This window comes from Kineothrix sp. MSJ-39 (genome assembly GCF_018917935.1).
GTDB lineage: Bacteria > Bacillota > Clostridia > Lachnospirales > Lachnospiraceae > CAG-194.
Genome location: NZ_JAHLPN010000012.1, coordinates 1 through 57,671 on the forward strand (window position 1 = coordinate 1; position 57,671 = coordinate 57,671).

At 43.9% G+C, this 57,671-nt stretch carries 51 protein-coding genes, 1 CRISPR repeat array and 1 riboswitch; of the genes, 45 read left to right on the forward strand and 6 right to left on the reverse strand.

Annotated elements, in window-relative coordinates:
• Positions 1-167: 167 nt before the first annotated feature.
• Positions 168-575 carry a hypothetical protein gene (locus KQI22_RS08760; RefSeq protein ID WP_216551705.1) on the reverse strand — a complete coding sequence of 136 codons (408 nt, stop codon included), beginning with the start codon at positions 573-575 and terminating at the stop codon, positions 168-170.
• A gap of 131 nt (positions 576-706) precedes the next feature.
• Between KQI22_RS08760 and KQI22_RS08765 the strand changes: the two genes are divergently transcribed.
• From KQI22_RS08765 to KQI22_RS08930, 34 genes are all read left to right on the forward strand, one after another.
• Complete coding sequence (locus tag KQI22_RS08765) at positions 707-3,037, forward strand: beta-glucosidase (RefSeq protein ID WP_216551706.1); 2,331 nt, start codon at positions 707-709, stop codon at positions 3,035-3,037.
• Position 3,038: 1 nt separating this feature from the next.
• The gene (locus KQI22_RS08770; protein WP_216551707.1) at positions 3,039-4,463 is read left to right on the forward strand and encodes a glycoside-pentoside-hexuronide (GPH):cation symporter; all 1,425 of its coding nucleotides are present in this window, start codon (positions 3,039-3,041) and stop codon (positions 4,461-4,463) included.
• Between the two features lie 217 nt (positions 4,464-4,680).
• On the forward strand, positions 4,681-5,136 hold the full coding sequence (locus KQI22_RS08775) for a hypothetical protein (protein ID WP_216551708.1): 456 nt from the start codon (positions 4,681-4,683) through the stop codon (positions 5,134-5,136).
• Positions 5,133-5,420 carry a hypothetical protein gene (locus KQI22_RS08780; RefSeq protein ID WP_216551709.1) on the forward strand — a complete coding sequence of 96 codons (288 nt, stop codon included), beginning with the start codon at positions 5,133-5,135 and terminating at the stop codon, positions 5,418-5,420. The genes KQI22_RS08775 and KQI22_RS08780 overlap by 4 nt, the downstream gene beginning before the upstream one ends.
• Positions 5,421-5,652: 232 nt before the next feature.
• Positions 5,653-8,136 carry a CRISPR-associated helicase Cas3' gene (gene cas3, locus KQI22_RS08785; protein ID WP_216551710.1) on the forward strand — a complete coding sequence of 828 codons (2,484 nt, stop codon included), beginning with the start codon at positions 5,653-5,655 and terminating at the stop codon, positions 8,134-8,136.
• A 14-nt stretch (positions 8,137-8,150) separates the two neighbouring features.
• A complete protein-coding gene (gene cas5c / locus KQI22_RS08790) occupies positions 8,151-8,885 on the forward strand; it encodes a type I-C CRISPR-associated protein Cas5c (protein ID WP_216551711.1) in 735 nt (244 codons plus the stop codon).
• Complete coding sequence (gene cas8c / locus KQI22_RS08795) at positions 8,885-10,738, forward strand: type I-C CRISPR-associated protein Cas8c/Csd1 (RefSeq protein WP_216551712.1); 1,854 nt, start codon at positions 8,885-8,887, stop codon at positions 10,736-10,738. The genes cas5c and cas8c overlap by 1 nt, the downstream gene beginning before the upstream one ends.
• Complete coding sequence (cas7c, locus tag KQI22_RS08800; protein ID WP_216551713.1) at positions 10,738-11,589, forward strand: type I-C CRISPR-associated protein Cas7/Csd2; 852 nt, start codon at positions 10,738-10,740, stop codon at positions 11,587-11,589. The genes cas8c and cas7c overlap by 1 nt, the downstream gene beginning before the upstream one ends.
• Positions 11,579-12,238: a CRISPR-associated protein Cas4 gene (gene cas4, locus KQI22_RS08805; RefSeq protein ID WP_216551714.1), complete on the forward strand. Its 660-nt coding sequence runs from the start codon at positions 11,579-11,581 to the stop codon at positions 12,236-12,238. The genes cas7c and cas4 overlap by 11 nt, the downstream gene beginning before the upstream one ends.
• Positions 12,239-12,241: 3 nt before the next feature.
• Positions 12,242-13,273 (forward strand): type I-C CRISPR-associated endonuclease Cas1c, encoded by a 1,032-nt coding sequence (gene cas1c, locus KQI22_RS08810; protein WP_216551715.1) that lies wholly within the window; start codon positions 12,242-12,244, stop codon positions 13,271-13,273.
• An 8-nt stretch (positions 13,274-13,281) separates the two neighbouring features.
• Positions 13,282-13,572 carry a CRISPR-associated endonuclease Cas2 gene (cas2, locus tag KQI22_RS08815; RefSeq protein ID WP_216551774.1) on the forward strand — a complete coding sequence of 97 codons (291 nt, stop codon included), beginning with the start codon at positions 13,282-13,284 and terminating at the stop codon, positions 13,570-13,572.
• A gap of 164 nt (positions 13,573-13,736) precedes the next feature.
• A CRISPR array of direct repeats spans positions 13,737-15,228; the repeat unit is 32 nt; unit sequence GTCGCTCCCCTCGCGGGAGCGTGGATTGAAAT.
• Positions 15,229-15,852: 624 nt separating this feature from the next.
• Complete coding sequence (locus KQI22_RS08820; RefSeq protein ID WP_253293575.1) at positions 15,853-17,979, forward strand: ATP-dependent helicase; 2,127 nt, start codon at positions 15,853-15,855, stop codon at positions 17,977-17,979.
• Between the two features lie 95 nt (positions 17,980-18,074).
• Positions 18,075-18,250, forward strand: a riboswitch (cobalamin riboswitch).
• A 207-nt stretch (positions 18,251-18,457) separates the two neighbouring features.
• A complete protein-coding gene (locus KQI22_RS08825) occupies positions 18,458-19,747 on the forward strand; it encodes a sirohydrochlorin cobaltochelatase (RefSeq protein WP_216551716.1) in 1,290 nt (429 codons plus the stop codon).
• 74 nt (positions 19,748-19,821) lie between these two features.
• Positions 19,822-20,139, forward strand: a complete 318-nt coding sequence (locus KQI22_RS08830; RefSeq protein WP_253293576.1) for a hypothetical protein — start codon at positions 19,822-19,824, stop codon at positions 20,137-20,139.
• The gene (locus KQI22_RS08835) at positions 20,117-21,727 is read left to right on the forward strand and encodes an ABC transporter substrate-binding protein (protein ID WP_253293577.1); all 1,611 of its coding nucleotides are present in this window, start codon (positions 20,117-20,119) and stop codon (positions 21,725-21,727) included. The genes KQI22_RS08830 and KQI22_RS08835 overlap by 23 nt, the downstream gene beginning before the upstream one ends.
• On the forward strand, positions 21,724-22,740 hold the full coding sequence (locus tag KQI22_RS08840) for a FecCD family ABC transporter permease (protein ID WP_216551717.1): 1,017 nt from the start codon (positions 21,724-21,726) through the stop codon (positions 22,738-22,740). The genes KQI22_RS08835 and KQI22_RS08840 overlap by 4 nt, the downstream gene beginning before the upstream one ends.
• Entirely contained in the window at positions 22,737-23,888 is a 1,152-nt protein-coding gene (locus KQI22_RS08845) for an ABC transporter ATP-binding protein (RefSeq protein ID WP_216551718.1), read from the forward strand. Before KQI22_RS08840 ends, KQI22_RS08845 begins: the two co-directional genes overlap by 4 nt.
• 63 nt (positions 23,889-23,951) lie before the next feature.
• Positions 23,952-25,514 (forward strand): cobyric acid synthase, encoded by a 1,563-nt coding sequence (locus KQI22_RS08850; protein WP_216551719.1) that lies wholly within the window; start codon positions 23,952-23,954, stop codon positions 25,512-25,514.
• A 37-nt stretch (positions 25,515-25,551) separates the two neighbouring features.
• On the forward strand, positions 25,552-26,598 hold the full coding sequence (gene cobT / locus KQI22_RS08855; protein WP_253293578.1) for a nicotinate-nucleotide--dimethylbenzimidazole phosphoribosyltransferase: 1,047 nt from the start codon (positions 25,552-25,554) through the stop codon (positions 26,596-26,598).
• The gene (locus KQI22_RS08860; RefSeq protein ID WP_216551721.1) at positions 26,579-27,211 is read left to right on the forward strand and encodes a bifunctional adenosylcobinamide kinase/adenosylcobinamide-phosphate guanylyltransferase; all 633 of its coding nucleotides are present in this window, start codon (positions 26,579-26,581) and stop codon (positions 27,209-27,211) included. Before cobT ends, KQI22_RS08860 begins: the two co-directional genes overlap by 20 nt.
• Positions 27,212-27,254: 43 nt before the next feature.
• Complete coding sequence (locus KQI22_RS08865; RefSeq protein WP_216551722.1) at positions 27,255-27,986, forward strand: adenosylcobinamide-GDP ribazoletransferase; 732 nt, start codon at positions 27,255-27,257, stop codon at positions 27,984-27,986.
• Between the two features lie 158 nt (positions 27,987-28,144).
• Entirely contained in the window at positions 28,145-28,540 is a 396-nt protein-coding gene (locus tag KQI22_RS08870; protein ID WP_216551723.1) for a bifunctional adenosylcobinamide kinase/adenosylcobinamide-phosphate guanylyltransferase, read from the forward strand.
• An 18-nt stretch (positions 28,541-28,558) separates the two neighbouring features.
• A complete protein-coding gene (locus KQI22_RS08875; protein WP_216551724.1) occupies positions 28,559-29,164 on the forward strand; it encodes a histidine phosphatase family protein in 606 nt (201 codons plus the stop codon).
• A complete protein-coding gene (gene cbiB, locus KQI22_RS08880) occupies positions 29,161-30,132 on the forward strand; it encodes an adenosylcobinamide-phosphate synthase CbiB (protein ID WP_216551725.1) in 972 nt (323 codons plus the stop codon). Before KQI22_RS08875 ends, cbiB begins: the two co-directional genes overlap by 4 nt.
• Positions 30,133-30,243: 111 nt before the next feature.
• A complete protein-coding gene (locus tag KQI22_RS08885; protein WP_216551726.1) occupies positions 30,244-31,344 on the forward strand; it encodes a pyridoxal phosphate-dependent aminotransferase in 1,101 nt (366 codons plus the stop codon).
• A 4-nt stretch (positions 31,345-31,348) separates the two neighbouring features.
• Complete coding sequence (locus tag KQI22_RS08890) at positions 31,349-31,999, forward strand: precorrin-8X methylmutase (RefSeq protein ID WP_216551727.1); 651 nt, start codon at positions 31,349-31,351, stop codon at positions 31,997-31,999.
• Positions 32,000-32,052: 53 nt separating this feature from the next.
• A complete protein-coding gene (gene cbiD / locus KQI22_RS08895; protein ID WP_216551777.1) occupies positions 32,053-33,213 on the forward strand; it encodes a cobalt-precorrin-5B (C(1))-methyltransferase CbiD in 1,161 nt (386 codons plus the stop codon).
• A gap of 1 nt (position 33,214) precedes the next feature.
• Positions 33,215-33,979 (forward strand): precorrin-4 C(11)-methyltransferase, encoded by a 765-nt coding sequence (gene cobM / locus KQI22_RS08900; RefSeq protein WP_216551728.1) that lies wholly within the window; start codon positions 33,215-33,217, stop codon positions 33,977-33,979.
• 41 nt (positions 33,980-34,020) lie between these two features.
• Entirely contained in the window at positions 34,021-35,076 is a 1,056-nt protein-coding gene (locus KQI22_RS08905; RefSeq protein WP_216551729.1) for a cobalt-precorrin 5A hydrolase, read from the forward strand.
• 553 nt (positions 35,077-35,629) lie between these two features.
• On the forward strand, positions 35,630-36,346 hold the full coding sequence (gene cobJ, locus KQI22_RS08910) for a precorrin-3B C(17)-methyltransferase (RefSeq protein ID WP_216551778.1): 717 nt from the start codon (positions 35,630-35,632) through the stop codon (positions 36,344-36,346).
• Positions 36,343-38,559 (forward strand): precorrin-6y C5,15-methyltransferase (decarboxylating) subunit CbiE, encoded by a 2,217-nt coding sequence (cbiE, locus tag KQI22_RS08915; RefSeq protein WP_216551730.1) that lies wholly within the window; start codon positions 36,343-36,345, stop codon positions 38,557-38,559. The genes cobJ and cbiE overlap by 4 nt, the downstream gene beginning before the upstream one ends.
• An 85-nt stretch (positions 38,560-38,644) precedes the next feature.
• Positions 38,645-40,111, forward strand: a complete 1,467-nt coding sequence (locus KQI22_RS08920) for a cobyrinate a,c-diamide synthase (RefSeq protein WP_216551731.1) — start codon at positions 38,645-38,647, stop codon at positions 40,109-40,111.
• The gene (locus tag KQI22_RS08925) at positions 40,108-40,350 is read left to right on the forward strand and encodes a cysteine-rich small domain-containing protein (RefSeq protein WP_216551732.1); all 243 of its coding nucleotides are present in this window, start codon (positions 40,108-40,110) and stop codon (positions 40,348-40,350) included. Before KQI22_RS08920 ends, KQI22_RS08925 begins: the two co-directional genes overlap by 4 nt.
• Positions 40,351-40,385: 35 nt before the next feature.
• Positions 40,386-41,603 carry a deoxyguanosinetriphosphate triphosphohydrolase family protein gene (locus KQI22_RS08930; RefSeq protein WP_216551733.1) on the forward strand — a complete coding sequence of 406 codons (1,218 nt, stop codon included), beginning with the start codon at positions 40,386-40,388 and terminating at the stop codon, positions 41,601-41,603.
• Between the two features lie 171 nt (positions 41,604-41,774).
• Here the strand turns inward: KQI22_RS08930 and KQI22_RS08935 are convergent, their stop codons facing one another.
• Positions 41,775-42,125, reverse strand: coding sequence for a hypothetical protein (locus KQI22_RS08935; protein ID WP_216551734.1), 351 nt, complete (start codon positions 42,123-42,125; stop codon positions 41,775-41,777).
• A gap of 191 nt (positions 42,126-42,316) precedes the next feature.
• Between KQI22_RS08935 and KQI22_RS08940 the strand changes: the two genes are divergently transcribed.
• The gene (locus tag KQI22_RS08940) at positions 42,317-42,508 is read left to right on the forward strand and encodes a DUF6472 family protein (RefSeq protein WP_022005470.1); all 192 of its coding nucleotides are present in this window, start codon (positions 42,317-42,319) and stop codon (positions 42,506-42,508) included.
• Between the two features lie 316 nt (positions 42,509-42,824).
• Here KQI22_RS08940 and KQI22_RS08945 read toward each other — a convergent pair whose 3' ends face one another.
• The 3 genes from KQI22_RS08945 to KQI22_RS08955 all read right to left on the reverse strand — a co-directional run bounded on the left by KQI22_RS08945 (position 42,825) and on the right by KQI22_RS08955 (position 45,064).
• Positions 42,825-43,562 carry an amino acid ABC transporter ATP-binding protein gene (locus tag KQI22_RS08945; RefSeq protein WP_216551735.1) on the reverse strand — a complete coding sequence of 246 codons (738 nt, stop codon included), beginning with the start codon at positions 43,560-43,562 and terminating at the stop codon, positions 42,825-42,827.
• Positions 43,552-44,187, reverse strand: a complete 636-nt coding sequence (locus tag KQI22_RS08950) for an amino acid ABC transporter permease (RefSeq protein ID WP_216551779.1) — start codon at positions 44,185-44,187, stop codon at positions 43,552-43,554. Before KQI22_RS08950 ends, KQI22_RS08945 begins: the two co-directional genes overlap by 11 nt.
• A 64-nt stretch (positions 44,188-44,251) precedes the next feature.
• Entirely contained in the window at positions 44,252-45,064 is an 813-nt protein-coding gene (locus tag KQI22_RS08955) for a transporter substrate-binding domain-containing protein (protein WP_216551736.1), read from the reverse strand.
• Between the two features lie 252 nt (positions 45,065-45,316).
• On the opposite strand from KQI22_RS08955, the gene KQI22_RS08960 reads away from it, so the two are divergent.
• The 3 genes from KQI22_RS08960 to KQI22_RS08970 are packed head-to-tail and all read left to right on the forward strand — an operon-like array spanning position 45,317 to position 47,802.
• Positions 45,317-45,892 carry a xanthine phosphoribosyltransferase gene (locus KQI22_RS08960; RefSeq protein WP_216551737.1) on the forward strand — a complete coding sequence of 192 codons (576 nt, stop codon included), beginning with the start codon at positions 45,317-45,319 and terminating at the stop codon, positions 45,890-45,892.
• 58 nt (positions 45,893-45,950) lie between these two features.
• Complete coding sequence (locus KQI22_RS08965) at positions 45,951-46,934, forward strand: hypothetical protein (protein ID WP_216551738.1); 984 nt, start codon at positions 45,951-45,953, stop codon at positions 46,932-46,934.
• Between the two features lies 1 nt (position 46,935).
• On the forward strand, positions 46,936-47,802 hold the full coding sequence (locus KQI22_RS08970; RefSeq protein ID WP_216551739.1) for a TPM domain-containing protein: 867 nt from the start codon (positions 46,936-46,938) through the stop codon (positions 47,800-47,802).
• Positions 47,803-47,827: 25 nt separating this feature from the next.
• Here the strand turns inward: KQI22_RS08970 and gpr are convergent, their stop codons facing one another.
• Complete coding sequence (gene gpr / locus KQI22_RS08975; protein WP_216551740.1) at positions 47,828-48,739, reverse strand: GPR endopeptidase; 912 nt, start codon at positions 48,737-48,739, stop codon at positions 47,828-47,830.
• A gap of 312 nt (positions 48,740-49,051) precedes the next feature.
• Between gpr and rpsT the strand changes: the two genes are divergently transcribed.
• From rpsT to KQI22_RS09010, 7 genes are all read left to right on the forward strand, one after another.
• On the forward strand, positions 49,052-49,315 hold the full coding sequence (rpsT, locus tag KQI22_RS08980; protein WP_022005461.1) for a 30S ribosomal protein S20: 264 nt from the start codon (positions 49,052-49,054) through the stop codon (positions 49,313-49,315).
• Positions 49,316-49,430: 115 nt separating this feature from the next.
• A complete protein-coding gene (spoIIP, locus tag KQI22_RS08985) occupies positions 49,431-50,798 on the forward strand; it encodes a stage II sporulation protein P (protein ID WP_216551741.1) in 1,368 nt (455 codons plus the stop codon).
• A 125-nt stretch (positions 50,799-50,923) separates the two neighbouring features.
• Positions 50,924-52,741, forward strand: a complete 1,818-nt coding sequence (lepA, locus tag KQI22_RS08990; RefSeq protein WP_216551742.1) for a translation elongation factor 4 — start codon at positions 50,924-50,926, stop codon at positions 52,739-52,741.
• Between the two features lie 13 nt (positions 52,742-52,754).
• Positions 52,755-54,065 carry a radical SAM family heme chaperone HemW gene (hemW, locus tag KQI22_RS08995; protein WP_216551743.1) on the forward strand — a complete coding sequence of 437 codons (1,311 nt, stop codon included), beginning with the start codon at positions 52,755-52,757 and terminating at the stop codon, positions 54,063-54,065.
• A 101-nt stretch (positions 54,066-54,166) separates the two neighbouring features.
• Positions 54,167-54,805: an RNA polymerase sporulation sigma factor SigK gene (gene sigK, locus KQI22_RS09000; protein ID WP_216551744.1), complete on the forward strand. Its 639-nt coding sequence runs from the start codon at positions 54,167-54,169 to the stop codon at positions 54,803-54,805.
• A 48-nt stretch (positions 54,806-54,853) separates the two neighbouring features.
• Complete coding sequence (locus KQI22_RS09005; RefSeq protein WP_216551745.1) at positions 54,854-55,909, forward strand: type IV pilus twitching motility protein PilT; 1,056 nt, start codon at positions 54,854-54,856, stop codon at positions 55,907-55,909.
• Between the two features lie 154 nt (positions 55,910-56,063).
• A complete protein-coding gene (locus KQI22_RS09010; protein WP_216551746.1) occupies positions 56,064-57,665 on the forward strand; it encodes a YifB family Mg chelatase-like AAA ATPase in 1,602 nt (533 codons plus the stop codon).
• Positions 57,666-57,671 lie beyond the last annotated feature (6 nt).

Consider the following 57,671-nt stretch of genomic DNA (forward strand, 5'->3'; position numbering starts at 1 on the left):
CCGATTGCCCGAATAGTAACTTTAAAGCTTGTTTTACAGGCGGAAATTTTCGCCTGCTCTTGACATGCTCGAATCGACACTGTTATATATAAAGCAAGGGCTGAATGCTCATTTGAGAGCCTTCAGCCCAATCATTATCATAGAAGATTACATTTACAGAGTTTTATTCACACACTCACCAGCTCCATTGCTTTTCGGCAAAGATAATCGATACATTCGTCCATCGTCTTTAGCAAATCAATTTCCTGAATATATCTGTCACTTAACTGGTATGCTTCACTTTCGTCCAGTCCGCCTAAAATGGCATAATGGATAGCGACTGCAATGGTGGCAACAGCCCAGTAGTGAATTTCTCTTAAAGGATTGTTGGACATATGACCGATAATGAGTCCTGACTTCTGATACAGCTCCAAAGACATCTTAACACCGTGAATATCCCCATTTCTAATAGCTGTAAACAATACGATTTCATATTGGAACGAGGTATGTGTTTTACCCGTTTCTCGCGCATCATAAATAAAATTCCTGGACGAATCTAAAAATTCATAATTGATTTTCGAAGCATTTTTATCCATTGCATTTCTCCATTCTGATTCTGTTTCTATTATATAATAAATTTGATATATAACAACATAAAAATAATATAGATAACGAGCAGGAGATGTTATGTTGAGACTATAGAAAAGCATCGGAGCGGAGGTGTTTTATGGGAAAAAGTCTTGAAGAAATGTGCAGGACTGTGACCGGACATGGAGCATGGCATATAGGAGAGATCCAGGTTGCAGATGGACCGCACGGAATCCGCGCACAGGAAGATGGTGCGAAGAATAATAACAGCTATGAGGCGACCTGTTTCCCGACAGCCAGCAGCATAGCCTGTTCCTGGAATGTAGATCTGATCGGAAAGATGGCACAGGGATTGGCACAGGAAGCAAAAGCACTGGATGTATCGGTTGTATTGGGACCGGGGATCAATATCAAACGATCTCCGCTTTGTGGTAGAAACTTCGAGTATTTTTCAGAAGATCCGTTTCTGGCAGGAGAGTTAGCATCAGCTTATATATATGCAATGCAAAAATGTGGGGTTGGTACTTCCCTGAAGCACTTTGCCGGGAACAGTCAGGAAACACACAGAATGACAAGCAATTCCATGATTGATGACAGAGCCCTGCATGAGATATATCTGAGTGCCTTTGAGAGAGCGGTGAAACAGGCAAAACCTGCAACTGTGATGGCAAGTTATAATTATCTGAATGGTGTTCCGGCTTGTGAAAATGCGCAGCTTTTAACTGATATCCTCAGAAAAAAGTGGAACTATGAAGGACTGGTAATGAGCGACTGGGGAGCCTGTGTTGATCTGCCTGCATGTATAGCAGCGGGAATGGACGTGGAAATGCCGGACAGTCTTGGAAATCATTATGAAGAAATTTTGCAGACAACAAAACAGGATGCAGCTTTTGTGAAGAAATTGCAAGGTGCAGTGGAAAGAATAGAGCGGCTGAATGCATGCTATAAGGGCAATGAAAGCAGCAATGCCAAGAAGAAAAGGATTCCCGAATGGATCAGGGAACAGAATCACAAACTGGCAGAGCAGATAGCGCAGGAGAGTGCAGTTCTTTTAAAAAATGATGGATTTCTCCCACTGACAGGGAAAAAAGAAGTTTTACTCATAGGGGATCTGGCAAGGCAGCCAAGGATACAAGGTGGAGGAAGCAGTCATATCCATACGGACAGAATCGATTCTTTTACAGAGCAATTTCAAAAATACGGTGTAACAGTAAGATATGCAAGAGGCTATGAAAATACGTCCTTCAAAAGAAACGTGAAGCTGGAAAAGCAGGCGATAGATGCGGTCAGAAAAGCGAAAAAACAGAACATTCCTGTTTTATTCTTTGGGGGCTTAACCGATATTGCCGAAGGAGAAGGATATGACCGGGAAAGCTTTCAACTGCCGGATAATCAGACCGCTTTACTGGAGCAGTTATTGGAGATAAACGAGCAGATAGGCTTTATTTCTTTCAGCGGATCGCCTTATGACATGGAACTGCCGTCAAGGTGTAAAGCGTTGCTGCATCTGTATCTGGGCGGTGAAGCGGTAGCTGCTGCCTGTGTCAGGATCATTTTGGGACTGACAAATCCATCCGGAAAGTTAGCAGAGAGTATACCATATAGTGAAAAAGATGCTCCGAGCTATGGTTATTTTGGCAGACAGGCAGAGCAGAAGAAGCATTTGGATGATGTTGCATACAGAGAGAGCATTTTTGTGGGATACCGCTACTATGACACGTTTGAGGTGCCTGTCCGATATTGTTTCGGATATGGATTAAGTTATACGCAGTTTTTATATTCTGATCTGCAGATCAGAAAAGAACCAAGTGGAAATGTACATATTTCATTTCAGTTGGAAAACACAGGAACTGCAGCGGGCAGTGAAGTATCGCAAGTATATGTGAAAAATCCGGACTCCGATGCATTTAGGGCGGCAAAGGAATTGAGAGGCTTTGTAAAGACTTTTCTGGATCCGGGCGAAAAGAAGACAGTTGAACTCATGCTGGAGGAGAGAGCATTTACTGTTTATCAGAACGGAGATTTCCAGACCATTGGTGGAATCTATGAGATTCAGGTAGGAGCATCGGTTCAGGATATCCGGGTGTCAGAACAAATAGAGATAGCAGGAGCGGATATGTCGTCTCCGCTGCGAAAGAGTAACGGAGTTCCTTTGTCAGAAGAAGCATTTGATATGATTTACAGCTATCCGCATACCCATTTTTCGGATCGAAGACCGGGAGAATTTACAACGAAAAACTCACTGGTGCAAATGCAGCCTTATTCGAAGCTGGCAAGAAAGTGGATCCGCATCGGAAAGATACTGGCAAAACTCATGTATTTTCCAAAGTCTGTGAAAGACCCGGAAGTCAGAATGATGCTGGAAGGAATTCTGGAAGGAAATATTGACAGTGTGTGTAATCAGAGCGGCGGTCTTGTGAAGAAGAAAACGATTATGAAAATTGTGGATTCAGCAAACAAGGGGGTATAGTATGAACGAAAAATTAGATGCAAGAACAAAGTGGAGTTATTGTATAGGAGCAACCGGGAGAGATGCGGCATATGCACTCGTGAGCATGTATCTGATCCTGTATGTGCAGTATACAATGAATCTGACAAGTGCACAGTTTGCGGTGATCAGCGTAGCAATGGTAGCCTGTATGGTGTGGGATGCAGTCAACGATCTGCTGATGGGAATTATAATAGAAAATACACATTTCAAAATGGGTAAATTTAAACCATGGATATTGATCGGGGGTATCAGCAATGCGATAGTGATCGTGTGTCTGTTTACGATCCGTCCAAGCGGCTGGGGATTTGTTGTATTTTACAGTCTCTTTTATCTGCTGTGGGGCATGACGTATACGATGAATGATATTGCTTATTGGGGCGTGCTGCCATCATTAAGCTCGGATCCGGGTACCAGAGATTCGCTTGTAACGATCATGAGTATTTTTGTATGCATAGGACAATTTTCCGTTGCCGGTGTTGTACCTGTTGTCATAGCAGGGAACGCTGTAAATGCATACAGAGTGGTTGCGCTCATTGTAGCACTGGCACTTGTCGGATTTCAAATGCTGACCGCATTCGGGATCAAAGAACGAAACAGAAAAGAACAGGCGGAAAAACTGTCATTAAAAGATATGTACCGGATCTTTGCAAGAAATGATCAGCTTGTTGCAGCGGGAATTGCATCTATATTTTTTAATATAACCTGTAACATTCTCGTTATCTTTGGGGTGAATTTCTTCTATATAGAATATGGCTATTCGGAAAGCGGCAATCTGGTATTTTATTTCACCGTCATGTATGGACTTGGCATGCTGATCTCACAGGCAAGCTATGCATGGCTGGCAAAACACTTTTCCAGAGAAAAAATTCTGACGGTCTGTTTTATTGTTCTGTTAGTGGGATATGCATGTTTTATGGGCTTTGGATATGTACTGCCGAAAAATGTGATTCTTCTGAATACGATAGGATTTATTATATTCTTCTTTCAGGGACTGATGAATCTGGCGATAGTTGTCATGATCAATAATACGATCGAATATGATGAAGCCAGATTTCATGAGCGACATGACTCCGTGATATCCGCAGTGCGTTCGTTCAGCGTGAAGCTTGCGGGCGGCATCAACCAGGGACTGTCAACACTGGTGCTGCTCATAAGCGGCATATATGCAAAGAGCCAGGCAATCAGTGCGTTGGAGATTGCAGTTAATAAGGGGACGCTTACAAGCGAAGGCGCTTTATTGGAAGCAAATCAATACATCGGAGAAATCACAACCTCACAGGCACTGGTATTCAGACTGGGCATGGTGCTGATACCGGTAATTGCCTTATTGATATCGTATATCATTCTGAGGAAGAAGTATCATATTGATGAAAAGGAGTATGCAAGGCTGATAGAGAGGAAATAGGAAGTATTATATTATAATATCTGGAATTTTCGTGCCAGTGAGGGCTGGGTGAAAATTTCAGATATTTTTTGATATGGATTTCGAAAAGTACATTTGCAGTTGCTTTTTTAAAAGAGTAGGAATATACTAAACATATCTAAATATCTGAATTTTTATATTCATATTTTGTCCATTCGGGCGAATTTTCACAAATAACATATTTATAAGGAAAATGCATATGATAAATAACATTAAGAAGAGAAGTGGTGCAAGAGGTAATTCAAGTGCTGTACTTCATTTTGGTATTCCCTTATCTAGCAGGCAAAAATTTATATTGAATTTACTAAGGGAATATGACAGTAGATGTTTAATAAGCAGAAAAAAGATTAAATTATCCGATTTATCTGCTTTGACAGCCGCTACAGGGGATGAATTTGCCATGTTTACAAAGGGCAAAACAAGACTTATAATTAGAGGAAATAAAACAAATGTAAATGTATCCAAGGCATATGCGAAATTATTGTGTATGCAGGGATATAGATGGAGTGGACATACACATCCCGGAATTGACGATATATGTCTGATGCCATCGGATGGAAATAAAGAAGTTCTTAATGAATTTAAACAAAATAATACTGCAATCTATAATTCTATTGGAAAATGGTATATCTTGGAGAAGGGGGAATTGCTATGAAAGTTACTGCTAATATAATAGATATTGAAAGTGCCAAAAAGTCTGCACGAGAATATTGTATTAACAACCAGTTGGATACAGATTTGTTAGCACAGCAACGTGTATTTGTCATCAATCAAAAAATAATTTTTGCACAGCCTTCCGCCAGTAAGCCGAGAGGATTAAAAAATGATTTGGAAACACAGCCAAGCCCCACACTGATAGTAGAAAAAATAGGAGATACATTTCAAGTTAGTGAGACAAGTAATACACAATCATATTTAAGAAAAATTGGATTAAAGTGAGATATTTAGAGTAAAATTATCACTGAACAAGTAAAATAAAGCCTCTTTTGTAAAAAATTATAATTTTTTACAAAAGAGGCTTTTTAGTACCAATTATAGGACTTAATGTGTGATAATATGATTTTAACCAAAAGACAGCAGGGAAAAGTCCCTGCTGTCGGAATTGACTGATGACAAACGAAAAATAAAGGATATAATAAAAATGCAAAGAAAATATTAGAAAGGTGTATCAATGAATGAAATAAAAGAAAAACAGCTATGTGCGCATATATCAAAGGACAAAAGAAAACAGAGTGTAAAAGAGCATTGTGACCACACAGCAGAGTATGCATATGAAAGAGTAGGGATTGAAGGTTTTGAACATACAATTAGGCTTGCGGCATGGCTTCATGACATGGGAAAGCTGACAGATGAATTTCAGGAATATCTAAAAAAACAAACAGAAAATACAGAGGAAACATCAAATAAAAGGGTAATTCATTCATTTACAGGAGCAATTTACATACTCGAAAAGCATCACACAGCAACCGCGTCCATTTATGAAAAAGTAGCCAGTGAGCTGATAGCATATGCAATAGGAGCTCACCATGGGTTATTTGATGCATTGAATCAGGAAAAAGAGAATGGACTGGATCATCGGCTGTTCTATTCGAAAGATGCTATTCATTATGAAGAGGCAATCAGCAGATATTTTCAAATGTGTCATTCCGAAAGGGAACTAGAGCAGGAATTTACGCAGGCAGTGCATGAAGTAGAATGCTTTTTGGATATTACAAGAAATATGTGTAGCAGGCATGCAAGAAATACTTTTAAACCTGAAATTTATAACCCCAGAGTGGAACAGCAATATTACTGGGGAATGTTGATCCGCATGATAACTTCTGTAGTGATGTATGGGGATAGAACAGACACTAGAGAGTTTATGTTGGGAGAAATACATAAATCCACTATAGTCAAAAAAGAATTTTGGACAGAACAGTTAAATTTTATGGAACGCAAATTGGGGAATATTCAGGATGATTCAGAAATTGCTAGTTATAGAAGGCAAATATCTGAATCATGTAAAGCTTTTGCCGATGGGGGTGATGGTATATATAAGCTTTCTGTTCCTACGGGAAGCGGTAAGACGCTAAGTACACTTCGATATGCATATACTTTAGCCGCTAAATTGGGTAAACGGAAGGTAATATTTGTTGTCCCGCTGCTAAGCGTCATCGAGCAAAATGCAAAAGTAATAAAAGATTACACAAAAAATGTGGAGGCAATTGGAGAGTATCATTCCGGGATAGTACAGGATAAAGATAAAAAAGAAGAAATAAGTGATGCACATATAATTAGTGATCATTGGAAAGAGCCGATTATTGTTACGACGATGTATCAGATATTAATGAATATGTTCACAGATAAAACAGCATATGTGACAAGATTCAGTGCATTAGCTGACAGTGTTTTGGTATTTGATGAGGCACAAAATCTTCCTATGAGAGATATTCATCTATTTAACATGGTAGTTAATTTCTTACAAAAGTTTTGCAAAACAACAATTGTTCTGTGCTCTGCAACACAGCCTTGTTTGGAAAATGTAATATATCCAATTGATTTTGAAAAAATGCCTGATATGGTGAGTTTAAATGCCCATCAAATAGAAGCCTTTAAAAGAGTGGCGGTACATAATCTGGTTACACCATGTGGAATGAAAAATTATGAAATTGTAAATTTTACATTTGACAGGCTGGAAAAGAAAAAGTCTGTACTCTTAATATGTAACACCAAGCAGCAGGCACATAATCTGTATGAGAGTTTAAAAGCACAAAAAGATGATGAGATTCAGCTTTTTCATTTATCGACAGCAATGTGTGCGCAGAACAGACAGGATGTATTGGAAAAAATACATAAATTACTGAAAGAAATACGTGAATGTTTAGCTTTAAAAAGAAAGATGATCTGCGTTGCTACACAGTTAGTGGAAGCAGGGATTGACTTTTCATTTGAAGTAGTCATCAGATCTTTGGCAGGTATGGATAGTATTGTGCAGGCATTTGGAAGATGCAACAGAAGCTTTGAATATGGGAAAACGGGGGAGGGATATATTATACGCATGCAGGAAGAAAATTTGACCATGCTTGGCGATATTAAAGAGTCACAGATCAGTACAGCCAGTTTATTGGAGGCGTTTCAAATTGCACCGGAGGATTTTGATCATGATCTCTTAGGGGAAAAGGCAATAAGATATTATTATATGAAGCTATTTAATGAGTATATGAACGGATCTGGTGGAAAAGGATCTTTTGATCACAGAGTTTTAAAAGAAGGGGGTGAGGAGGATACATTACTGAATTTGCTATCTGTAAATAATAAGGTAGTATGCAGTAAAAAAAGTTATTTTACGTGTCAGGCCTTTAAGACTGCGGGAAGGCAGTTCACCGTATTTGAAACAGATACGGTAGATGTGATAGCACCATATAAGAAAGGTAAAGATATTATCGTTTCTTTATGTTCGGCAGAAGCACAATATGACATTGGTTTTCGAAAAGAAAAAATAAAAGAGGCTTCCAGATATACGGTTCAGATATGGAAAAATCAGCTTATAGAAATGATAAAAGAGGGAGTGATCATACAGGTCACTATTGGAAAGGATGAAGTATTTTACTATATAAATCAAGACTTCTATCATCCTGATTGTGGTTTTTCAAAGAAATTTGATAGTTGTCATTAGAAAGGAGTGAGAAGATGCACGATAATTTTGTGGAATTTGAAGTGCTTGGCGATTATGGATTATTTTCTGATCCGGTAACACGAGTTGGAGGAGAAAAATTTACAAGTCAGATTCCGACATATGAAGCAATGAAAGGAGTACTACATAGCTGTTATTGGAAACCTACCATAATATGGATCATTGACAAAATCAGAGTTATGAATCCGATTCAGACTGAAACAAAAGGAATCAGACCGATCAAATATGATACGGGGAAAAATGACTTGTCGTATTATACGTATCTGAAAGAATGCAGATATCAAGTGAAAGCGCATTTTATCTGGAACGAAAACAGACCGGAACTGTCGCAGGACAGAAATGAAAATAAGCATCATAATATCGCAAAAAGAATGATTGAAAAAGGAGGAAGAAGGGATATTTTTCTGGGATGCCGAGAGTGTCAGGCATATGTAGTTCCATGTGAGTTTGGAAGTGGAAAAGGATTTTATGATGACATTCCGGAGATGTCATTTGGACTTATGTATCATGGAATGACATATCCTGATGAGGCATATTCTGAGGAAACAAAAGGTAAATTGACTGTGAATTTCTGGCATCCGGTAATGAAAAACGGAATTATAGAGTTTTGCAGACCAAGCGAATGTATCCATAAAACCCTACGTGAAATGCCAATGAAAAAATTTGGAGAAAATAATGTTGAAAATGTGGATGTCACATTTCAAAATCTGGCAGGAAAGGAGGAAAACTGATGTCATGGATGTCGAAATTATATGAAACATATGAAAACAATAAGGGAAAACAACTGGATTTACCAGTAATGGCACATATGCAGGCACGTGCCCAGATTGAAATTGTACTGGATATGTACGGAGCATTTAAAGCAGCAAATATAGTGCCCAAAAGTGAACCTAAGATACTGATCCCGGTCACAGAAGACTCTGCAGGACGCTCTAGCGGAGTTGCACCGCACCCATTGTATGACACCCTATCTTATTGTGCAGGAGACTATGAACAATATATAAAAGAAGGAAAACAAACAACAAAGAAAAAATATGAGGCGTATATAAAGCAGTTACAGAACTGGGATGAATCAGAATATCGGAATGAAAAGGAACATGCAATTTATCTCTATATAAAACAAAAACATATGCTGAATGATCTGATCAGTGCAGGGATTATCCAATTAGATGAAGAGGGCTTTCTGAGTGAAAATAAGATCGAAGGAGTCATTTATGAGAAAGCACTGGTGCGATTTATTATTTTGACAAATGATAGCACTTCCCAAAAAGCATGGGAAGACAAACAACTAATGGATTCATATACAAAATACTATCTTTCAGTGCGAACGGGGATACAGTCTATATGTCAAATTACAGGGGAAAAAACAATTATCACAGTGAACCACCCAAAGGGAATCGTGTCATCTGATTATGGAGCAAAGATCATATCTGCCAATGATACTGCAAATTTTACATTTCGAGGTCGTTTTGTAAGTGCTGATGAAGCATGCAGTATTGGTTATGAAGCATCACAAAAAATTCATAATGCCTTGAGATGGCTTGTAGCTACAGAGGGAGTAACAATCGGGAAAAAGGAAAAAAGGACTTTTATTTGTTGGAACCCAAAGGGGAAAAAGGTTCCACAGTTTGATGATTCGTTTGCGGAGTTATATCTGAGTGAAACAGATGCTGAAATAGAAGTATCTTATCGGAGAAAATTGTATCGTGCAATACAAGGGCAGGCGCAGGAATTACAGGATTTGGATGAAGTTGTTATTATGGGACTGGATGCAGCAACAACGGGAAGACTTTCCATAACTTACTATAATGAATTGCAGTATTCGGATTTCTTGAAAAGACTATTATCATGGAAAACATCTTGCTGTTGGTATTTTCAAAAATATTCGGCAGATACGGGAAAATATGAGCCTGTTGTAAAAACACCGGATGCCAAAGCAATTATAAGATATGCCTTTGGTACATTACAGGGGAGATTTGTTGAAGTAAATGATAAGGTTTTGAAACAACAGACAGACAGAATCTATCATTGTATTTTGGATGGAGCAAGGATACCAAGGGATATTGTCCGGGCTATTACCATAAAAGCATCAAACCCGCAGGCATATGATGATGGCATATATGAGAATTTATTATCAACAGCATGCGCTGTCATAAAAAAATTAAGAGAAGAGGAAGGAGAGTGGAAATTGATGGAAGAGACATGGAAAGATATCACAGAAAGGAGTTTTCTTTTTGGAAGATTACTGGCGATTGCAGATTATGCAGAAAAATTTGCGATGGATTTTAAAATGAACCGTTCGACAAATGCCACCAGATTGCAACCGGCTTTTGTGAATCGTCCATTTGCAACATGGAAGGTCGTAATGGATCAATTAAATCCATATCTTAGGAGAATGAATCCGGGAAAAAATGATTATATTAGCAAAATGATAGAGGATATTGTCCAGACTTTGTACAAGGAGGTGGATCCTTCTTATATGAACAAACCTTTAAATGAAAATTATTTATTAGGTTATTACCTGCAACGGAAAGATTTAAGAACGAAAAAAGAAGTGTCCAATGACAAAAAGGAGGAAGTATAATGAGTATTTTAAAAAATAAGATTGATTTTGAGGTAATTGTAGCAGTTGATCATGCTAATCCGAATGGGGATCCTTTAAATGGAAACCGTCCAAGAACTACATATGCGGGAAATGGTGAAATATCAGATGTCTGCATAAAAAGAAAAATACGAAATCGATTACAGGATATGGGAGAAAACATTTTTGTACAGTCAAATGATAGGTGTGATGACGGATATGATTCCTTAAAGAAAAGAGCTACATCTGTGATTTCAGATTATAAGTCAAGTGATGAATTTGCTGAAAAAGCATGTCAGCAGTGGATTGATGTAAGAAGCTTTGGACAAGTATTTGCATTTAAGGGAAAAGAAAAGGGAGAAGGCGTATCTGTAGGTGTAAGAGGACCGGTATCGATCCATCAGGCGTTGAGTGTGAATCCAATTGATATCAATAGTATGCAAATTACAAAAAGTGTTAGTGGAGAAGAATCCGGTGATAAAAAGGGGACAGACACCATGGGAACCAAACACATGGTAGAATATGGCGTTTATGTGATCAAGGGATCTATCAATGTTCAATTGGCGGAGAAAACAGGATTTACAGAAGAAGACGCAGAAAAAATAAAGGAGAGTTTAAGAACACTGTTTATTAACGATGCATCCGCTGCAAGACCTGATGGAAGTATGGAAGTGGTAAAAGTATACTGGTGGAAACATAACAATAAAATTGGACAGTATTCGACGGCTAAAGTCCATAGAAGTCTCAGTGTTTGTTTAAGAGAAGGAGTTGTGTATCCGCAATCAATAGATGATTATCAGATCGAGTTACATGAATTGGAAGGTCTTACACCGGAGATTATAGATGGAATATAAAGAAGATGAGTATCTGATGTTGTCCGGTATACAACATTTCGCTTTTTGTCAAAGACAGTGGGCATTAATACATATTGAGCAGCAATGGGCAGAAAATTATCAGACAACATCAGGTATGTTGATGCATGGAAGGGCACATGAGGACGGATTATATGAACTTAGAGGGGATCTGTTGACTGTTCATAACTTAAGAGTATCTTCAAGGAAACTAGGTGTTACTGGACAATGCGATATTGTTGAATTTCACCGGGTTATAAATGGTATTACATTACATAATTATGAGGGACAGTGGGATATTACACCGATAGAATATAAAAGAGGAACACTAAAGGAAGAAAATGAAGATGAAAAGCAGTTGTGCCTACAGGCAATATGTCTGGAAGAGAAATTTCAAACAAGGGTTCCGTTCGGCTATTTGTTTTATGGAGAAAACAGACGCCGATTTAAGGTGGAATTTACAGAAGAATTGAGAAATGATGTAATGAAAGATGTTAAGGAAATGCATCGATTATTGGATCGAGGATACACACCCAAGGTAAAAAAGACGAAAAAGTGCAGGGCTTGCTCCTTGAAAGATATTTGTATTCCAAATCTGAATACTAATAAAAATGTCGGTAAGTATATTGATCAGCACATAATGGAGACATAACATATGAGAAAGTTATTAAATACATTATTTATTTTATCAGAAGAGACCTATTTGTCTTTGGATGGTGAAAATATTGTAATATTAGCAGAGAACAGTGAAAAGAGACGTTTCCCATTACATATGTTAGAGAATATTATGTGTTTTTCCTATAAGGGTGCATCACCGGCATTAATGGGTGCCTGCGCAGAACGTAAAATTGGGTTAAGCTTTTTTTCACCCCATGGTAAATTTCTGGCAGGAGTACATGGCAAGGAATATGGAAATGTCTTGTTAAGAAAACAGCAGTACAGAATATCGGATGATAAGGAACAAGGATTACAGTACGCAAAAAATATGATGATTGGGAAGGTGTATAACAGTCGCTGGACATTAGAACGGACTGCCAGAGATCATAAAGAAAGAGTAGATTATGAATCTATCAGAAAAATATCAGCAGAGTTGCAAGAGGGCTTATTAAAAATTCGAACTGTAGATAATATAGACCAACTACGGGGAATAGAAGGAGAACTGGCATCTCGATATTTTTCGGTTTTTGATGAATTGATTCTGAATCAGAAAGATGATTTTATATTTCAGACAAGAAACAGAAGACCACCAATGGATCGTGTCAATGCACTTTTATCATTTGCTTACGCAGTAATGGAGAGGGAATGTGCAAATGCTTTAAGAAGTGTCGGGTTAGATCCGTTTGTGGGTTTCATGCATACAGATCGTCCCGGAAGAGAATCCATGGCATTAGATATGATGGAGGAATTTAGAAGCATTTTGTGTGATAGATTTGTGTTGACCTTAATCAATACGAAAACTGTGCGAAAAGACAGTTTTATGAAAGGCGATGATGGAGCTGTATTATTGAATGATAAGGGAAGAAAGATATTTTTCAACAACTGGCAGAATAGAAAGAGAGAGCTGATAACGCACCCGTTTTTGAAGGAAAAAATGGAATGGGGACTGGTTCCTTATATACAGGCTCTATTGTTGGCGAGAACAATTCGAGGTGATATAGAGGAATATCCACCATTTTTATGGAAGTAGGTGATAGAATGTTGGTCTTGGTTACATATGATGTATCAACGCAGGATAAAGCTGGAAGAACACGGCTTAGAAAAGTGGCAAAAGAATGTATCAATTATGGTCAAAGGGTACAAAATTCAGTTTTTGAATGCTGTTTAGATGCATCACAGGCTTTACTATTAAAGGACAAATTAGTTCACTTAATTAAAGAAGATGAGGATAGCTTACGTTTTTATTATTTGGGAAATAAGTATGATACCAAGATTGAGCATTTTGGTGCGAAATCAACTTATGAACCGGAGGGGATATTGATCATATGATTGGAGTGCGAAGGTAGAGCAATCATAAAATACCGGAGGGTTCGCACCAATTTTTTGATGATGGTAGTGTATTAAAATAGTTAACATTATGATAAAGAATCAAAATGTATGTAGAAATGCATAAAAAATTACTTTAGTCAAAATTGCTTTTGTGCAATTTTGCAGTCGCTCCCCTCGCGGGAGCGTGGATTGAAATATTTTGTGTCCTCCTTAATCAAAAAGAGCCCCGGGAGTCGCTCCCCTCGCGGGAGCGTGGATTGAAATCGCAATGCTTGGCGGCCACTTGCTCGTCTGCACGTCGCTCCCCTCGCGGGAGCGTGGATTGAAATGATCAGGAACATGATGCAGGCGATTGAGCAGGGCAGTCGCTCCCCTCGCGGGAGCGTGGATTGAAATTGTGCAGCTGAGCACAATGCGCGGTATACTGCAGGTCGCTCCCCTCGCGGGAGCGTGGATTGAAATCTGAATTTGGCTTTGAAGCGCAGCAGGAATACAGTCGCTCCCCTCGCGGGAGCGTGGATTGAAATTCTTTGATTTTGGTCACTATAGGTTCAAACACCGTCGCTCCCCTCGCGGGAGCGTGGATTGAAATAGAAAAGAAGGCTTTTGCAAGAAAAGGTCAGGCATGTCGCTCCCCTCGCGGGAGCGTGGATTGAAATAATCGAAAAATCATGAAGCTGCCCTAACCTGATGTCGCTCCCCTCGCGGGAGCGTGGATTGAAATGTTTCAACATCATATAAAGAAGCAAAGAATCTGAGTCGCTCCCCTCGCGGGAGCGTGGATTGAAATGCTTTATAAAGGCGGTAATTTTAAGACTAACAGCCGTCGCTCCCCTCGCGGGAGCGTGGATTGAAATTCACAAGGATATAATTGATAAGCTATCTAATATTGTCGCTCCCCTCGCGGGAGCGTGGATTGAAATTTCTCTGAGCGATTTAATGATATTTCCGGTTAAGTCGCTCCCCTCGCGGGAGTGTGGATTGAAATTGTGAAATCACGATACCGAAAATACGGTGAAGAACGTCGCTCCCCTCGCGGGAGTGTGGATTGAAATTGTTACAATCTCAACTATTGTCGCTCTTGCTGCTGTCGCTCCCCTCGCGGGAGTGTGGATTGAAATAAACGCAAAAGCAGCGCTCTCGACCTGGTAAGTTAAGTCGCTCCCCTCGCGGGAGTGTGGATTGAAATATTGTTTACATTATCCATGTCATTCTCCCAACCAGTCGCTCCCCTCGCGGGAGTGTGGATTGAAATTGCATCAGGAGCGTAACCAGTATAAGAAATATTAGTCGCTCCCCACGCGGGAGCGAGGATTGAAATAGAAATCTATTATCGTCTTTGTAAATATTATGCGTCGCTCCCCCCTCGCGGGAGCGTGGATTGAAATAAGGCTTTTGCGGTTGACAGATGTAATGTAAATGTCGCTCCCCACGCGGGAGCGTGGATTGAAATAGGTAAGCCACCTGTGTCCGGAACCACGATGTGACAGTCGCTCCCCACGCGGAAGCGTGGATTGAAATTTATGTACTCGATCAGATTCCGAACGGAGTAGATCGTCGCTCCCCACGCGGGAGTGTGGATTGAAATTGTGTTGCTGCATGAACTGACTCATGCCACAGGAGCGTCACTCCCCACGCGGGAGTGTGGGTTGAAATTGCCAGTGCCTTATTTAAATCAAGCGTACGGATGGTCGCTCCTCTCGCGGAAGCGTGGATTGAAATTGATTGTCGCCGGTCGTACGCTTCTGCCGGATGTGTCGCTCCCCATGCGGGAGTGTGGATTGAAATCATCTGTTTGATCTCACAAAGGCTGTTTGTAAATGTCGCTCCCCACGCGGGAGCGCGGATTGAAATAGCACTGCTATATACTTTGCGATCCACGCTGGTGTCGCTCCTCACGCGGGAGTGTGGATTGAAATTTTCACTGCCATATACACTACTGCTGCAGGATAGAGTCGCTCCCCACACGGGAGTGAGGATTGAAATAGTTCAGATGCTAATGGCGCGCAGTAAGCAGTTAGTCGCTCCCACATGCAAGAGTGTGGATTGAAATTGATTGTCGCCGGTCGTATGCTTCTGCCGGATGTGTCGCTCTCCATGAGGGAGTATGGATTGAAATAATAAGATGATTGTCAGCATGGCAAATGTTGAGGGCGATTCCACTCACAGAAGTGTAAAATAAAATTGAGGTAGCTTTTGACCTATATTATAGAAGACTTGGTCGCAATACCAATAGTGTGGTAATATATAAAAAATTATATTATTTTACAGGAGTTTCCATTGATACAAAGCGATTTTCTCACCCACCTCACCCAACTGAATATTACCCTCAGCCCACAGCAGCTTACGGCAGTACAGGCAGTAGAAGGTCCTGTACTGCTTTTGGCGGTTCCGGGAAGTGGAAAGACGACCGTGCTGGTGGCGCGTCTTGGATACATGGTAAAGTGCTGCTCGGTATACCCGGAGGAAATACTGACGCTGACCTATACAGTGGCAGCGACAAAGGACATGGCGGAGCGTTTCCGGTATCTTTTTGGCAGTGAGCTGGCTTCGCGGATGGAGTTTCGTACCATTAACGGAATTTGCTCAAAGGTAATCTATGAGTATGGCAGAAGGATCGGAAAGACGGCATTTGAACTGCTTACAGATGAAAAGCAGATTGCAGGGATGCTGTCACAGATCTATGTGCAGGAGGCAGGAGAATATCCGACAGAGAGTGATCTGCAGAGTGTTCGTTCCTACATTACCTATATCAAAAATAGCATGCTTTCAGAAAGTGAGATACGTGAATTCGAGAAGGCGTGCGAAGGAATTCCGATTGCGCGTATTTATCAAAGGTATTGCAGCAGGATGCGGGAAGAAAAGCTGATGGACTATGATGATCAGTTACTGCATGCTTATACGATCCTCAAAAAGGTGCCACAGGTACTTTCTGATTTTCAAAAGAAGTATCATTATATCTGTGTAGATGAGGCACAGGATACGTCTAAGATCCAGCATGAGATTATTAAACTGTTAGCTGGTGCTAACGACAACCTGTTTATGGTCGGGGATGAGGATCAGAGTATTTATGGGTTTCGGGCGGCTTACCCGCAGGCACTTCTGGAATTTGAGAAAGATCATAAGAATGCAAAAGTGCTTCTGATGGAGGAAAACTTCCGCTCAAATGCGAGGATTGTAGAGCGGGCAGATTATTTTATCAGAAAGAATACCCTGCGGCATAAAAAGGAAATGCATGCTACGAGAGAAGCACAGCAGGATGTGCATGTGATCGAGCTGCCTTCCAGAGGGGCACAGTATACCTATCTGGCAAAGGTGGCAAATGGCTGCAGTGAGCAGACAGCGGTTTTGTACCGGGATAACGAGAGTGTGATCCCACTTGTGGATCTGCTGGAATATGAACAGATCCCGTATCGCATCAAAAATGCGGAGCTGGGCTTTTTTACCCATCGGATCGTGCAGGATATCAGAAATATCATAAATTTTGCAATGAATCCGTATGACACGGAAAGTTTTATGCAGATTTATTATAAGCTGAGTATGTATCTGAAAAAGCTGGATGCCATGCAGGCGGTGCAGATCAGCATGGAAAGGGATATTCCGGTACTGGACGCTGCGATCGATCATTGTGGGCTGAAGGCAAGAACAGTTAGCAGCCTGAAATCAATTCGGACGCATTTGAATCATATGCGGACAGAGCAGGCGGGCAGAGCCATCGGGCGTATCGTACAGTATATGGGCTATCGGGAGTATCTGGAAAGAGCAGGCTTGAAGGAAAATAAAGTATTTATTCTGAAAAACATTGCAGCGCGGACAGATACCTTACAGGATTTTTTGAACAGACTTTCTTATTTACAGGATGTGATGCAGCATAAGGAGCCTGTATATGATTGTCCGTTTATCCTGTCGACGATCCATTCGAGCAAAGGACTCGAATACGACCGTGTGTATCTTCTGGATGTACTGGATGGTGTTTTTCCGGAGGAAGTACCGGCAAAACGTCTGGACGGCAAAGAACTGGAAGCCTATGAGGAAGAACGGCGGATTTTCTATGTGGGAGTTACCAGAGCAAGGGAGGAGCTTTATTTATTTGCAACCAAAAGGCCTTCCCTGTTCCGGGATCAGCTTCTGGGGCGCAGTGTAAAAGCGGTTAATACGGTATATAGTGCATATTCCAAAGCAATGATGCAGGAGCAGACACAGGGGAACATGGCAGAGGAAGCTGCCTATCAAACATTTGAAAAAGGACTGCAGCCGGGGGCAGAGGTGCATCATAAAAAGTTTGGCACGGGTAAAGTGATCTCGCAGGTCGGTAATAAGGTGTCGATCCGGTTTGCAGGAGAGCAGGCACCGAAGGTCTTTGATAGAACAGTATTATACAGAAGCCATCTGTTATCCCTGGAATGACAGGTTATCCTTGCCATGTCCCGCAGTTTGTGCTACACTAGCCACAGTTTCATAGATAAACAAATGGTGCCTGCGCGTCACAGGCTGTCTGATCAAAACGGATCCGGATAGCGGATGCAAGGGTTAAAAGGGAAACAGGTGTGATTCCTGTACGATCTCGTCACTGTGATAAAGGAGCATGGCTTTGCAATATGCCACTGGCTAAGCTGGGAAGGTAAAAGACATGTGATGATCTTTCAGCCAGGAAACCTGCCAGTTGTTTGGTACAGGGAAGTTCCCGGATCACGAGGCATTGGTCGTACTGCAAAGGCAGGCTGTTTGTTTTTACAGATGGCTTCTTTTGAGGGCTTGTAAGAATCCGGTTATACCGGATTTTTTCTTTTGTAACAGAAAAGGAAAACAAGCATGACGTATCGAAATCTTCCCGACCGCATCCATGAAATGCATACTATATTTTAAATCTTTTAAGGAGGACGTTATGAAAAAGAAAATCGTAACAGTTTTACTTGCCACAGTACTGACTATGGCAATGGTAACAGGTTGTGGTTCTAACGCAGCATCTGATACAGCAGATACAACAGAAGCCACAGACGTAACAGACAGCACAGAGGATGCTACTGATGCTACAGACGCGGAGACAACAGATGCAGAAGATGATCAGGCAAAGGCAGATGAAGTTGCAGCCCTGATCGATGCAATCTATGTACAGGAAAGAACAGATGAAACAGATGCACAGTGTAAAGCAGCGAAAGAAGCATGGGATGCACTGACAGATGCGCAGAAAGAGCTTGTAAGCGGTGAAAATGCAGATCCTGATTACTTCGGACGTGATACAGGAGATGCTTCCAAGGATGATCCGTTAAATGAGGATGGCATTGGTGCAAACGAACTGTTAGTAGTCAGCTTTGGTACATCATTTAATGACAGCCGTGTAAAGGATATCAAGAGTATTGAAGATGCATTAGCAGAAGCTAATCCTGACTGGTCAGTCAGAAGAGCATTTACAGCACAGATCATCATCAACCATATTCAGGCAAGAGATGATGAAGCAATCGACAATATGGATCAGGCACTGCAGCGTGCAGTTGATAACGGCGTTGTAAATCTGGTTGTACAGCCAACACATCTGATGCATGGTGCAGAGTATGATGAACTGGTAGAAGCAGTTGAAAAATATCAGGATCAGTTCGGTTCCGTTACAGTAGCTGAGCCGCTGCTCGGTGAAGTTGGAGCAGACGCTTCCGCTGTAAATGAGGACAAAAAGGCAGTTGCTGAGGCAATCACAGCAGAAGCAGTTCAGACTGCAGGTTTTGATTCATTAGATGCAGCAAAGGAAGATGGTACAGCATTTGTATTCATGGGACATGGTACTTCCCATACAGCAAAAGTAAGCTACAGCCAGATGGCTTCACAGATGGTAGAGCTTGGCTATGACAACGTATTCATCGGAACAGTAGAAGGTGAGCCTGAAGAAACTGCATGTGAAAACGTTATTGCAGCAGTAAAAGATGCAGGTTACAAGAAAGTTGTTCTTCGTCCGCTTATGGTTGTAGCAGGTGACCACGCCAATAATGATATGGCTGGTGATGACGATGATTCTTGGAAGAGTATGTTTACAGCAAGCGGTGCATTTGATTCTATCGACTGCCAGATCGCAGGTCTTGGCGAGATCGCTGATGTACAGAAGATTTATGTAAACCATACAGCAGATGCAATCGCAAATGCTGATCTTGCAGATACATCTGCAGCAGACGAAAAAAAAAACTGAGTGATGACCAGTCAGCAGCCTTAGCAGATGGCACCTATACAGCAGCCTTCAATACAGACAGCAGTATGTTCCATGTGAATGAAGCAAATGACGGACAGGGCACTTTAACAGTAAAAGACGGTAAGATGACAATTCATATCAGTCTGGCTTCTAAAAATATTGTAAATCTGTTTGTTGGAACAGCAGAGGATGCACAGAAAGATGGTGCTGCGCTTTTAGAGCCGACAACAGATACTGTTAAGTATGAAGATGGTACAGAGGAAGAAGTATATGGATTTGATGTACCTGTAGAAGCACTGGATCAGGAATTTGATCTTGCGATCTTAGGTACAAAAGGCAAATGGTATGACCACAAGGTAAGTGTGGCAGATGCCAAAGCAGTGGAAGAATAAAAAAGAAGCAGTGTGGAAAGAAGGAGCGTTTATGATACAGAAGAAAACGAAGATCAGAAGCAGGATAGGCATGTTATTACTGGGCATGCTGCTCCTTCTGACAGGCTGTGGTGCTTCTGGCACAAAAGAAGCAATAAAGGACGGAAGTTATACAGCGAATGTAAAACTTTTGGGTGGAACGGGCAAGGCTGCTGTAGCCTCGCCCGCTTCTGTTACAGTGGAAAACGGACAGGCATATGCAAAAATCGTGTTCAGCAGCAAGCATTATGATTATATGCTGGTAGATGGAGAAAAGTATGTGGATGAATCTGCACCGGAAGAAAATTCTACGTTTACGATCCCGATCGACGGTCTGGATTGTGAAGTGGATGTTGTTGCGGATACGACGGCAATGAGTGTTCCTCATGAGATAGCGTATCAGCTTATTTTCAGACAGGATGAAGATGCACTTGCCAGGGCAGAAAAAGAATATGAAGCAGGGCAGGAGCCTGATGAGAAGGAAACGCCGGCAGAGCAGAAAGAAAAAACAGAAGAAGCTGGCGGAGGAATTGATTTTACAACTTTGAAAAAAACGGGCGACGTATCACTTTTGTATGCGACGCAGTTTCAGATAGAGGAATATGGCGTTTATAAAATGATCACGATCGGAGACGAGCGGTTTTTGCTTGTCCCGGATGGGGAAGAAGCGGTGACTAACCTGCCCGCAGATGTGACAATGATCAGACAGCCGAAAAAAGCCTATGTGGTTTCCACATCAGTCATGGATCTTTTACAGGCGATAGATGCACTTGATGAGATCAGACTATCCGGTACAAAGCAGGAGGACTGGTATATTCAGGCAGCAAAAGAGGCAATGGAAAACGGAGATATTTTATATGCGGGCAAGTATAATCAGCCTGATTATGAGAAGATCATCAGTGAGAACTGCGATCTTGTCATTGAAAATACAATGATCCTGCATAATCCGGAAGTAAAAGAAAAACTGGAAGCACTTGGAATCCCTGTTCTGGTGGAACGTTCCAGTTATGAAACACATCCGCTCGGAAGGCTTGAATGGATCAGGCTGTATGGTGTATTATTTGGAAAAGAGGAACAGGCAGATGCCTTTTATCAGGAGCAGGTTGCCAAGGTGGAACCGATCATGAAAAAGGATGCAACGGATCAGACGATGGCATTTTTCTATGTGACTTCCAATGGCTCGGTAAACATCAGAAAGCCGGGAGATTACATTGCCAAAATGATACAGCTTGCAGGTGGCAGTTATTTACCGCAGGCTGCCAGCGAAGAAGATGAAAATTCGCTTTCCACCATGAATATGCAGATGGAAGATTTCTATGCGCAGACAAAGGATGCGGATATCCTGATCTATAACAGCACGATCGAAGGAGAACTTGACAGTGTGGATACTTTGCTTGCCAAGAGCCCGTTGTTTGCTGATTTCAAGGCAGTAAAAGAGGGAAAGGTATATTGTACAACGGCTAACTTTTTCCAGGAGACAACCGGGATCGCGTCTTTTATTGAAGATTTGCACGCAGTAATGACGGGAGATATTTCGCATGAACTGAAGTATCTGAAAGAGGTAAAATGAAAGCAGGAAGAAAACGTTACATTTTGTCCTTTTTATTGATCTTTATCCTGCTGGGGCTGGTGATCTGGTGGAATATCTGCAGTGGCAGTATTTCACTGACCGGAGAACAGATCAGACAGATCCTGTTGGGAGATCAGGAAAATGGGACGGCATATAACATCATATGGGAGATCAGATTGCCGAGAATACTGGCAGCACTGCTTTTAGGCGGGGCACTTTCCGTGTCCGGCTTTTTGCTGCAGACCTTCTTTGGAAATCCGATCGCGGGTCCTTATGTACTGGGTATTTCGTCCGGTGCAAAGTTAGTTGTGGCGATCACAATGATAGCGTTCCTCAGAAAAGGGATCACACTTTCTTCCTGGGGCATGGTAGCAGCAGCTTTTCTTGGTTCTTTGCTGGCAATGGGATTTGTATTGCTTGTTTCCGTACGTGTGCATGATATGTCCATGCTGGTTGTCTGTGGTATTATGATCGGATATATCTGTTCAGCGATCACCGATTTCTGTGTAACGTTTGCGGATGATTCCAATATTGTCAACCTGCATAACTGGTCACTGGGCAGCTTTTCCGGTATGACATGGCAGTCTGTCCGGCTGATGACGGTGCTGGTATTGCTTGGTGTATGCGTGTCCTTTCTTCTGGCAAAGCCGATCAGTGCTTATCAGATGGGAGAGGCATATGCCCGGAATATGGGCGTGCGGATCGGACTTTTGCGTGTCCTCTTGATCCTGTTATCAAGCATTTTGTCAGCCTGTGTAACAGCATTTGCAGGACCGATCTCTTTTGTGGGTATTGCCGTTCCGCACCTGGTCAAAACACTGACCAAAACGGCGAAGCCGCTTCTGCTGATCCCTGGCTGTTTTCTGGGAGGCGCGGTCATTACACTGTTTTGTGATGGGATTGCCAGAACAGTATTTGCACCGACCGAGATCAGTATCAGCTCTGTAACGGCAGTATTGCTTGTACCGGTTGTCCTAGTGATGATGCTGAAAAAGAGGAGGGGGAGCTTATGAGTGGGTTACAGACAGACAACCTGACAGTGGGCTACGGAAGCCCTCTTGTAAAAGAGATCAGTCTGCGTGTCAGACCGGGCAGAGTGCTAACCTTGATCGGACCAAACGGATGCGGGAAATCCACTATTTTAAAGAGTGTCACCAGACAACTGAAAACACTGGGTGGCAGTATTTTTCTGGGCGGACAGGCAATGGAAACGATGAAAGAGGCGGAGATTGCCAGGAAACTGGCAATGGTCATGACAGAGCATATCAGACCGGAACTGATGACCTGTCGTGATATCGTTGCGACAGGCCGTTATCCTTATACCGGAAGGCTTGGTATTTTAACGGAGGCAGATTGGCAGAAGGTAGAGGAAGCCATTGCATTTGTGCATGCAGAAGATGTGGCGGCGCAGGATTTTAATAAAGTTAGCGATGGGCAACGACAGCGTATTATGTTGGCGCGGGCGATCTGTCAGGAAACAGAGATTCTGGTGCTGGATGAGCCGACCTCTTATCTGGATATCCGCTATAAGCTTGACATTTTGTCTGGGATACGACGGCTGGCAAGAGAGAAAAACGTGGCAGTCATCATGTCACTGCATGAGCTGGATCTGGCACAGCAGGTTTCGGATCTGATCGCGTGTGTGGAGGATGGCGGTATCGTGATCGATACACCGGAGAAGATCTTCAGCGGTAACAGAGTACAGAAGCTGTATGGTGTGGCTGATGCGGCATTTGATCCGCTGCTGGGCGTTCCCTGTATGCTGGATGCGGAAGACAGAAAACAAACAGATGCGGAAAAAGATACAAAAGGCGGTAGTGCCCCGGAGGTATTTGTGATCAGTGGTGGCGGTACGGGGATTTCCGTTTACAGAAAATTGCAGCGGGAAGGAATTTCGTTTGCCGCAGGTATCTTATCGGAAAATGATCTGGAATACAGAATTGCAGAAGCACTGGCTGTCAAGGTGGTGGCACAAAAAGCCTTTTATCCGATCAGTGAGCAGCAGCTTACAGAAGCGAAGAAGTGGATCGATGCGTGTGCAGGCTGTATTTGCCTGCTGGATACATTTGGCCCATTGAATGAGGCATGTAGAGAGCTGCAATCGTATGCGGAGCAGTGCGGGAAGCTCAGACAGGTGGAAGAAGTAGTGATAGAAGGCTGAAGCAGTATGTACAGGAAACGGAATACAGAGATGCAGAGGCAGAAAAGATGGAGTTAACATAATATGTCGAAAGTTATCATGGTGCAGGGGACAATGTCAAGCGCAGGGAAAAGTCTTGTGGTGGCAGGGCTTTGCAGGATCTTTAAACAGGACGGTTACCGTGTGGCACCTTTTAAATCACAGAATATGGCACTCAATTCCTTTATCACAAAGGACGGCGCGGAAATGGGACGGGCGCAGGTCATGCAGGCAGAGGCAGCAGGAATAGAACCGGACGTCTGTATGAATCCGATCCTGTTAAAGCCGACCAATGACAGCGGCAGTCAGGTGATCGTAAACGGTCAGGTACTTGGTAATATGGCGGCGAAGGACTATTTTACCTATAAGCCCAAGCTGCTTCCGGCGATCCGGGAGGCATTTCGGAAGCTTTCTGAAAAGGCGGATATCATTGTGATCGAGGGCGCAGGTTCTCCGGCAGAGATCAATCTGCGGGAAAACGACATTGTGAACATGGGAATGGCAGAGCTGGTAGATGCGCCGGTGCTTCTGGTCGGGGATATCGACAGAGGCGGTGTGTTTGCGCAGCTTCTGGGAACGTTAATGCTTTTGACGGACGAAGAAAGAGAGCGCGTGAAGGGACTTATCATCAATAAGTTCCGTGGCGATAAAACCATTCTGGATCCGGGGATCATAATGCTGGAGGAGAGAGGGCAGATTCCAGTGTGTGGGGTCCTGCCGTACATGAAGCTTTCGCTGGATGATGAGGACAGCCTGACAACCCGTTTTACCCAAAAAGGAAATGGCGTGGTAACGATCGCAGTTGTCCGCTTGCCAAGGATCTCCAATATTTCCGATTTTACGGTTTTCGAACAGATAGATGATGTGAATTTGATTTATGTAAACCAGCCAAAAGAACTGGAACAGGCAGATATGGTCATTCTGCCGGGCAGTAAAAATACGATCGGGGATCTGAAATGGCTGAGACAGAGTGGCATGGAGGCAGCGATCAAACGGTTTGCAATAGATAATCCGGTATTTGGTATCTGTGGCGGATATCAGATGCTGGGAGAGCAGATCGATGACCCGGAGCAGACGGAAGAAGGCGGAAGTATTCGGGGCATGGAACTGTTGCCAATCCGAACGGTATTGAAGCTGCAGAAGCAGACCAGGCAGGTAACAGGTACATTTGACAAGGTAGCAGGTATCTTCTCCTGCTTATCCGGGCAGAGCATCAGAGGTTATGAGATCCATATGGGAGAGACTTCTTATTGCGAAAATATCGATGTGAAGATCACAGATATGCAGGAAGAAATAAACAGGGCTTCAGGTTTGCTGCATCTTGCGACAGATATGCATACAGATCGATCCGGGTATGCACCGGTATATACAGATGGCTGTATGGCTGGAAATGTGTATGGCAGCTATGTGCACGGGATTTTTGATGCTGGTGATCTGGCATACTGCATTGCGGAAACACTGGCGGAAAGAAAGGGCAGAAGCCTGCATGCAGGCATGACAGACTATGCGGCATTTAAAGAACAGCAGTATGATAAGCTGGCAGAAACCATGCGGGAATATCTGGATATGGATGCGGTATACGGAATGCTGCGGGAAGCAAAGGTGTAAGATGCAGATAAATGGAAGCAAAGATATCAAGGAAATAATGAAACAGGGGTTATCCGGGACTTACGACAGGGATTTGTATGACCGGATCCGTCAAAACTGGGATAAGGTAGCAAAACCGCTGGACAGTATGGGCAGATTTGAAGACCTGACAGCGAAGGTCGGGGCGATACAGGGCAGGATCGATCCGACGTTTGAAAAGAGTGCGATCCTGGTTTTCTGTGCGGATAATGGGATCGTAGAAGAACATGTCAGTCAGTCCGGACAGGAGGTAACTGCCATTTGTGCGGAGAATATTGCAGCAGGAAAGACAGCGGTCGGTGTGATGGCAGCTATGATCCGGGCAGATGTAACAGCCGTGAACGTCGGAATCGCAAATACCGTATCAGATGCAGTTCTGCCGGTCTGTGTCAGGAAGGGAACACGTAATTTCCTGCAGGAACCTGCGATGACCGAGGCAGAGGTATACCAGGCGATGCAGACAGGAATGGATCTGGTGCTTGCGTGGAAGCAGAAGGGGTATCAGATTCTAGGGATCGGTGAGATGGGGATCGGTAATACGACAACAAGCGCAGCAATGGCAGCAGCCATGCTGGGACTTAGTGCAGATACAGTGACTGGCAAAGGGGCAGGACTGGATGAGCAGGGGCTAACGCATAAAAAAGAAGTGATAAAGCAGGCGCTCTTGCAGCATGGGCTGCAGGAAGCAGATACGCTTACCATCTTACAGACGGTAGGTGGTCTGGATATAGCAGCTATGACAGGTGCGATCATTGGCGGAGCCGTGTATCATATGCCAATTGTGCTGGATGGTGTGATCAGTCTGGTGGCAGCACTGACGGCGGAGCGGCTTTTGCCAAATGTCAGGGACTTTCTGATCCCATCGCATAAAAGCAAAGAGCCTGCGGCGGAAAAGATCAGTGAAAAGCTGCGGCTGGATCCTGTGATCGATGCTAAAATGGCAGTAGGCGAAGGAACCGGGGCTGTCATGATGCTGACACTTTTAAAGCAGGCAGCACTGGTATATCAGAGCTGCAATTCCTTTGAAGCAGCAGGAGTAGGGCAATATGAGCGATATACGGAATAGGACAGATTTTACGGGGAAAAGACATATTGTATTGATAACCGGTGGAAGTGGAAGCGGAAAAAGTGCGTTTGCAGAAAATCTTGTCTTAGAGCAAGAGGCGGAAAATCGTTACTATCTGGCAACTATGCAGATATACGGGGCTGAAGGCAGAAAGCGTGTCATGCGTCACCGGAAGCTGCGACAGGGAAAAGGTTTTGAAACGCTGGAATATCCGACGGATATCGCAGCTTGTATCGGTAAGATCTACCAGCCGGCAGATGCGGTTGTTTTGCTGGAATGTATGTCAAATCTGGTAGCAAATGAGATGTTTACGGAAAACGGAACAATACAGCAGGAGCTTGTGATCCAAAAGATCAGACAGCATCTGCGGAAGTTGTTTGAGACTGCCGGATATAGTATCATTGTGACCAATAATGTATTTGAGGACGGAAAATGCAATCCGTACATCAATGGGCTGCGCGGCTATGCAGCTTATGAAAACTATGCGCCTGAAACGATCGCTTATATAGAAGCACTGGGAATGATCAATATATGGCTGGCAGAGCAGGCGGATACGGTTTATGAGGTTGTGGCAGGACAGGCTGTCTGCTGGAAAGCAAAGGATAGGGAATAGGCTGAAAATGAAACAATTCAAGATATGGGTTAAATCAATAGCAGTGGCTTTTTCGATGTATTCCAAAATTCCGATGCCGCGGTTTGTCTGGAAGTCGGAGGATATGAAATATCATCTCTGTTTCTTTCCGTGGATCGGCGCATTGATCGGTGTTCTGGAAGCTGTATGGTATCAGATGAGCTGCCCGTGGCAGACGCCGTTTTTGACACTTTGTGTGATGGCAGCGATCCCTTTGCTTGTAACAGGGGGATTTCATGTAGACGGTTTTCTGGATACCTGTGATGCGCTGCATTCGTATCAGAGTATGGAGAAGAAACGGGAGATTTTGAAGGATCCGCATATTGGGGCGTTTGCTGTGCTTTCATTGCTGACTGCACTTTTGCTGGGAATGGGCTTTTTATCTGTGATCAGTGAGCCAAAGGCAATCCTGGCATTTGCTTTTTCCTTCTTTTTATCACGGTGTCTCAGCGGGCTGAGTGTGGTATTATGGAAAAGTGCCCATGATGGTATGCTGCAGACTTCAGCCCTGACAGCAGATAAAAAATGTGTGGCAGTTGTGCTGGCTGTGCAGCTTTTGATAGGAAACGTGGCACTGCTTAGTTTGACAGGCTGGTATGGACTGGTTGCCCTTGGCTGTCTTCTTGGCAGCTTCCTTTATTATAGATGGATGAGCAATAAGCAGTTTGGAGGAATCACAGGAGATCTGGCAGGTTACTTTGTCACAACTTCGGAGCTTGCGGTAGTGATCGGTCTTGGTGTGTTATCTCTTGTGTAGAATGTTATTTTGTGAATGAGTCATGGAATCGTTGTTATACATAAGAAAACGAGGGATAGACGGAGAAGGAAAATAAAAGGATATAGATAACGAGAAAGTAAATAGGAAGAAATATAAGGAACAGAAACAGATAAGAAAGAACAAATAGGGAAAGACAGATGGAAGTATATATTGGAGGGTATGCGCAGGGAAAGCTGACATATGTCAGAAAAAAGTATCCCGAGGCGCAGATCTATGATGAAAATAACTGGCAGCAGTTAGCTGTATGTACCGGGCAGACCGTGATCTGCAATCATTTACACCGGATTATTGCAGCGGAGCTGGCAGAAGGAAAAACACAGCCTGAAATTCTGGCAGAGCTTCTGGATATCGACCAGAGGTATGAGAAAATTTGTTTTATCTGCGATGAGATCGGAAACGGTATTGTTCCGATTGAAAAGACGGAGCGGGATTACCGTGAGGTAACAGGAAGGATATTGACAGAGCTTGCAGAGCGGGCAGAAACTGTAGTCCGCATTTTATGCGGGCTTGGACAGTGTATCAAAGGTGTCTGAGAAGACCGGGGAGAAGAAATGCAGCTTGAGATTTTGCTGCTCAGACATGGGCAGACACAGGGAAATCTGGAAAAACGATATATTGGAAAAACAGATGAGCCATTGCTTATGGAAGATACCGAAAGAATACAGAAGGTCAGCAGTCTGCAAAAGCGGCTGAAGCAGGAAAATTTTGCCAGACCGCAGAAGCTGTTTGTCAGTCCGATGTTGCGATGCAGACAGACCGCAGAGCTGCTGTTCCCGGGACAGGAACAGGTTGTGATAGACAAACTGCGTGAAATGGATTTCGGACGGTTTGAAGGAAAAAATTACAGGGAATTATCGCCGGATCCTGCATATCAGGCATGGATAGACAGCGGTGGCAGACTGCCGTTCCCGGAGGGAGAAGACAGGGCATGTTTTATCAGACGTACCATGGATGGATTTCGGCAGATGACAGAGCAGGCATGGCAGGGAAACTGCAGACAGCTTGCGGCAGTGGTGCATGGAGGCAGTATTATGGCAATTATTTCCAGTCTGCTGCAGGATGATTATTTTGCATATCAGGTATCGAATCTGGCAGGCTATGCATTTTGCTATGAAGGAGCAGGGAAAATACAGGCGGTGAGGAGAATAGAACCATGAAGTATCACATCATTGCTTTTTTAGCAGGATTTATATTGGATCTTTTATGCGGAGATCCGCACTGGCTGCCGCATCCCATCCGGCTGATCGGGCATTTGATCGACAGACTGCAAAATAGTTTGCTGCAGCAAACAGATACAGGTGTGGTAAAAAGAAGAAAAGGAGCAGTACTGGTGGTAACAGTCTGTTTTTTAACAGTGCTTGTTTCTGCAGTTATATTACGCGGTGCTTACCATCTGCACCCTTATCTGGGCTGTCTGGCAGAAGCAGTTATGACCTATCAGCTTCTGGCACTGAAATGTCTGCGGGTAGAGAGCGGAAAGGTTTATACGGCATTGATACATGGTACAATAGAGGAAGCCAGATATGCGGTTTCCATGATCGTTGGCAGAGATACACAAACGCTGGATGAGGCAGGGGTAACACGGGCGGCAGTAGAAACAGTTGCGGAAAATGCATCAGACGGTGTGATCGCGCCGATGTTGTATCTGGCGATCGGTGGTCCTGTGGCAGGATTTTTTTATAAGTCTGTCAATACAATGGATTCCATGATCGGGTATAAAAATGATAAATATCTCGATTTTGGCAGATGTGCGGCGAAGCTGGATGATGTGCTGAACTATTTTCCTTCCCGGATCAGTGCATGGCTGATGATCCTGTCATGCAGCCTGCTTGGAAAGGACTATAGTACAAAAGACGCGAAAAGAATTTATCTGCGGGACAGAAGAAATCATGCAAGTCCCAATTCTGCGCAGACAGAGGCGGCCTGTGCAGGTGCACTTGGACTTCGGCTGGCAGGCCCTTCCTATTATTTTGGAAAGTTAGTGGAAAAGCCCTATATTGGGGACGACGGAAGAAAAATCGAACCGGAGGATATCCGGCGCGCCAATAAACTACTGTATATGACAGCATTTTCCTGTCTGCTATGCATGATGATGGTGTGGGCTGTTTGGAATCTGATCATATGATCAGTTGTCATCAGGTAGCAGACTCTGTAGGGCTGAGCAGTATAAGAGCTGAGCAGTAGAAGAACTGAACAGTAGAAGGAAAAGGATCAAGAATCCGGAAAGGAGACAGAAATGCACGGTGGAGATATTTATCGGCAGCAGGTAACATATGATTTTTCGGTCAACATAAATCCGCTTGGATTGCCTGCGGCTGTACAGCAGGTACTTGATAACAGCCGTGGTCTTGCTATGCAATATCCTGATCTGCAGTGTCAGAAGCTGCGCATGCAGCTTGCAGACCGTCTGGGGATCAGACCGGAGCAGATCCTGTGTGGAAATGGGGCAAGCGAACTGATCTTGGCAGTATGTCAGATGCTGCGCCCGCAAAAGGCACTGCTGTCAGCCCCTTGTTTTTCTGGGTATGAGACGGCTTTGCAGGCAGTTGGAACAGAAGTGATCCACGTTCCACTATCGGAAGCAGAGGGCTTTGCTTTTACAGAGGAATATGGCAGAAAACTGGAGACAAGGATCCGGGAAGAAAAACCGGAGCTTTTGTTTCTGACAACGCCAAACAATCCCACAGGAAAACTGACAGAACCGGATCATATCAGAAAGGTGTTAGCTGTCTGCGGAGAGACAGGCACGTATCTTGTGCTGGATGAATGTTTCATGGAGCTGACCGGGCAGGCTGCACAGTATTCCATGCTGCGGGAGATAGACAACTATGAAAATCTGCTGATCCTGCGTGCTTTTACAAAAACGTTTGCTATGCCGGGCATCAGATTGGGATATCTGGTCGGACAGCAGACAATTTTAAGCAGGATCCAACAGCAGTTACCTGAATGGAACGTATCAACACTTGCGCAGGCTGCAGGCGTGGCAGCACTTGCGGATATGCAGTATCTGGAGAAGGCATGCGGACTGATCGAGTCAGAACGCAACCGTATGAGCCGGGAATTGAGAAAGCTGGGCTGCATGGTATATCCGTCAGATGCAAATTATATTATGTTTTATGTAAACCAAAGCAGCAAACAAGAAAACATGGGGCTGCGTGAGGGGGATGCAGGAGCTGACTTAAAAGAGAAATTAAGCAGGAAGCAGATTCTGATCCGGGATTGCAGTGATTACCCGGGACTTACGGATGGATATTACAGAGTGGCAGTCAAGTTACCCAAGGAAAATCAGGTGCTGCTTGAAGCAATAGCGGAGATATTAAAACAGGCGGGAGAATAACAGAATGAAAGAGATCGAGTTTGTAAAGCCCGGAGATATTGAGAAAAGAAGTTTTGCCATCATTGCAGAAGAACTTGCAGCGAGGCATATTACAATAAAGGAAGAGGAAGCACCCATCACAATGCGTGTGATCCATACAAGTGCGGATTTTGAGTATGCAGACACTATGACATATTCGGAAAATGCGATTGAAACAGCCAGAGCACTTTTGCAAAGCGGCGCGGATATTGTGACGGATACGAATATGGCGAAAGCGGGAATCAACAAAAAGGTGCTGGCAGAGCTCGGCGGGCAGGTGCATTGCTTTATGGCAGAGGAGGATGTGGCACAGGAGGCGAAGGCAAGAGGGGTGACGCGTGCTACAGTCAGTATGGAACGTGCTGCAAAGCTGGAGAAGCCTGTTATTTTTGCAATTGGGAATGCACCAACAGCATTGATCTCTCTATATGAAATGATACAGGAGGGTATCTTCAAACCGGCATTTGTGATCGGTGTTCCGGTTGGTTTTGTGAATGTGGTGGCTGCAAAAGAGTTGATCATGGAAACGGATGTCCCTTATATTGTTAATCGTGGCAGAAAGGGAGGCAGCAATATTGCCGCCGCCATCTGCAACGGGCTCTTATATGGGCTGCGGGGCAGATCAAAGGAAAGATAGAAAGTAAGACAGACTGGCAAGATGTGATGGAATAATAGAAGGGAGGCGGCATGATGCGATATGGCTTTACGACGGGAAGCTGCGCGGCGGCAGCGGCAGCAGCGGCGTGTTATATGCTTCTGACAGGCAGAAAGAAGGAAGTGATGACGATCCTGACGCCAAAAGGAATTTCTTATACAGCCAAATTGGTTGACATAAGTATAAATGAGAACAGCGCAGCCTGTGCAATCGTAAAAGATGGCGGAGATGATCCGGATATTACGACAGGCGCGCATATTGTCGCAGAAGTTGCCTTCCTGCAAAAAGAAAGCAAGCAGAAAGATAAGACAGATGCAGAGCAGCAGATCATCATATGCGGTGGAAAGGGTGTCGGCAGAGTGACAAAACCGGGGCTGGATCAGCCGGTCGGAGAAGCAGCAATCAATCATGTGCCACGGGAAATGATGGCAAAAGAAGTACAAAAGATGTGTGAGCTTTGCGGTTATACAGGAAAGCTGCAGGTAACCATTTCTGTACCGGAAGGGGAAGAAATTGCCAAAAAGACCTTTAATCCGAGACTGGGTATCACGGGCGGTATTTCCATTCTGGGAACAAGCGGGATCGTGGAACCGATGAGCAGTCAGGCACTGCTTGATACGATACAGGTCGAGCTCAGGCAGAAACAGGCAATGGGACAGCAGATGATAGCGGTAACACCGGGTAACTATGGACTTGATTTTATGAAGGAAGCCTTTGCTTACGATCTGGATAGAAGCGTGAAATGCTCGAATTTTATTGGAAATACGATCGATATGGCGGCGGAAACCGGATTTTGTGGTATGCTTTTAACAGGCCATATCGGTAAGCTGGTAAAAGTATCCGGCGGCATTATGAATACCCATTCCAAAGAGGGGGATTGCAGAATGGAGCTGCTTGCAGCAGCGGCATTGAAAAGCGGCGGCAGTAAAAGGCAGGCACTGGAGATTCTGGAGGCAGTTACGACAGAGGAAGGTATCCGTATTTTGCAGGAAGGCGGCAATCTGCAGGATACCATGCAGATACTGATGGAGAAGATCATGTTTTATCTGCAAAAACGGGCAGCAGGCAGGCTGCAGATCGAGTGTATGATGTATGCGAATGGATATGGATTGTTAGCCGAGAGCAATGGCGCAGAGGCTATGCTGAAGGCTTTGATGAAGAACGGAAACGGATGGATGGTAGAAAGAGGAAACTGAAATGGTTTATTTTGTAGGAGCAGGCAGCGGAGCGGCAGATCTGATCACGGTACGTGGTAAAAATCTACTGGAAAAAGCAGATGTGATCATCTATGCAGGATCACTTGTCAATCCAGAGCTTTTGACATATGCGAAAGAGGATTGTGAAATACACAACAGTGCCTATATGACGCTGGATGAAGTGATCGCAGTCATGGAGCATGCACAGAAAGAAGAAAAAGTGGTGGTCAGACTGCATACAGGCGAGCCAAGTATATATGGTGCAGTACGGGAACAGATGGATATTCTGGATGAAAGAGGGATTGCTTATGAAAGTTGTCCGGGGGTAAGTGCCTGCTTTGGAGCAGCTTCGTCGCTGAATCTGGAGTATACACTGCCCGGTATTTCACAGTCGCTGATCATCACCCGGATGGAAGGAAAGACAAAGGTGCCACCAAAGGAAAGTATAGAAAGTTTTGCTGCACATCAGGCAAGTATGGCGATCTATTTAAGCACGGGAATGCTGGAAGAACTTTCCAAAAGATTGATTGAGGGTGGTTATCCGGCGGAAACTCCTGCAGCACTTGTATATAAGGCAACGTGGCCGGAAGAAGCGTGTTATGTGACTACGATCGAAAAGTTAGCACAGACTGCAGCAGAGCATGGTATCACCAAAACGGCGATCGTTCTGGTGGGGGATGTGATCGCATATGCAGGCTATGAAAAATCACGTTTATATGCACCTGATTTTGAAACGGAATTCAGAAAAAGACGAGTTGATAGATAGGGAAGAATCCGATCAAACATAGATGAGAATGGGAAAGTAATATGGTAATCAGAGTTTGTGTATTTACAGAGCAGGGAAGACAGTCTGCGGAACAATTAACAGAAAAAATGCCATCTCTTCATCTGAAATGGCGGGAAGATGAGCCGCTTCAGGAATGGACAGGGGAAGCGTTTGCAGATCATCAGCCCATCCTGTTTATTGGTGCCTGCGGGATCGCGGTTCGGGCGATAGCACCTTTTGTGCAGGATAAGCTGACAGACAGTCCGGTGCTTGTGATGGATGAAAAGGGCAGGCATATCATTCCGATCCTGTCAGGGCACATTGGCGGGGCAAATGAGCTTGCCTGCAGGCTGGCAGAAGCGATAGGAGCAGAACCGGTGCTGACAACGGCGACAGATGTGAATCACATATTTGCGGTTGATGTATTTGCAAAAGAGAACGGACTTCGCATTGCAAACAGGGAAGGCATCCGGTATATTTCCGATAAGCTGCTGCGTGGGCAGCAGGTGTCTGTGCAGTTAGACAAGGCTTTCCCATTTCAGATAAAGGAAGTCGAACTGCCGGAGGGGCTTGTCTTATATGACAAGGGAAAAAGATCTGATTTAGATCCTGATCTTGTAATTTTCCGAAAGAAAAATGGAATGGCAGGTAGTACACAGGCGTTGTATCTGACAGTAAAGCCTTATGTGCTGGGGATAGGCTGCAAAAAAGGGAAAAGTCTGGCAGAATTGAGAAGTTTTGTGCAGCGTCATGTAACAGCAGAGCAGCTTCAAAATTGTTATGCGATTGCAAGCATAGATTTAAAAGCGGAAGAAGTAGGGCTGCAGGAGCTGGCGCAGTATTATGGTGTACCGCTTATCACATATAGCAGTGAAGTGCTTTCGCAGGTAGAAGGAACATTTTCTGAATCTGATTTTGTAAAAGAAACAACGGGAGTCGGAAGCGTATGTGAGAGGGCAGCAGTCTGCCTTGGAAAGGGACAGCTTTTGCAAAGAAAAATAGCGGAAGACGGTATGACGCTTGCGATAGCAGAGAGAATCCCGGAAAAGCTGGATTTTATGTCCTGCCAGGATAGCTTATTGTGGAGAATGTCTTGAGAAAAAGGATATTTCTTTTGAAAGAAAACGCATATTTCTTTATATTTTCAATAATATTCGCCCAAAACAACAGAAAAATGAGAAAGTGTATGAAGCATATAGATACCAATGGGATATACTTCCTCTAAAATGAGCAAATAAAGGGAAAAAGTATGAAACTGAGAGAGAGGAAGAAATGGAAATTCATCCTAAATAATGCAAACCTACAATATTGGGTGAAAAAAAGGAATAAAGCCGGCATCAGATCAAAAGGAATGAGATAAAAATAGAGAGAAAAATCATCCTAAAGTAATAAAAAGTACGAAAAAGTATGAAATTGCAAATAGAAAGATAAATCTGGTTCGTCCAAAAGAACAGAAAAGCAAGAAATGGTATGAAGAGGGTCACAACAATGACAGATCATGTAAAAATAGAAGCCGAAGTAGAAGAAGACAACACGAAAGTGAAAAAAAACAAATTAAAAGCAGAAGCGAAGGCAATAAAACCAGATGAAAGAGCGATAATACAAGAGAAAACAAACACAGAAGAAAAATCACTCATCTACATCATCGGAATGGGGCCGGGCAGTCAGGAAATGATGACACAGCAGGCAAAAGATGCTTTGGAAGCAAGTGATGTGATCGTAGGCTATACAGTTTACGTGGAGCTGCTCAGAGCATTTTATCCGGGAAAGGAATTTGTGACGACACCGATGCGGCAGGAGATCGAACGTTGCAGGATCTGTTTTTCACTTGCAGGAGAGGGAAAAACGGTATCTATGGTGTGCAGCGGAGATGCGGGCGTGTATGGAATGGCAGCGCCAATGTATGAACTGCAGCAGGAAAACAAGGCATATCAGCAGACGGAGCTTGTCGTGCTACCAGGGATTACAGCCGCAAACAGCGGAGCTGCGGTTCTTGGGGCACCACTTAATCACGACTATTGTGTGATCAGCTTAAGTGATCTGCTGACACCGTGGGAGCAGATCGAGAAACGCCTGATAGCGGCTGTGCAGGGCGATTTTGCGATCGCTATTTATAATCCGTCCAGCCATAAGCGCAAAGATCATCTCAAACGGGCATGTGATATTATGTTAACTGCTGGCGCATCACCGGACAGAGCCTGTGGTTATGTGGAAAATATAGGAAGAGACGGAACTAAGGCGCATGTGCTGACGCTCGGACAACTGCGCGAAACGCCGGTCAATATGTTTACTACGGTATTTATTGGAAATTCTAAGTCTGTTATCATGAAAGATAAGCTGGTAACAGGGCGAGGGTATCAGATATGAAAAGAATTTTGATCTATGCGGGCACAACAGAAGGAAGAGAATTGGCGCAGGAGCTTGCCGGGGAAGGCATTTTCTGTGATGTCAGTGTGGCAACGGAATATGGCAGACAGATCATGGACGAGGAGGCTACTCCATATATTCACATTATGCAGGGCAGAATGACGGCAGAACAGATGCACCAAAAGTGCGAAAATGAGCAGTATCTGGCAGTGGTGGATGCTACACATCCATTTGCGACAGAGGTATCTGTGAATATCCGGGAAAGCCTGAAGGGGCTGGATATGCCGTATTTCAGGCTGGGGAGAGAAAGCATTCCCGAGGAAGAAGGAGAACGACAGGCAGAAGAACGACAGGCAGAAGAACGACAGGCAGGAGAACGACAGGCAGGAGAACAGAATCACATGGCAAGGAAATATTTTCAAAATACAGCCGCCTGTATGGAAGCATTAAAGAAAACGGAAGGTACGATCTTTCTGACAACGGGAAGCAAAGAACTTTCTGTTTTTTGCCAAGAGGAAGCTATCAGAAAACGACTGATCGTGCGTGTGCTTCCGGGAATGGAAAGCTTGCAGGAGTGCGTCAGAAACGGACTGGAGGGCAGGCAGATCATTGCCATGCAGGGACCGTTTTCCAAAGAAATGAATCTTGCCATGATCAGACAATATCAGGCTGCTGTTCTGGTGACAAAGGAAAGCGGAAAAACCGGCGGTGCGGATACCAAACTTGCCGCTGCAGATGAGGCGCAGATTCCAAGCTATATCATTCTCAGACCAAATGAAAAAACACCTGTTATGGATATGGACGAGGTGCTGGAGCAGATCAGAAGGCTGGAAAACATGACATGTCCACTAAATCAAAAGACGCAAGAAGGACAGAAGCAGCAACGAAATCTGCAGATCACGCTGGCAGGCATTGGTATGGGCGCAGAGGCTCTTCTGACAGAGGAAGTTAGAAATCGGATCGCAGAAGCGGATTATGTGTTTGGTGCCAAACGCATGATAGACAGTATAAGGAACTTATGTAAACAGAATGTAAAAACATACAACTGTTATTTATCGAAAGATATCATTCCTGTAATTGAAAATACACAGGAAAACAGTGCAAAAATCGTGATTTTGTTTTCCGGGGATACGGGATTTTACAGTGGATGTGAAAAACTATATAATGATTTATGTAAACTGGAAAAGGTAGAAGTACTACCGGGGATTTCTTCGCTTTCCATGCTATCTGCCCGAACAGGGATCAGTTGGCAGGATGCAAAGATCTTATCTACGCATGGCGTGGAGCCCGCTTTGTGGAAGAGTAGATTGCTGGACGCAGCAAAGTATGAAAAAAAGACCTTTTTCCTGACATCCGGGGAAGAAGATATAAAGGAAATCGGCAATCTGTTGAAAAATGAATTTGCGAAAGAAGAATGGAAATACTTAAAAATATATTTGGGTTATCAGCTTTCTTATCCGCAGGAGTGGGTCGGATGCCTGACGATAGAAGAATTATGTAAACTCATAAACGAGGATTGGAAGAATAATTTGCAAGATGATCTACAGAATCGTTTGCAAGACGGTCTGCAGGATAAGTGGAAAGTAGGTCTGTATGTTGGTATGCTTATCAATGAGCAGCCAAAGAAGCGCAGGCTGACACCGGGCTATCCGGATGATGCGTTTATCCGGGGACAGGTTCCGATGACGAAGGAGGAAGTCCGGGCGGTTTCTATATGCAAATTACATTTGACAGAGGATGCGGTTGTATATGATATCGGAAGCGGAACAGGTTCTGTATCGGTGGAGATCGCAGCATTGTCGCCGCGCGTGCAGGTATATGCCATGGAGGTAAATGCGGAAGCAGTTTCTCTGCTGGAAGAAAACTGCAGGCAGTTCGGTTTACATAATGTAAACTGTATCAAGACAAAAGCACCGGACGGACTGGAAGAACTGCCTGTGGCGACACATGCTTTTATTGGAGGCAGCAAGGGAAAGTTGCGGGAAATCCTGTGGACATTATATCGAAAAAACAACCATATGCGGATCGTTGTCAATGCAGTCAGCATGGAAACAATCGGTCAGATGCAGGAACTGTTAAAAGAACTGCCGGTTGAGCAGGTGGAAATTCTACAGCTCTCGGTAACGAAAACAAAACAGCTTGGCAGCTATCATATGCTGCAGGCAGCAAATCCGGTATATATATATGCATTTACCTTTGGGAAGATATCATAGTAGGATATCAAAAAGACGCAGGTATCATGTAATATGAGAAACATATACCAGGAAATAAATAAGCAAGTAAGTAAGGAGAACCGGCATGACATATCCCAGAATCATGATCGCCGCACCAAAGAGCGGAAGTGGAAAAACATATATAACCTGTGCATTATTACAGGCTCTGCAAATGCGCGGTTATCATGTGGGGGCGTTTAAAAGCGGGCCGGATTATATCGATCCGATGTTCCATACAACTGTTTTGGGAATCCCTTCCAAAAATCTGGATCCGTTCTTCTCGGAAAAAGAACAGATCAGACAGTTGTTCCGGTTGGATAACAGCTATGATGTTTCGGTGATAGAAGGTGTCATGGGGCTGTATGACGGACTGGGAGGAATCACAAAGCAGGCATCCGCTTACGAGCTTGCAATTGATTTGCAAACACCTGTGATTCTTGTGATCGATGCAAAAGGAATGGGTTATTCTGTTGTGGCACAGATCAAAGGATTTCTGGCACTGGATGAGAAAAATTTGATCAAGGGTGTGATTTTAAACAGAATATCAGAAATGTTCTGTAAAACCATAACACCTGTGATAGAAAAAGAAACAGGCGTCATTGTATTGGGCTGTTTCCCGGAACAGGAGCAGAAATGGGAGAGCCGCTATCTGGGGCTGCAGCTTCCGGGAGAAATGGAAGATATAAAAGAACAGGTGCAATCAGCAGCACAGGCACTGGAAAAAACAGTCAGTATTGAGAAGATCATTGAGCTGGCAGATATGGCACCGGAGATGCATAAGCAGCAAGGAACAGAAGCGTGTCTCATACCGGAGATGGATATACACAGAATGACAGACGCGTCACAATATAAGGCAGAAAAAGCCGGAAATACAGAAAAACATATCGCTAACACTTCCATCAGAATTGGTGTGGCAAGGGATGAAGCCTTTTGTTTTTATTATGCGGATAATCTTCGGATGCTGCAGGAAGCAGGTGCAGAGCTTGTGTATTTTTCTCCGCTTAAGGATCAGACACTTCCGTCAGAGCTGGATGGACTATTGCTGGGCGGCGGATATCCGGAACTGTTTGCCGGGAAGCTGGCAGCAAATAAAAACATGCGAAATGAAATAAGGGAACAGTATCTGCAGGGAATACCGGTACTGGCAGAGTGCGGCGGTTTTATGTATCTGCAGGAGAAGTTGATCACGGCAGATGGAAAAGAATATCCGATGGCTGGTGCCATAACAGGTGTATGTGAAAAAAAAGAAAGACTGATCCGGTTTGGATATGTTACAATAGAACCAGAGCAGGGACAAGAAGGATTGCTCCGACAGGGAGAGCAGATCAGGGGACATGAGTTTCATTACTTTGACAGTACAAATAACGGATGTGATTGTATTGCCAGAAAGCCGGTTGGGAAAAGAAGCTGGGCATGTATGCATGCGGACAGATCGCATTTTATCGGATTCCCGCATCTGTATTATCCGTCCTGTCCTGAATTTGTTGTGAATTTTGTGGAGCAGTGCAGAAACTGGAACAAGGAAAGGCAAAGGAGAGAAGACAGAATATGAATGATTCTTATCGTTATTTTGAGAACCGGGCATGTCAGTATTATCCATGCCATAAAGGAATCGAAGAACTGAATTGTCTGTTTTGTTACTGCCCATTGTATACGCTGAAATGTCCGGGAAATTATCACTATCTGGAAAAGGACGGGAAAAAGATCAAGGTTTGTACTGATTGTACTTTCCCACATCAGCCGGAAAATTACGATAAAGTGATGCAGATACTAAAACATCAGATGTTCTGATCAAGAGCAGCAGGAAAGAAAACAGGGGGAAGAGAATGAGTCAGACGAAAAACTATATACCACTTTCCAAGGAACTTGAGGAAAGGATCCGGGAAGACAGGGAGAACCATGTAAAAAATCCATATGCATGTTCCGATGAAGACGTGATCCGCCGGGATATGGCACATGATAAGCAGACAATCTGGCGTCCGGCATTTGTCAGGGATTGTGAGAAGATCATGCATATCCCATATTACAACCGTTATGCGGATAAAACACAGGTGTTTTCTTTGTATAAAAATGATGATATCTCCAGACGGGCATCCCATGTACAGCTGGTATCGAGAACAGCACGTAACATTGGACAGGCTCTGAATTTGAATCTGGATCTGATCGAGGCAATTTCGATCGGGCATGATATCGGACATACGCCATTCGGGCATGAGGGAGAGCGGAAGCTCAGCCAGATCTATCATGATCATACGGGACGTTATTTTAACCATAATATTCACAGCGCAAGGGTGCTGGACAGAATCTTTCCGGTGAATCTGAGTCTGCAGACGCTTGATGGGATCATCTGTCACAATGGCGAGATGGAAATGCAGGAATATAAGCCAAAGGCATATACCGATTTTGGAGTATTTGACCAGAAAATGGAAATGTGTTATACGGAGAAGGGCGCAACGAAGAAATTGATCCCAGCGACCCTGGAAGGCTGTGTCATGCGTGTTTCGGATATCATTGCATATCTGGGAAAAGACAGACAGGATGCGGTCAAATTGGGACTGATCGCGGACGATGAAGCATTTGAAGATCGTGGGATCGGTAAGATCAATGCAGAGATTATCCATAATATGACTGTCAATATTATCGAACGGTCTTACGGCAAACCGTATCTGCAGATGGATCCGGAGTTTTATGAGGCATTTTCTGTCGGGAAGAAAGAAAACTACGAACGGATCTATGCACACGACAGTAACCGTAAGATATTTGATGAACAGATTTATCCGATGTTTGATGCAATCTATGAAAAGCTTCGTGAGGACCTGGTCAAACATGACAAAACATCTGTTATTTATAAACATCATTTGGATTATATCAGAGAACATACAAAATATTATGCCAAAGACTTTATATATGAGGAAGAACCGGTAGACGATATTGTCGTGGATTATATCGCAAGCATGACGGATGATTATTTCATCGACTTATATGAATACTTGTTCCCGCATGGCAGATACAAAGTCCGTTACGTCGGCTATTTTGAAATGTAATGCATCTGTTTTACAGATGCATTATGTAGCCTCCGAGCATCGCCGCAGGCGATTATGCATGCGAGGAGGTTCCCGAATAATGTAATGCATCTGCGAAGCTGATGCATTATGAACCCCACCCATTTTCATGGGCGAGGTTCCATAAATAGTATTATAATACAAATGAAGTCTTTATTTGACTTCGTCAGCAGCCTCTAAGCTGCATGCCTGCCCCTCTAAAGGATAGGCATCTCTGCAGGGGCTGCAGTCGCAGTCCACATAAGTATCGCCAACCTTAACGGTTGCACCAAATTCGACAGGAAGGTCGATCTGGATCTTCTGGGAAATGACAAAATCACATTTTCCGTTGACCTTTCCTTTGCAGTCCATACAGGTATGGTTGATGACTGCGCTGCCACGGCATTTCACACGGGCAGGGCCTGTGACTGCATAAGGACTGATGGATACAGGCAGACAGACGGTTGCGGACTGTGAGCCGATGGTAGGGCAGGTAGAAGGATTACATCCCATAGAATCGTTCATAAGATGCTCACTTTCTGATTGTTTATTACTATATGATATGTTGTTGCGGCGAGAATGTGCTATGATCTATACTATCGATTCCGAAATGGGAAAATGAATCAGAGGCATATCTATAACGCCAAGAGCCAAAATCGATATAAAGATAAAGACATGAAAGATATTTAAATACAGCAGAAGAGTAGGTGACAAATATGGAAAAGAAAAGAAGAGAATCCAGCTGTGATTCCTGTGTAAATTATGTATATGATGAAGATTACGAGTGTTATTGCTGTGATATGGATTTAGATGAGGATGAAATGGCACGTTTTATGGCAGATAGCGTGCGCGACTGCCCATACTATCAACTTGACAACGAATACCTCGTAGTCCGCCATCAAATGTAATGCATCTGTTTTACAGATGCATCTGTGAAGCGTATATATAAAAGGGTTGTATCTGTAATAAGCAATCGATAGTGTAGCCGACCGAGATTTATCGGTCACTTTACCGGAGCGAGCGATCACAAAGCATTGATAAAATGTAATGGATTTGCTTGTCAAATCCATTATGCAGACACCGAGCATCGGTGAAACCGATTATATATGCTCGGTGTTTCCCGTGACGGGAGCCCGGTAAAATGTGACTCAGATAAATCGCAGGGTAGGCAAACGTGATTGCGTTTACAGATACAACCCTTTTTTAATACTTCTTTAAAATCTCTTATAAGATCTTCGCCAGGAACGACTTCAGTCGTTCACTCTTTGGATGATCGAACAATTCTTCCGGCGTATTTTCTTCCAGAATCTTGCCTTCATCAATGAACATGACGCGGCTTGCAACTTCTTTTGCAAATCCCATTTCGTGTGTGACGATCAGCATTGTCATACCGTTGTATGCCAGATCCTTGATAACGGCTAAAACCTCGCCGACCATTTCAGGATCCAGAGCGGAGGTAGGCTCATCGAAGAGCAGCACCTCGGGATTCATACATAGAGCACGCACGATCGCGATACGCTGTTTCTGACCACCGGATAGCTGGCTTGGATAGGCGTTTGCCTTATCGGAAAGACCAACACGCTCCAGATACTGCATAGCAAGCTCTGTGGCGTCCTTTTCAGACATTCCCTGCAGCTTCATGGGAGCAAGCGTCAGATTCTTTAAGATCGTCATATGTGGGAACAGGTTAAAGTGCTGAAATACCATTCCGATCTTCTGACGGTAGGCATCGATATTTAAATGTTTATCCGTGATATCGCTGCCTTCAAAGTAGATTTTGCCACCTGTAGGCATTTCCAGAAGATTGAGGGAACGCAGGAAGGTTGATTTACCGGAACCGGATGGTCCGATGATAACGACAACCTCACCTTTTTCGATATCTGTAGAAATATGGTCAAGCACAAGACCGCTGCCAAATGATTTACAAAGTTCCTCTACGTGAAATAATGATTTATCGCTCACTGTTACGCAGCCTCCTTTCTAACTGTCTGACTAAGGATGAAAGGATCATGACCAGAATCAGATAAATCAGTGCTACTGCCAAAAGAGGCATAAACGCATTATAAGTACGGCTTCTGATGATATCACCGCCACGTGTCAGATCCATCAGACCGATGTATCCGCAGATGGAAGTTTCCTTTAACAATACGATAAATTCGTTCGCAAGAGCCGGTAATACATTTTTAAATGCCTGTGGCATAATGATGTACCACATGGTGCTAGCATAGGAAAAACCAAGGCTTCTGCCGGCTTCCAGCTGGCCGCGGTCAATCGACATGATACCGGAACGCACGATCTCCGCAACATAGGCACCGGAGTTGATACCGAATGCCAGAAACGCTACTACAACTTTATTTAAGTTGGAAGAAGCGAAGATCACGTAATACATGATCAGCAGCTGTACCATGGTTGGTGTGCCACGGATGACTGTCAGATAGACATTACAGATCGCATTTAAGAATTTCATTTTTCCGGTCTGGTCATATGTGGAACGGATTATGGCAATCAGAAAGCCGAGGACGATTCCGATGATCGCGGCAAATGCCGTGATCAACAGAGTAGTACCAAGACCTTGCAGCAGGTACATATAACGGGAATCATCTATAAAGTTTTGTTGAAAGCTTGCAATAAAATCACTCAATTATGTTCACCTATTTTCTTACGATAATAACCTGTGTAGCAGTTGTATATGGATCAGAGAAGTCGATATTCTTTAAACGATCTTCTGTAACAGTCATACCTGCAACACCCATATCAGCTTTACCGGACTGTACTGCATTGATGATAGAATCAAATTCCATATCTTCAATCTTCAGTTCATAGCCAAGCTTATCGCAAAGTGCCTGTGCCATGTCAGCATCGATACCAACGATTTCGTTTCCTTCATAGTATTCGTATGGCTCGAAAGCAGCATTTGTTGCCATTGTCAGAGTACCGTTGGAACGGTCTACATTTTCAGGAGATTCATAAGGACATGTGCCCTTTGTATCATCGCCGATGTAGTTTGCTGTGATCTGGTCAAGTGTACCGTCTGCCTTTAATTCAGCAAGTGCACCGTTGATCTTTTCTGTTAAGTCTTTGTTATCTTTGGAAATACAGATGGCATATTCCTCTACTGCGAATTCTTCGTCTAAGATCTTCAGATCGTCATTTTTTGCAACGAATGCCTTAGCAGGCTGTTCATCAATGATAACGCAGTCAATCTTGCCCTGCTTTAATGCCTGAACAGCATCGTTTCCTTTGTTGTAACGCTCAATCTTGGAAGCTGGTGTGTTGGCATCTGCAGGCTCTTCGTAATCAGATGCATAAATATCACCTGTTGTACCGAGCTGTACACCGATTGTCTTGCCCGGAAGATCATCTACAGAATTTACTGTATTTTCCGGAACTTTGCTGCCGCAGCCTGCAAGCAGTGTCATGCTGACTACTAATGAAAGTGCTACAAATTTCTTTAAATTTTTCATTTTTTCTCCTCCTGCATTTCTGCAAATTGCATATTATTCGCGGTAAGCCATATTTATAGGATACTTACCATCAAATTTCAACTTAGTATAGCAGAATGTGAAAATGAATACAATATACAGTTTGAAAAAAGACTGTTGTCGTAGGACGAATATATTTGACGATTTGTGTGGAAATCTGACAGAAAATAGAGTACAATTTTAAATATCAGGTGCATAAAATGCACGATAAGTGATAATGGAGGCAGCTAGGCTATGAAATTGTTAGAAGAGAGAATTAAAAGGGATGGAATTGTAAAACCGGGTAATGTGTTAAAGGTAGATAATTTTCTGAATCATCAGATGGATATTGCACTGTTTAATGAGATGGGCAAGGAGTTTAAAAGACTGTTCGCAGACTGCAAGGTCAATAAGATCCTGACGATCGAAGCATCCGGTATCGGGATTGCGTGTATTGTGGCGCAGTATTTCGATGTGCCGGTTGTTTTTGCCAAAAAGGCACAGAGTATCAACATTGACGGAGATGTATATTCCACAAAGATCCAGTCATTTACCCATCAGAGAGTATACGACGTGATCGTATCAAAGAAATACCTGAACCCGGAAGATCATATATTGATCATAGATGATTTCCTTGCAAACGGATGTGCCCTGGAGGGACTGATCGACCTTGTACAGAGTGCAGGTGCGACGGTAGAGGGCATCGGCATTGCCATTGAGAAGGGCTTCCAGCAGGGAGGAAAGCTGATCAGGGACAGAGGAATCCGTCTGGAATCCCTTGCGATCGTGGACAGTATGGAAGGCGGAGAACTGGTATTCCGCGAGCAGTAAGATGACATATTGATTGTATTTATGAAAAGTGAAACACAAAATGTAAAAGGAGAAGGGTATGATTTATAAATGTAGAAATTGCGGCGCAAATGCAATTTATTCCCCGGAAAAGGGTACAATGTACTGCCCCTATTGTGACAGTCAGGACAGTGAAGAACTTGCGCCGGGCGGTGGCATGGCTGTCTGCATGAACTGTGGCGGTGAGCTGAACCCGGGAGATTATATGTCTGCAGTCAAATGTGAGCATTGCGGAACATATGTAATCTTTGAAGAACGGACAGAAGGAACATACAAACCGCATGTGATTCTGCCGTTTAAGCTCGGGAAAAAGGAAGTGCAGGAGAAGATCCGGGCACGTTATGCAAAGGCAGCATTTATCCCGGCAGATTTTCTGTCCGATGCCAAGCTGTCAGAGATAGAAGGTATGTATATTCCGTTTTTTCTGTATGATTTTGACTGCAGATATACAATCAAAGCGACGGGAAGCAAGATCAGGAGATGGAGAAGCGGAAGCTATGAATATACGGAGACTTCTCTGTATCAGGTAGAGCGTGATGCAACGATCGATTTTGAAAAACTGCCGGTAGATGCGTCTATTGCAATGCCGGATGATGCAATGGATCTGATCGAGCCATATGACTATAAGGCACTGGAAGAGTTCCAGACGAAATATATGTCAGGATTCTTTGCTGAAAAATACAATATGGATGCCACGGAGCTCAGCCCACGTGCAAAGGATAAGGCGAAGGCAGATGCCAAGGCGATCATGAATAAGACGATCACCGGATATAGTACGATCACAAACCGGACGGACAATGTGACAATGGATGAGAAAAAGGCTGATTACGCGCTGCTTCCGGTCTGGTGTTATTCCTATCAGTATAAAGGGAAGGATTATCTGTTCAAAATGAATGGGCAGACAGGTAAGATCGTTGGAAAACCGCCTGTTTCCTGGGAAAGAGTATTTGGCTATGGTGCAACGATATTTGGCTGTACATCTGCAATCCTGACAATGATCATGCTGCTGGCGGAGGTATTATAATATGAAAGAATATTTTAAAAGATTTAAGTATTTATATATCACGTTGGTAGTTTTACTGGTGGTAACGGTTGCTGCAACTGCCGTATATATGACAAAGCAGAAGGCTGCTGCGGCAAATAAGGGCAAGCGGATGAATACCGAATGCCTGACAGAGGAAAGAGTATTTGACTACGCAGATGTATTGACGGATGCGCAGGAGGAGGATCTTCGTGCTTTGATCGCAGAGAAGGAAAAAGAGGTTGCCATTGATATAGTTCTTGTGACATTGAATGAAGACGTAGGCAGCAGTGATGATGCCCTGATGGAATATGCGGATCAGTTTTATGAGGATAACAAATTCGGTTATGATAAGCCGATCGGTGACGGTGTTATTTATGTAGATAATTATTATGACAGATATGTATGGTTTGGTACGACCGGAATTGCGGAAAACGCTTATACGACATCTGCTATCAATAACCTTCTGACCGATGTGGGAAATCAGACAGATGCTGATCCATATGAGGCCTATATGATGTATGTCAATCGTGTTGCCATTTATATGGCACAGAAGGAATCGGAAGGCACAATGGGTATTTTCGTAGATCCACTCAGTATCTTAATCGTAGCGATGCTCATAACCGGAGTTTATGTGATTGTAAATCTGAAAAAGCAGGAAGGCAAAAGAACGACAACTGCATCCACCTATGTGGAACGGACGCCTGTCATGAACAATCAGATCGATCAGTTTATAACGAAATCAGTCACAAAGCGAAAGATTGAGACATCAAGCAGCAGTGGCGGCGGTGGTCATTCCGGTGGTGGCGGCGGTGGTCATCATGTGTCAAGCGGCGGTCATTCCCATGGCGGTGGCGGCAGACACCGCTAGGCAGCCAAATGCGTTGTAAATTATTTTATAGCGAAAGAGCTATATTAAGCGCCTCAGAAATCGTAAAGCTGAGGCGCTTTATTGTTTCATCGATATCTTTGCTGGTCACATACATATTGTAAAGATCGTGGAATGTTTTCTGAACGGCAGGATTATCCTGTTCTAACAGGAGCATATCGGATTCAATGCTTTCCAGTGCACTGACCACAATGGTGGCTGCATCCACGACTGTGGGCACACCAATGGCAATGACGGGGATTCCAATGGTTTCCTCGGTCAGGCCATTCCGGTGATTCCCGACGCCGGAGCCTGGCTGAATACCGGTATCGGTTAGCTGGATCGTGGAATTCAGCCTTTTGGTGGAGCGGGCAGCCAGTGCATCGATCACGATCATGACATCAGGGCTTGTCTGTTTTACGACGCCCTTTATGATCTCAGCAGTTTCCATGCCGTTCTTTGCCATGACGCCGGGCGCGAGTGCACTGATCTCATGCATTTTTTCCTTATTATATGCAGCTTTGCCATATTCCCGGATGATATGCCTGGTGATACAGAGATGGTCGACAACTGCAGGCCCCAGCGCATCGGCGGTTACATCACGGTTACCAAGGCCGATCACGAGGACAGACTGTTCTTTTTGCAGACTGGGAATCAGCTTTTTAAGCTGTCTGGCAAGCTCTGTGGAAATTTCGCGGTGACTGCCTTCATCATTTTGTGCCATACGGGGGGCTTCTATGGTGATGTAAGTCCCCATAGGCTTTCCGATCGCTTTTGCGCCGTTTTTTGTCGTCACATTTACCTCTGTGATATGCGTATGGCTTTTTTTGCGGTCGTACTCTGACACCGTTACCCCGTGGAGTGACTTGCAGCTATCTGTATTCCGGATACTTTCATGCGCCTCCAGCGCGAGGTCGGTTCTGATTTCTGAAGAGATCATAAGGGCTCCTTTTTTGATGCCTACGAATTGCTCCGTGCGTAGCACGTAGCAATTCTCCCCAATATTCGCATTTCGGTTTAGACCTTTTGTCCCTGGCATCATTATATTGTAGTTAGTATTGCACAAAATAGGGAGAATCATACTATTCATCAAACAGGAATCAATCTTCTGCGAAAAAATTCATGGAAACACTTGACAAATATGGGCGCATACTTTACTATAATATGCGTGTGTTTACATTAGACTGTCCGTGTCCGGCGTAATGTGACACGTTACAAACAATAATTGAACATTACATGGGAGGTGTAGATCTTGGCTAACATCAAATCTGCAAAGAAAAGAGTATTAGTTACAGCAACTAAAACAGAAAGAAACAAAGCAATTAAGTCCGGTGTTAAGACTGCAGTAAAGAAAGTTTACGCAGCAATCGATGCAAACGACAAGGAAGCAGCTAAGGCAGCATTAAATGATGCTACAGTAACAATTGATAAAGCTACTTCTAAGGGTGTTTATCATAAAAACACAGCATCCAGAAAAGTTTCCCGTTTAGCTAAAGCGGTTAACAAGATGGCTTAATCGAACATAAATCAAAATGTAGAGGCATTCGGATCCCGTCAGTCCGAATGCCTTTTTTGCATAACACCCGGGCCGGCTTCATAGGATGTAAAAAGAAGTCTTGGGATGGTGACGGATGAATCGTAAAATGCGCATGATCGGAAAAAGAACAGGGAGGCTTCTGGTAGTTATGACCGGATGTCTCTTTTTTTTATATATTGGTGCCTGTGGACTGCCTGTTTCCATACAACTGCATTGTCTGATGCTGCCCTACAGTATGCAAAGAGAAGATGCGGAGAAGGGTATTTATCAGGGAATAACAGGCTGCATGCCCTTATATGCCTATGCAAAGGAGCAGGTGGAAGTGGATGGACAGGATCTTGCCACGACTTACATTTTACTGGAAGGCAGGGATGAGTCACACGAGGTATTGCAAGCAGAGCGTAATTCAGAAGAAACAATAGATGAAAACAGAAGTGAAAGTAATAGTGATGGGCAGATGGATCATGAAAATGACCAGTTAGTATCAAATGACGGAGATACAGAAAAGGCACAAGGCATACAGGTAGGGAAGAATGATAATACCAATGTGGAGGAAGTAGTAGAAAGTATGGAAAATACGCAGAGTGAACAGGATGAAAGCTCTGACATAGAAGAAGATCGAGAAAACGCAGATATAGATGCTATGGCAAGTGAAAACCAAAAGGCGGTTATGGATCAGCTCATGGCAGCACACGTCGGAAAGCAGCCACCTGATCTGACGCCCTATCAGGATTTTGATACACTGCTGCAGACCTTTTATGTATTGGATTCTACGACCTATATTGATAATACAGAGCTAAATATAGATAAATTATTGAATCAGGATTTAACTATTGCGAAAGGAAGCGAGAAACCACAGATTCTGATTTACCATACCCATGCGCAGGAAGGATATGCAGATTCGGTGGAAGGAGATCTGTCGACAACTGTGGTAGGAGCAGGAGATCAGCTTGCTTCTCTTTTGGAAGAGAGAGGGTTCTGTGTACTGCATGACAGAGGCATTTATGATACGGACAGGGATTATGCTTATTCTGTAGCTGCACCTGCGCTACAGCAGATCCTGACAGAACATCCTTCGATTGAAGTGATCATTGACCTGCACAGAGACGGGGTGGGGGAGGATACACATCTTGTGACGGAATATCAGGGCCAAAAAACAGCGCAATTCATGTTTTTCAATGGACTGAGCCGTACCAGAAAAGCCGGGGAAATTCCGTATTTGGTAAATGAAAATCGAGATGCGAACCTTGCATTTTCGTTTCAGATGCAGCTGAAGTGTCAGCAATATTATCCGGGGCTTGCCCGGCGAATTTATCTGAAGGGATATCGGTATAATATGCAGTATCGGGCAAGAAGTCTTCTTGTGGAGCTTGGGGCACAGACGAACACGCTTGAGGAAGTGCACAATGCGGTTCCTTTGCTTGCTGACGTGATTGCAAGTGTGCTGGAGGGAGAAAAATAATACTGATCGATCGATGATGGAAATCTTCTTGAAGATAATACCTGTTTTATGTTATACTTGCAGGCGTAATGTGTATAAATGATACCAATATGTGGTTTACATAAAGCAATATACGGAGGAAGTACATGACACATATAGATCAGAGTAAAATCAGAAATTTTTGTATTGTTGCCCACATTGATCACGGCAAATCGACACTGGCAGACCGTATCATTGAGCGTACGGGGCTTTTGACAGAACGTGAAATGCAGGCTCAGGTGCTGGATAATATGGAACTGGAGCGTGAAAGAGGTATTACGATCAAGGCACAGACAGTCCGTATTATTTATAAAGCAAAGGATGGCGAAGAATATATTTTCAATCTGATTGACACACCCGGTCATGTGGATTTTAACTATGAGGTAAGCCGTGCGCTTGCAGCCTGTGACGGCGCGATCCTTGTTGTGGATGCTGCACAGGGAATCGAGGCACAGACACTTGCCAATGTCTATCTGGCACTGGATCATGATCTGGATGTCTTTCCGGTCATCAATAAGATCGATTTGCCAAGTGCGGATCCGGAGCGCGTGAAGGAAGAGATCGAGGATGTGATCGGGATCGAAGCCATGGATGCCCCTCTTATTTCGGCCAAAAACGGAATTGGGATCGATGATGTGCTGGAACAGATCGTCAAAAAGATCCCTGCACCGACAGGAGATCCGGACAAGCCTCTGCAGGCACTTATTTTTGATTCTTTGTATGACTCTTATAAAGGCGTTATCATTTTCTGCCGGATCCGGGAAGGAAAGGTAAGAAAAGGAACACCGATCAAGATGATGGCGACGGGCGCACAGGCAGATGTTGTGGAAGTCGGCTATTTCGGACCGGGTCAGTTTATTCCGTGCGAAGAGCTTTCCGCAGGCATGGTAGGTTATATCACAGCTTCTATTAAAAATGTCAGGGATACACGCGTGGGTGATACAGTCACAGATGCATCCAATCCGTGCAGTGAGCCGCTTCCGGGCTATAAGAAAGTAAATTCCATGGTATACTGCGGACTGTATCCGGCAGATGGTGCCAAATATCCGGAGCTTCGTGATGCGCTGGAAAAGCTGCAGCTGAATGATGCTTCCCTGAATTATGAGCCGGAAACATCAATCGCACTTGGATTTGGATTCCGATGCGGTTTTCTGGGACTGCTGCATCTGGAGATCATTCAGGAAAGACTGGAGAGAGAGTACAATCTGGATCTGGTTACGACAGCACCGGGCGTTGTTTATAAGGTGTTTAAAACAAACGGTGAAATGATAGAACTGACAAATCCGAGCAATCTGCCGGATCCTTCGGAGATTGAGCATATGGAGGAACCGATCGTCAGTGCAGAGATCATGGTTACGACAGAATTTATCGGACCGATCATGGAACTTTGTCAGGAAAGACGAGGCGTTTACCTTGGCATGGAATATATTGAAGAGACAAGAGCGCTTTTAAAATATGAACTTCCGCTCAATGAGATCATTTATGATTTCTTTGATGCTTTGAAATCCCGTTCCAGAGGTTATGCATCCTTTGATTATGAGCTCAAAGGCTATGAGCCGTCAGAGCTTGTGAAGCTGGATATTCTGATCAATAAAGAAGAAGTGGATGCACTTTCCTTTATCGTGCATAAGGACGGTGCTTATGAGCGCGGCAGAAAAATGTGTGAAAAACTGAAAGATGAGATTCCGCGTCACCTGTTTGAAATTCCAATCCAGGCGGCTGTAGGCGGCAAAGTAATCGCCAGAGAAACGGTCAAGGCGATGCGCAAGGATGTGCTTGCGAAATGTTACGGTGGTGATATTTCCCGAAAGAGAAAGCTTCTGGAGAAGCAGAAGGAAGGTAAGAAACGTATGCGTCAGGTCGGTAACGTGGAAATCCCGCAGAAGGCATTTATGAGCGTTCTGAAACTGGACGACAAAAAATAGAAACGAGAACAGCATGCAAAATAAAGAAGAGTTAAGCCTGTATATCCATATCCCTTTTTGCGTACGAAAGTGCGGCTATTGTGATTTCCTCTCTGCACCGGCAGATGAAAATACACGGGACCGGTATGTACAGGCTCTTCTTATGGAAATAGAGCGTTATCAGGGAACGGAAACAGCGGACAGAAAGATTAAAACACTTTATATCGGTGGTGGTACACCGTCGATATTATCCGTGAAACAACTGGAATGCATTATGCAGAAAATTAAATGTACATTTAATTTTAATGATAGTGCAGAAGCATCCATGGAAATGAATCCGGGAACAGTCACGAAGGAGAAGTGCAGAGCCCTTTATCAAATGGGGATCAACCGGCTCAGCATCGGACTGCAGTCTACAAATGATGAGGAGCTGAAAGCACTTGGGCGGATCCACTCTTATGAGGACTTTTTAAATACTTATACATGGTGCAGAGAAGCCGGTTTTCAGAACATTAATGTTGATCTGATGGCGGCACTGCCTTACCAGACGGTGGAAAGTTATGCGGCAGGGCTTCGTAAGATCGTCCATCTGTCACCGGAGCATATTTCTGCTTACAGTCTGATCCTGGAAGAAGGAACACCGTTTTATCAAAAATATAATAGCAGTTGTTATCCGTTGCCGGATGAAGACCGGGAACGCCTGATGTACAGAGAAACGGAGCAGATTCTGGCACAGGCAGGCTATGAGCGGTATGAGATTTCCAATTATGCGAAAGCTGGCTATGCCTGCAGACATAATCTTGTGTACTGGCAGGGAGGAGATTATCTGGGGCTGGGACTTGGCAGCTCTTCTTATGTGGATGGCGCACGGTTTCATAATACAGCTGATTTTAACACTTATGTAAACCAATTTATAAATGGAGAACAACCTGTCGATCGTAATGATGAACATATGCATGAACAGGGAAAACAGCAGATAGAAGGATCTGCCGAAGATCAGGATATACAGTTTCGGTGCAGAAAGTATATCGAAGATTGGGAAGAGCTTTCCATGCAGGCGAAGATGGAAGAATTCATGTTTCTGGGGCTGCGGGTTATGGAAGGCGTATCCGGGGCGGAATTTGAAAACCGTTTTGGAAAAACAATGGAAGAAGTATATGGTGCTGTTTTGCAAAAGCATGAAGAAGAAGGATTTTTGCGGATTGAACGCAGGGAAGATTGTAAAGAGGATCGTGAAGAAACTACGGCAGAATCATCAAAAAGAAAAACAAATATTGAAAGAGTTATGTTAACCACAAAAGGTATTGATGTCAGCAATTATGTATTTGCAGATTTCCTGTTATAATTCTTGCACTGTCTGCGTTTTCTATGTATAATAAAAATTGGTCGTTACTTTAACCAAACCCTATGCATACAATGGTATAAAACGTATTTGGGAGGCTTCCCTTGCAGACCTTTCAAAAACCACTTTCTGACGAGGAAGAAGCGTATTATCTGCAGATGCTTAAGGGGAACGATGTCAAACAGAGTGAGGAAGCCAGACAGATACTGATAGAAAGAAATCTGCGGCTGGTCGCCCACATTGTGAAAAAATACCAGAATGTGGAGGAAGACGCAGAGGATCTGATTTCTATAGGGACGATAGGACTCATTAAGGCGATCCAGACATTCGATGGAGGAAAAGGAAGCCGTCTGGCAACTTATGCTGCCAGATGTATTGATAATGAACTGTTGATGATGCTCCGTATGCGGAAAAAGACCGCAAGGGATGTTTCATTGTATGAACCGATCGGAACAGATAAAGAGGGGAATGAGATCAGCCTGTTGGATGTTACCTTATCCAAGCAGGAAGATTTCGCGGAGATGATCAGCCGACGGGAAGATATCAGCAAGGTCAGAAGACTGGTGACTACGGTTTTATCTGACAGGGAAAAAGAGATCATTACGATGCGTTACGGGCTTTTGGGTGAGCAGGAGCTGACGCAGCGGGAGATTGGGGAAAAACTGGGTATATCCAGAAGCTATGTGTCACGTATTGAGAAGAAGGCATTACTGACATTGAAAAAGGCTTTTGAAGATATGTAATGTATAATTCCGGTTTTATGCCGGAAAGAAAAGAGAGGTACAATTATTATGGAAAGTTTAGAGGAAATACTGCACGTTGCCTATGAGGCAGGGGCATCCGATATCCATCTGACGGTTGGTATTCCGCCGACAATGCGTCTGAATGGTCATCTGGTAAAGATGGATTATCCGATCCTCAGACCGGAAGATACATTGGAGCTTTGCCTGGATGTATTAAACCCGGTGCAGCGTGAAAAATTCGAGGAACGTGGTGAATACGACCTTTCAATCGCATTTGCCGGAATCGGTCGTTATCGTGTCAACGTATTCAAACAGCGTGGTGCGATCGCACTTGCACTTCGTACTATTACAGATGAGATCCCGGATCCTGAAAAGTTAGGTGTTCCGAAATCAATCGTAGATCTGTACCAGAGAAAACGTGGACTTGTCCTTGTAACAGGACCTACAGGTAGTGGTAAGTCAACAACACTGGCATCCATTATCAATAAAGTAAATGAAAACAGAGACGCTCATATCATTACACTGGAAGAGCCGATCGAGTATGCGCATCATCATAAGATGTCCATGGTAAACCAACGCGAGATCGGGCAGGATACATTGAGTTTCGACTCCGGCCTTCGTGCAGCACTTCGTGAAGACCCGGATGTTATCCTCGTCGGAGAAATGCGTGACTTCGAAACAATCAGTATCGCCATTACCGCAGCCGAGACCGGACACTTGGTATTCTCCACACTGCATACAGTAGATGCGGCAAGTACTGTCGACCGTATCATCGACGTATTCCCGGAGCATCAACAGCAGCAGATCCGTGTACAGCTTTCCAACGTTATTGAAGCGATCATTTCCCAGACATTGATCCCTAACGTTGCAGGAGACGGCCGTTGCGCAGCTTTCGAAGTTATGCACGCTACATACGCTGTTCGTAACCTGATCCGTGAAGGTAAGTCACATCAGCTCGATTCCATCATCCAGACAGGTAAGAAGGAAGGCATGATGACGCTTGATGATTCCCTGCTTGCTTTGTATATGCAGAGAAAGATCTCCAAGGAAAACTGTATCCAGTTCTCCCGTGATCCGGAGAAGATGAAGACAAAAGTATTCTAAATCTGTTATTTAAATTCTAAAATCTGTGACCGGGCAGGATTGCCTGCCCGGTCATCTAAAACCTAACATTCATAATTTCAATACAATCAATTAAAAAAATCCCTCTTAAAAGCAATAACAATTTATTTATCACATCAAAAAGGAGAACACATCTATGTACAAATCTATTTTGTCAGGGGCTTTTCATGGCATGGAGAGCTTTCTGGTACAGGTCGAGGCTGACATTTCCGACGGACTTCCGTGTATGGATATGATCGGTTATCTTTCAAGTGAAGTAAAGGAAACAAGGGAACGGGTACGCGTTGGTATCAAAAACAGTGGGTATCAGCTGCCTGTGAAGCGGATTACTATCAATCTGTCGCCCGCAGATGTCAGAAAAGGCGGCAGTGCATTTGACCTGCCTGTGGCACTTGCTCTGCTTGCAGCCAGCGGACAGATGGACGAGGCTGCTAAAATGGCGTATGCGGCAAGGGAAAATGAAGAGGCAAGGAAAACAGGAGAATTTCTTGTGCTGGGCGAGATGGGGCTGGATGGCACGATCAAACCGGTAAAGGGCGTATTTCCTATTTTGATGCATGCACTGGATATGGGAATCGGAAAGTGTATTGTTCCGATTGAAAATCAGAAAGAAGCAGAGGCGGTAGACGGTATGCAGGTTTGGGCAGTCAGGACACTTGCAGAAGCTGTATCTGTATGGACAGGAAGGCTGAATACGGGTGGATCATCAGATGACCGAAATGCAGAAGCAGAAAGGAAAAAAACAGAAAATGATGAAACCGGTGAAAGCCGGATGATAAATCGGGAAAATAAAAAAGATTTTGCGGATGTGTGCGGACAGGAAATGGCGAAGCGTGCAGCAGAGATCGCAGCAGCGGGATTTCATAATCTACTGCTGGTCGGACCGCCGGGCAGCGGAAAATCCATGATCGCAGAGCGCATTCCTACCATTATGCCACTGATGAGCAGGGAGGAAAGCATCGCAGTTACAAAGATCAGCAGTATGGCAGGAAAACTACAAAAAGGAGAAGGCATGGTGCGGCAGAGACCTTTCCTGCAGCCACATCATACGATCACTGCACAGGCTCTGGTGGGAGGTGGAAATACACCGATGCCGGGGATCGTGACACTGGCGCATCGCGGTGTGCTGTTTTTGGACGAATTGCCGGAGTTTGGCAGGGAAAAGCTGGATCTTTTAAGACAGCCGGTGGAAGATAAGAAAGTACAGATCATCAGGGCAAGATATGCCTGCACGTATCCTTCAGACTTTTTGCTTGTTGGAGCGATGAATCCGTGCCCATGCGGATACTATCCGGATCTTCACAAGTGTAATTGTACGGATCAGGAAAGAGAAAGATATCAAAAGCGTGTTTCGGGGGCACTTTTAAACAGACTGGATATCTGTGCTGAAGTAGGACGGATTGAGTGGGGACAGTTACAGAAACAGGGAAATGAATCAAGTGCAGTGATCGCTTGGCGCGTACAAAAGGCGATCAACAGACAGAAGAAACGATATGGGATGGATAATAAATTTAATGCAGATTTATCCAATGAAGAAACGATACTGTACTGCGGAATGAATGCAGGTGCAGAGCGGATTCTGGAGAGAACCTACACAAAATACCAGCTAAATCCAAGAAGCCTGTTCCGTATCCGCAGACTGGCAAGAACGATCGCCGATCTGGCAGAGTCGGATGAGATAAAAGAGGCACATGTCAGCGAGGCGATAGCGCTGAATAAGGGGTTGTGGCATGTGTAAAGGAGA

What these genes read in the sequence shown, in the direction of transcription:
- KQI22_RS08960 (WP_216551737.1), top strand. Translation starts at nt 45,317, where the DNA reads ATGAAATTGTTAGAAGAGAGAATTAAAAGGGATGGAATTGTAAAACCG.
- KQI22_RS08970 (WP_216551739.1), top strand. Translation starts at nt 46,936, where the DNA reads ATGAAAGAATATTTTAAAAGATTTAAGTATTTATATATCACGTTGGTA.
- cbiE (WP_216551730.1), top strand. Translation starts at nt 36,343, where the DNA reads ATGAAAAGAATTTTGATCTATGCGGGCACAACAGAAGGAAGAGAATTG.
- cas7c (WP_216551713.1), top strand. Translation starts at nt 10,738, where the DNA reads ATGAGTATTTTAAAAAATAAGATTGATTTTGAGGTAATTGTAGCAGTT.
- KQI22_RS08890 (WP_216551727.1), top strand. Translation starts at nt 31,349, where the DNA reads ATGAAAGAGATCGAGTTTGTAAAGCCCGGAGATATTGAGAAAAGAAGT.
- KQI22_RS08780 (WP_216551709.1), top strand. Translation starts at nt 5,133, where the DNA reads ATGAAAGTTACTGCTAATATAATAGATATTGAAAGTGCCAAAAAGTCT.
- KQI22_RS08760 (WP_216551705.1), bottom strand. Translation starts at nt 575, where the DNA reads ATGGATAAAAATGCTTCGAAAATCAATTATGAATTTTTAGATTCGTCC.
- cas5c (WP_216551711.1), top strand. Translation starts at nt 8,151, where the DNA reads ATGCACGATAATTTTGTGGAATTTGAAGTGCTTGGCGATTATGGATTA.
- KQI22_RS08870 (WP_216551723.1), top strand. Translation starts at nt 28,145, where the DNA reads ATGGAAGTATATATTGGAGGGTATGCGCAGGGAAAGCTGACATATGTC.
- KQI22_RS08825 (WP_216551716.1), top strand. Translation starts at nt 18,458, where the DNA reads ATGAAAAAGAAAATCGTAACAGTTTTACTTGCCACAGTACTGACTATG.
- cas3 (WP_216551710.1), top strand. Translation starts at nt 5,653, where the DNA reads ATGAATGAAATAAAAGAAAAACAGCTATGTGCGCATATATCAAAGGAC.
- spoIIP (WP_216551741.1), top strand. Translation starts at nt 49,431, where the DNA reads ATGAATCGTAAAATGCGCATGATCGGAAAAAGAACAGGGAGGCTTCTG.
- KQI22_RS09005 (WP_216551745.1), top strand. Translation starts at nt 54,854, where the DNA reads ATGGAAAGTTTAGAGGAAATACTGCACGTTGCCTATGAGGCAGGGGCA.
- cas8c (WP_216551712.1), top strand. Translation starts at nt 8,885, where the DNA reads ATGTCATGGATGTCGAAATTATATGAAACATATGAAAACAATAAGGGA.
- lepA (WP_216551742.1), top strand. Translation starts at nt 50,924, where the DNA reads ATGACACATATAGATCAGAGTAAAATCAGAAATTTTTGTATTGTTGCC.
- cas2 (WP_216551774.1), top strand. Translation starts at nt 13,282, where the DNA reads ATGTTGGTCTTGGTTACATATGATGTATCAACGCAGGATAAAGCTGGA.
- KQI22_RS08765 (WP_216551706.1), top strand. Translation starts at nt 707, where the DNA reads ATGGGAAAAAGTCTTGAAGAAATGTGCAGGACTGTGACCGGACATGGA.
- cbiD (WP_216551777.1), top strand. Translation starts at nt 32,053, where the DNA reads ATGCGATATGGCTTTACGACGGGAAGCTGCGCGGCGGCAGCGGCAGCA.
- KQI22_RS09010 (WP_216551746.1), top strand. Translation starts at nt 56,064, where the DNA reads ATGTACAAATCTATTTTGTCAGGGGCTTTTCATGGCATGGAGAGCTTT.
- KQI22_RS08845 (WP_216551718.1), top strand. Translation starts at nt 22,737, where the DNA reads ATGAGTGGGTTACAGACAGACAACCTGACAGTGGGCTACGGAAGCCCT.
- hemW (WP_216551743.1), top strand. Translation starts at nt 52,755, where the DNA reads ATGCAAAATAAAGAAGAGTTAAGCCTGTATATCCATATCCCTTTTTGC.
- cas4 (WP_216551714.1), top strand. Translation starts at nt 11,579, where the DNA reads ATGGAATATAAAGAAGATGAGTATCTGATGTTGTCCGGTATACAACAT.
- cbiB (WP_216551725.1), top strand. Translation starts at nt 29,161, where the DNA reads ATGAAGTATCACATCATTGCTTTTTTAGCAGGATTTATATTGGATCTT.
- KQI22_RS08920 (WP_216551731.1), top strand. Translation starts at nt 38,645, where the DNA reads ATGACATATCCCAGAATCATGATCGCCGCACCAAAGAGCGGAAGTGGA.
- KQI22_RS08775 (WP_216551708.1), top strand. Translation starts at nt 4,681, where the DNA reads ATGATAAATAACATTAAGAAGAGAAGTGGTGCAAGAGGTAATTCAAGT.
- KQI22_RS08930 (WP_216551733.1), top strand. Translation starts at nt 40,386, where the DNA reads ATGAGTCAGACGAAAAACTATATACCACTTTCCAAGGAACTTGAGGAA.
- KQI22_RS08835 (WP_253293577.1), top strand. Translation starts at nt 20,117, where the DNA reads ATGCCAAAGCAGTGGAAGAATAAAAAAGAAGCAGTGTGGAAAGAAGGA.
- KQI22_RS08770 (WP_216551707.1), top strand. Translation starts at nt 3,039, where the DNA reads ATGAACGAAAAATTAGATGCAAGAACAAAGTGGAGTTATTGTATAGGA.
- KQI22_RS08925 (WP_216551732.1), top strand. Translation starts at nt 40,108, where the DNA reads ATGAATGATTCTTATCGTTATTTTGAGAACCGGGCATGTCAGTATTAT.
- KQI22_RS08905 (WP_216551729.1), top strand. Translation starts at nt 34,021, where the DNA reads ATGGTAATCAGAGTTTGTGTATTTACAGAGCAGGGAAGACAGTCTGCG.
- cobT (WP_253293578.1), top strand. Translation starts at nt 25,552, where the DNA reads ATGAAACAGGGGTTATCCGGGACTTACGACAGGGATTTGTATGACCGG.
- KQI22_RS08875 (WP_216551724.1), top strand. Translation starts at nt 28,559, where the DNA reads ATGCAGCTTGAGATTTTGCTGCTCAGACATGGGCAGACACAGGGAAAT.
- KQI22_RS08940 (WP_022005470.1), top strand. Translation starts at nt 42,317, where the DNA reads ATGGAAAAGAAAAGAAGAGAATCCAGCTGTGATTCCTGTGTAAATTAT.
- KQI22_RS08935 (WP_216551734.1), bottom strand. Translation starts at nt 42,125, where the DNA reads ATGAACGATTCTATGGGATGTAATCCTTCTACCTGCCCTACCATCGGC.
- KQI22_RS08950 (WP_216551779.1), bottom strand. Translation starts at nt 44,187, where the DNA reads ATGTACCTGCTGCAAGGTCTTGGTACTACTCTGTTGATCACGGCATTT.
- KQI22_RS08885 (WP_216551726.1), top strand. Translation starts at nt 30,244, where the DNA reads ATGCACGGTGGAGATATTTATCGGCAGCAGGTAACATATGATTTTTCG.
- KQI22_RS08965 (WP_216551738.1), top strand. Translation starts at nt 45,951, where the DNA reads ATGATTTATAAATGTAGAAATTGCGGCGCAAATGCAATTTATTCCCCG.
- KQI22_RS08860 (WP_216551721.1), top strand. Translation starts at nt 26,579, where the DNA reads ATGAGCGATATACGGAATAGGACAGATTTTACGGGGAAAAGACATATT.
- gpr (WP_216551740.1), bottom strand. Translation starts at nt 48,739, where the DNA reads ATGATCTCTTCAGAAATCAGAACCGACCTCGCGCTGGAGGCGCATGAA.
- KQI22_RS08840 (WP_216551717.1), top strand. Translation starts at nt 21,724, where the DNA reads ATGAAAGCAGGAAGAAAACGTTACATTTTGTCCTTTTTATTGATCTTT.
- cas1c (WP_216551715.1), top strand. Translation starts at nt 12,242, where the DNA reads ATGAGAAAGTTATTAAATACATTATTTATTTTATCAGAAGAGACCTAT.
- KQI22_RS08955 (WP_216551736.1), bottom strand. Translation starts at nt 45,064, where the DNA reads ATGAAAAATTTAAAGAAATTTGTAGCACTTTCATTAGTAGTCAGCATG.
- cobJ (WP_216551778.1), top strand. Translation starts at nt 35,630, where the DNA reads ATGGGGCCGGGCAGTCAGGAAATGATGACACAGCAGGCAAAAGATGCT.
- KQI22_RS08850 (WP_216551719.1), top strand. Translation starts at nt 23,952, where the DNA reads ATGTCGAAAGTTATCATGGTGCAGGGGACAATGTCAAGCGCAGGGAAA.
- cobM (WP_216551728.1), top strand. Translation starts at nt 33,215, where the DNA reads ATGGTTTATTTTGTAGGAGCAGGCAGCGGAGCGGCAGATCTGATCACG.